The 56454-nt window shown below is 62.3% G+C and carries 59 protein-coding genes and 2 tRNA genes (2 of these 61 running past the window's edge); 31 read left to right on the forward strand and 30 right to left on the reverse strand.

Annotated features, from left to right (window positions below; translation table 11 throughout):
- Both ACQR3T_RS19610 and ACQR3T_RS19615 read right to left on the reverse strand, forming a co-directional pair.
- Positions 1 to 874 carry the 5' portion of a hypothetical protein gene (locus tag ACQR3T_RS19610; protein WP_428694560.1) on the reverse strand. It extends 266 nt beyond the left edge of the window, so the window shows 874 of its 1140 coding nt (coding positions 1-874); its start codon is at positions 872 to 874; its stop codon lies off the left edge, out of view.
- A gap of 334 nt (positions 875 to 1208) precedes the next feature.
- Positions 1209 to 1448, reverse strand: a complete 240-nt coding sequence (locus ACQR3T_RS19615; RefSeq protein WP_428694561.1) for a helix-turn-helix domain-containing protein — start codon at positions 1446 to 1448, stop codon at positions 1209 to 1211.
- Positions 1449 to 1632: 184 nt separating this feature from the next.
- On the opposite strand from ACQR3T_RS19615, the gene ACQR3T_RS19620 reads away from it, so the two are divergent.
- From ACQR3T_RS19620 to ACQR3T_RS19635, 4 genes are all read left to right on the forward strand, one after another.
- Positions 1633 to 2229, forward strand: coding sequence for a hypothetical protein (locus ACQR3T_RS19620; RefSeq protein WP_428694562.1), 597 nt, complete (start codon positions 1633 to 1635; stop codon positions 2227 to 2229).
- Positions 2230 to 2574: 345 nt separating this feature from the next.
- The gene (locus tag ACQR3T_RS19625; protein ID WP_428694563.1) at positions 2575 to 3282 is read left to right on the forward strand and encodes a hypothetical protein; all 708 of its coding nucleotides are present in this window, start codon (positions 2575 to 2577) and stop codon (positions 3280 to 3282) included.
- Between the two features lie 255 nt (positions 3283 to 3537).
- Positions 3538 to 4299, forward strand: a complete 762-nt coding sequence (locus ACQR3T_RS19630; RefSeq protein ID WP_428694564.1) for a hypothetical protein — start codon at positions 3538 to 3540, stop codon at positions 4297 to 4299.
- A 68-nt stretch (positions 4300 to 4367) separates the two neighbouring features.
- Positions 4368 to 5078: a hypothetical protein gene (locus tag ACQR3T_RS19635; RefSeq protein WP_428694565.1), complete on the forward strand. Its 711-nt coding sequence runs from the start codon at positions 4368 to 4370 to the stop codon at positions 5076 to 5078.
- Positions 5079 to 6381: 1303 nt separating this feature from the next.
- On the opposite strand, the gene ACQR3T_RS19640 is transcribed toward ACQR3T_RS19635, so the two are convergent.
- From ACQR3T_RS19640 to ACQR3T_RS19650, 3 genes are all read right to left on the reverse strand, one after another.
- On the reverse strand, positions 6382 to 6540 hold the full coding sequence (locus tag ACQR3T_RS19640) for a hypothetical protein (protein WP_428694566.1): 159 nt from the start codon (positions 6538 to 6540) through the stop codon (positions 6382 to 6384).
- Positions 6541 to 6664: 124 nt separating this feature from the next.
- Positions 6665 to 7654: a hypothetical protein gene (locus ACQR3T_RS19645; protein ID WP_428694567.1), complete on the reverse strand. Its 990-nt coding sequence runs from the start codon at positions 7652 to 7654 to the stop codon at positions 6665 to 6667.
- Positions 7638 to 8150, reverse strand: coding sequence for an ImmA/IrrE family metallo-endopeptidase (locus ACQR3T_RS19650; RefSeq protein ID WP_094682251.1), 513 nt, complete (start codon positions 8148 to 8150; stop codon positions 7638 to 7640). The genes ACQR3T_RS19645 and ACQR3T_RS19650 overlap by 17 nt, the downstream gene beginning before the upstream one ends.
- Before the next feature lie 1052 nt (positions 8151 to 9202).
- Between ACQR3T_RS19650 and ACQR3T_RS19655 the strand changes: the two genes are divergently transcribed.
- Positions 9203 to 10117 carry an AfsA-related hotdog domain-containing protein gene (locus ACQR3T_RS19655; protein WP_037177293.1) on the forward strand — a complete coding sequence of 305 codons (915 nt, stop codon included), beginning with the start codon at positions 9203 to 9205 and terminating at the stop codon, positions 10115 to 10117.
- Here ACQR3T_RS19655 and ACQR3T_RS19660 read toward each other — a convergent pair.
- A complete protein-coding gene (locus ACQR3T_RS19660) occupies positions 10095 to 10736 on the reverse strand; it encodes a ScbR family autoregulator-binding transcription factor (RefSeq protein ID WP_428694568.1) in 642 nt (213 codons plus the stop codon). The genes ACQR3T_RS19655 and ACQR3T_RS19660 overlap by 23 nt on opposite strands.
- A 57-nt stretch (positions 10737 to 10793) precedes the next feature.
- Entirely contained in the window at positions 10794 to 11627 is an 834-nt protein-coding gene (locus ACQR3T_RS19665) for an oxidoreductase (RefSeq protein WP_428694569.1), read from the reverse strand.
- A gap of 98 nt (positions 11628 to 11725) precedes the next feature.
- Here ACQR3T_RS19665 and ACQR3T_RS19670 point away from each other — a divergent pair, with 98 nt between their 5' ends.
- The 3 genes from ACQR3T_RS19670 to ACQR3T_RS19680 are packed head-to-tail and all read left to right on the forward strand — an operon-like array spanning position 11726 to position 13969.
- Complete coding sequence (locus tag ACQR3T_RS19670) at positions 11726 to 12193, forward strand: NUDIX domain-containing protein (protein ID WP_428694570.1); 468 nt, start codon at positions 11726 to 11728, stop codon at positions 12191 to 12193.
- Between the two features lie 53 nt (positions 12194 to 12246).
- The gene (locus ACQR3T_RS19675; RefSeq protein WP_428694571.1) at positions 12247 to 12447 is read left to right on the forward strand and encodes a hypothetical protein; all 201 of its coding nucleotides are present in this window, start codon (positions 12247 to 12249) and stop codon (positions 12445 to 12447) included.
- 55 nt (positions 12448 to 12502) lie between these two features.
- Positions 12503 to 13969, forward strand: coding sequence for an MFS transporter (locus tag ACQR3T_RS19680; RefSeq protein ID WP_032379147.1), 1467 nt, complete (start codon positions 12503 to 12505; stop codon positions 13967 to 13969).
- 10 nt (positions 13970 to 13979) lie between these two features.
- On the opposite strand, the gene ACQR3T_RS19685 is transcribed toward ACQR3T_RS19680, so the two are convergent.
- Positions 13980 to 14702 carry a GAF and ANTAR domain-containing protein gene (locus ACQR3T_RS19685; protein WP_037177873.1) on the reverse strand — a complete coding sequence of 241 codons (723 nt, stop codon included), beginning with the start codon at positions 14700 to 14702 and terminating at the stop codon, positions 13980 to 13982.
- Positions 14703 to 14815: 113 nt separating this feature from the next.
- Between ACQR3T_RS19685 and ACQR3T_RS19690 the strand changes: the two genes are divergently transcribed.
- From ACQR3T_RS19690 to ACQR3T_RS19710, 5 genes are all read left to right on the forward strand, one after another.
- On the forward strand, positions 14816 to 15283 hold the full coding sequence (locus ACQR3T_RS19690; RefSeq protein ID WP_032379146.1) for a universal stress protein: 468 nt from the start codon (positions 14816 to 14818) through the stop codon (positions 15281 to 15283).
- Positions 15284 to 15387: 104 nt separating this feature from the next.
- The gene (locus tag ACQR3T_RS19695; protein ID WP_428694572.1) at positions 15388 to 17043 is read left to right on the forward strand and encodes a TIGR03767 family metallophosphoesterase; all 1656 of its coding nucleotides are present in this window, start codon (positions 15388 to 15390) and stop codon (positions 17041 to 17043) included.
- Entirely contained in the window at positions 17043 to 17192 is a 150-nt protein-coding gene (locus tag ACQR3T_RS19700; protein WP_428694573.1) for a hypothetical protein, read from the forward strand. The genes ACQR3T_RS19695 and ACQR3T_RS19700 overlap by 1 nt, the downstream gene beginning before the upstream one ends.
- Positions 17189 to 17539, forward strand: coding sequence for a hypothetical protein (locus ACQR3T_RS19705; RefSeq protein WP_428694574.1), 351 nt, complete (start codon positions 17189 to 17191; stop codon positions 17537 to 17539). Before ACQR3T_RS19700 ends, ACQR3T_RS19705 begins: the two co-directional genes overlap by 4 nt.
- Positions 17536 to 18120 carry a hypothetical protein gene (locus tag ACQR3T_RS19710; RefSeq protein WP_428694575.1) on the forward strand — a complete coding sequence of 195 codons (585 nt, stop codon included), beginning with the start codon at positions 17536 to 17538 and terminating at the stop codon, positions 18118 to 18120. Before ACQR3T_RS19705 ends, ACQR3T_RS19710 begins: the two co-directional genes overlap by 4 nt.
- Before the next feature lie 36 nt (positions 18121 to 18156).
- Here the strand turns inward: ACQR3T_RS19710 and ACQR3T_RS19715 are convergent, their stop codons facing one another.
- From ACQR3T_RS19715 to ACQR3T_RS19735, 5 genes are all read right to left on the reverse strand, one after another.
- On the reverse strand, positions 18157 to 18777 hold the full coding sequence (locus tag ACQR3T_RS19715) for a YdeI/OmpD-associated family protein (protein WP_428694576.1): 621 nt from the start codon (positions 18775 to 18777) through the stop codon (positions 18157 to 18159).
- Between the two features lie 293 nt (positions 18778 to 19070).
- Positions 19071 to 19709, reverse strand: coding sequence for an Ltp family lipoprotein (locus ACQR3T_RS19720; RefSeq protein WP_428694577.1), 639 nt, complete (start codon positions 19707 to 19709; stop codon positions 19071 to 19073).
- Between the two features lie 196 nt (positions 19710 to 19905).
- Positions 19906 to 20343: a DUF2637 domain-containing protein gene (locus ACQR3T_RS19725; RefSeq protein ID WP_428694578.1), complete on the reverse strand. Its 438-nt coding sequence runs from the start codon at positions 20341 to 20343 to the stop codon at positions 19906 to 19908.
- A gap of 236 nt (positions 20344 to 20579) precedes the next feature.
- A tRNA-Ile gene (locus tag ACQR3T_RS19730) sits at positions 20580 to 20653 on the reverse strand.
- Positions 20654 to 20722: 69 nt separating this feature from the next.
- On the reverse strand, positions 20723 to 22858 hold the full coding sequence (locus ACQR3T_RS19735) for a molybdopterin-dependent oxidoreductase (protein WP_428694579.1): 2136 nt from the start codon (positions 22856 to 22858) through the stop codon (positions 20723 to 20725).
- Positions 22859 to 22941: 83 nt separating this feature from the next.
- Here ACQR3T_RS19735 and ACQR3T_RS19740 point away from each other — a divergent pair, with 83 nt between their 5' ends.
- The 3 genes from ACQR3T_RS19740 (at position 22942) to ACQR3T_RS19750 (ending at position 24939) form a co-directional block, all read left to right on the forward strand.
- On the forward strand, positions 22942 to 23745 hold the full coding sequence (locus ACQR3T_RS19740; RefSeq protein WP_428694580.1) for a serine hydrolase domain-containing protein: 804 nt from the start codon (positions 22942 to 22944) through the stop codon (positions 23743 to 23745).
- 144 nt (positions 23746 to 23889) lie between these two features.
- The gene (locus ACQR3T_RS19745; protein WP_032402504.1) at positions 23890 to 24402 is read left to right on the forward strand and encodes a DUF3145 domain-containing protein; all 513 of its coding nucleotides are present in this window, start codon (positions 23890 to 23892) and stop codon (positions 24400 to 24402) included.
- A gap of 90 nt (positions 24403 to 24492) precedes the next feature.
- Entirely contained in the window at positions 24493 to 24939 is a 447-nt protein-coding gene (locus tag ACQR3T_RS19750) for a cold-shock protein (protein WP_032379133.1), read from the forward strand.
- A gap of 195 nt (positions 24940 to 25134) precedes the next feature.
- On the opposite strand, the gene ACQR3T_RS19755 is transcribed toward ACQR3T_RS19750, so the two are convergent.
- The 6 genes from ACQR3T_RS19755 to aceE all read right to left on the reverse strand — a co-directional run bounded on the left by ACQR3T_RS19755 (position 25135) and on the right by aceE (position 33726).
- Positions 25135 to 26568, reverse strand: coding sequence for an acyl-CoA carboxylase subunit beta (locus ACQR3T_RS19755; RefSeq protein ID WP_428694581.1), 1434 nt, complete (start codon positions 26566 to 26568; stop codon positions 25135 to 25137).
- A 130-nt stretch (positions 26569 to 26698) separates the two neighbouring features.
- Positions 26699 to 27949, reverse strand: coding sequence for a KasA/KasB family beta-ketoacyl-ACP synthase (locus tag ACQR3T_RS19760; protein ID WP_032379131.1), 1251 nt, complete (start codon positions 27947 to 27949; stop codon positions 26699 to 26701).
- Between the two features lie 8 nt (positions 27950 to 27957).
- Complete coding sequence (acpM, locus tag ACQR3T_RS19765; protein ID WP_052058428.1) at positions 27958 to 28302, reverse strand: meromycolate extension acyl carrier protein AcpM; 345 nt, start codon at positions 28300 to 28302, stop codon at positions 27958 to 27960.
- Between the two features lie 85 nt (positions 28303 to 28387).
- Complete coding sequence (locus tag ACQR3T_RS19770; protein WP_428694582.1) at positions 28388 to 29296, reverse strand: ACP S-malonyltransferase; 909 nt, start codon at positions 29294 to 29296, stop codon at positions 28388 to 28390.
- A 128-nt stretch (positions 29297 to 29424) separates the two neighbouring features.
- Positions 29425 to 30819 carry a PucR family transcriptional regulator gene (locus ACQR3T_RS19775; protein ID WP_230592530.1) on the reverse strand — a complete coding sequence of 465 codons (1395 nt, stop codon included), beginning with the start codon at positions 30817 to 30819 and terminating at the stop codon, positions 29425 to 29427.
- Positions 30820 to 30906: 87 nt separating this feature from the next.
- Positions 30907 to 33726 (reverse strand): pyruvate dehydrogenase (acetyl-transferring), homodimeric type, encoded by a 2820-nt coding sequence (aceE, locus tag ACQR3T_RS19780; protein WP_428694583.1) that lies wholly within the window; start codon positions 33724 to 33726, stop codon positions 30907 to 30909.
- Positions 33727 to 33984: 258 nt separating this feature from the next.
- On the opposite strand from aceE, the gene ACQR3T_RS19785 reads away from it, so the two are divergent.
- The 3 genes from ACQR3T_RS19785 to ACQR3T_RS19795 all read left to right on the forward strand — a co-directional run bounded on the left by ACQR3T_RS19785 (position 33985) and on the right by ACQR3T_RS19795 (position 35059).
- Positions 33985 to 34407 carry a DUF3052 domain-containing protein gene (locus ACQR3T_RS19785; RefSeq protein ID WP_032379129.1) on the forward strand — a complete coding sequence of 141 codons (423 nt, stop codon included), beginning with the start codon at positions 33985 to 33987 and terminating at the stop codon, positions 34405 to 34407.
- 31 nt (positions 34408 to 34438) lie between these two features.
- Positions 34439 to 34900, forward strand: coding sequence for a peroxiredoxin (locus ACQR3T_RS19790; protein ID WP_032379128.1), 462 nt, complete (start codon positions 34439 to 34441; stop codon positions 34898 to 34900).
- An 87-nt stretch (positions 34901 to 34987) separates the two neighbouring features.
- A tRNA-Val gene (locus ACQR3T_RS19795) sits at positions 34988 to 35059 on the forward strand.
- Between the two features lie 363 nt (positions 35060 to 35422).
- Here the strand turns inward: ACQR3T_RS19795 and ACQR3T_RS19800 are convergent.
- Positions 35423 to 36109, reverse strand: a complete 687-nt coding sequence (locus ACQR3T_RS19800) for a hypothetical protein (protein ID WP_428694584.1) — start codon at positions 36107 to 36109, stop codon at positions 35423 to 35425.
- Between the two features lie 202 nt (positions 36110 to 36311).
- Between ACQR3T_RS19800 and ACQR3T_RS19805 the strand changes: the two genes are divergently transcribed.
- Both ACQR3T_RS19805 and ACQR3T_RS19810 read left to right on the forward strand, forming a co-directional pair.
- Complete coding sequence (locus ACQR3T_RS19805) at positions 36312 to 37505, forward strand: XRE family transcriptional regulator (RefSeq protein ID WP_428694585.1); 1194 nt, start codon at positions 36312 to 36314, stop codon at positions 37503 to 37505.
- The gene (locus ACQR3T_RS19810) at positions 37505 to 37969 is read left to right on the forward strand and encodes a DUF4411 family protein (protein WP_428694586.1); all 465 of its coding nucleotides are present in this window, start codon (positions 37505 to 37507) and stop codon (positions 37967 to 37969) included. Before ACQR3T_RS19805 ends, ACQR3T_RS19810 begins: the two co-directional genes overlap by 1 nt.
- Before the next feature lie 535 nt (positions 37970 to 38504).
- Here the strand turns inward: ACQR3T_RS19810 and ACQR3T_RS19815 are convergent.
- On the reverse strand, positions 38505 to 39386 hold the full coding sequence (locus tag ACQR3T_RS19815; RefSeq protein WP_428694587.1) for a hypothetical protein: 882 nt from the start codon (positions 39384 to 39386) through the stop codon (positions 38505 to 38507).
- A 43-nt stretch (positions 39387 to 39429) separates the two neighbouring features.
- On the opposite strand from ACQR3T_RS19815, the gene ACQR3T_RS19820 reads away from it, so the two are divergent.
- Positions 39430 to 40173: a hypothetical protein gene (locus ACQR3T_RS19820; RefSeq protein WP_428694588.1), complete on the forward strand. Its 744-nt coding sequence runs from the start codon at positions 39430 to 39432 to the stop codon at positions 40171 to 40173.
- Positions 40174 to 40294: 121 nt separating this feature from the next.
- On the opposite strand, the gene ACQR3T_RS19825 is transcribed toward ACQR3T_RS19820, so the two are convergent.
- Entirely contained in the window at positions 40295 to 41686 is a 1392-nt protein-coding gene (locus ACQR3T_RS19825) for an LLM class flavin-dependent oxidoreductase (protein ID WP_428694589.1), read from the reverse strand.
- Positions 41687 to 41856: 170 nt separating this feature from the next.
- On the opposite strand from ACQR3T_RS19825, the gene ACQR3T_RS19830 reads away from it, so the two are divergent.
- The 4 genes from ACQR3T_RS19830 (at position 41857) to ACQR3T_RS19845 (ending at position 45250) form a co-directional block, all read left to right on the forward strand.
- A complete protein-coding gene (locus ACQR3T_RS19830; protein WP_428694590.1) occupies positions 41857 to 42864 on the forward strand; it encodes a methionine ABC transporter ATP-binding protein in 1008 nt (335 codons plus the stop codon).
- Positions 42865 to 42947: 83 nt separating this feature from the next.
- On the forward strand, positions 42948 to 43565 hold the full coding sequence (locus tag ACQR3T_RS19835) for a methionine ABC transporter permease (RefSeq protein WP_428694719.1): 618 nt from the start codon (positions 42948 to 42950) through the stop codon (positions 43563 to 43565).
- Positions 43566 to 43591: 26 nt separating this feature from the next.
- Positions 43592 to 44479, forward strand: a complete 888-nt coding sequence (locus ACQR3T_RS19840) for a MetQ/NlpA family ABC transporter substrate-binding protein (protein WP_428694591.1) — start codon at positions 43592 to 43594, stop codon at positions 44477 to 44479.
- A gap of 96 nt (positions 44480 to 44575) precedes the next feature.
- Positions 44576 to 45250: a nitroreductase gene (locus ACQR3T_RS19845; protein ID WP_428694592.1), complete on the forward strand. Its 675-nt coding sequence runs from the start codon at positions 44576 to 44578 to the stop codon at positions 45248 to 45250.
- On the opposite strand, the gene ACQR3T_RS19850 is transcribed toward ACQR3T_RS19845, so the two are convergent.
- From ACQR3T_RS19850 to ACQR3T_RS19860, 3 genes are read right to left on the reverse strand one after another with little or no spacing between them, the layout of a single operon-like run.
- Positions 45247 to 45675 (reverse strand): hypothetical protein, encoded by a 429-nt coding sequence (locus ACQR3T_RS19850; protein WP_032379121.1) that lies wholly within the window; start codon positions 45673 to 45675, stop codon positions 45247 to 45249. The two genes, ACQR3T_RS19845 and ACQR3T_RS19850, sit on opposite strands and share 4 nt — an antisense overlap.
- 44 nt (positions 45676 to 45719) lie before the next feature.
- On the reverse strand, positions 45720 to 46661 hold the full coding sequence (locus ACQR3T_RS19855) for an NAD(P)/FAD-dependent oxidoreductase (protein WP_032379120.1): 942 nt from the start codon (positions 46659 to 46661) through the stop codon (positions 45720 to 45722).
- A gap of 18 nt (positions 46662 to 46679) precedes the next feature.
- Positions 46680 to 47267 (reverse strand): winged helix-turn-helix domain-containing protein, encoded by a 588-nt coding sequence (locus tag ACQR3T_RS19860; protein ID WP_032379119.1) that lies wholly within the window; start codon positions 47265 to 47267, stop codon positions 46680 to 46682.
- Positions 47268 to 47395: 128 nt separating this feature from the next.
- Between ACQR3T_RS19860 and ACQR3T_RS19865 the strand changes: the two genes are divergently transcribed.
- The gene (locus tag ACQR3T_RS19865) at positions 47396 to 48805 is read left to right on the forward strand and encodes an amino acid permease (RefSeq protein WP_032379118.1); all 1410 of its coding nucleotides are present in this window, start codon (positions 47396 to 47398) and stop codon (positions 48803 to 48805) included.
- On the opposite strand, the gene ACQR3T_RS19870 is transcribed toward ACQR3T_RS19865, so the two are convergent.
- The gene (locus tag ACQR3T_RS19870; RefSeq protein WP_428694593.1) at positions 48802 to 49968 is read right to left on the reverse strand and encodes an iron-containing alcohol dehydrogenase; all 1167 of its coding nucleotides are present in this window, start codon (positions 49966 to 49968) and stop codon (positions 48802 to 48804) included. The two genes, ACQR3T_RS19865 and ACQR3T_RS19870, sit on opposite strands and share 4 nt — an antisense overlap.
- Before the next feature lie 16 nt (positions 49969 to 49984).
- Complete coding sequence (locus ACQR3T_RS19875) at positions 49985 to 51478, reverse strand: CoA-acylating methylmalonate-semialdehyde dehydrogenase (RefSeq protein ID WP_032379117.1); 1494 nt, start codon at positions 51476 to 51478, stop codon at positions 49985 to 49987.
- Between the two features lie 112 nt (positions 51479 to 51590).
- Here ACQR3T_RS19875 and ACQR3T_RS19880 point away from each other — a divergent pair, with 112 nt between their 5' ends.
- The 3 genes from ACQR3T_RS19880 to ACQR3T_RS19890 all read left to right on the forward strand — a co-directional run bounded on the left by ACQR3T_RS19880 (position 51591) and on the right by ACQR3T_RS19890 (position 53819).
- On the forward strand, positions 51591 to 52487 hold the full coding sequence (locus ACQR3T_RS19880) for a LysR family transcriptional regulator (RefSeq protein WP_094619972.1): 897 nt from the start codon (positions 51591 to 51593) through the stop codon (positions 52485 to 52487).
- A 191-nt stretch (positions 52488 to 52678) separates the two neighbouring features.
- Positions 52679 to 52804, forward strand: a complete 126-nt coding sequence (locus ACQR3T_RS19885; protein WP_254925408.1) for a hypothetical protein — start codon at positions 52679 to 52681, stop codon at positions 52802 to 52804.
- Between the two features lie 46 nt (positions 52805 to 52850).
- A complete protein-coding gene (locus ACQR3T_RS19890; RefSeq protein WP_428694594.1) occupies positions 52851 to 53819 on the forward strand; it encodes a cobalamin biosynthesis protein in 969 nt (322 codons plus the stop codon).
- Here ACQR3T_RS19890 and ACQR3T_RS19895 read toward each other — a convergent pair.
- From ACQR3T_RS19895 to ACQR3T_RS19905, 3 genes are read right to left on the reverse strand one after another with little or no spacing between them, the layout of a single operon-like run.
- Entirely contained in the window at positions 53760 to 54680 is a 921-nt protein-coding gene (locus tag ACQR3T_RS19895) for an SURF1 family cytochrome oxidase biogenesis protein (RefSeq protein ID WP_428694595.1), read from the reverse strand. The two genes, ACQR3T_RS19890 and ACQR3T_RS19895, sit on opposite strands and share 60 nt — an antisense overlap.
- An 18-nt stretch (positions 54681 to 54698) precedes the next feature.
- Positions 54699 to 55172, reverse strand: coding sequence for a low molecular weight protein-tyrosine-phosphatase (locus tag ACQR3T_RS19900; protein WP_428694596.1), 474 nt, complete (start codon positions 55170 to 55172; stop codon positions 54699 to 54701).
- Positions 55169 to 55861, reverse strand: a complete 693-nt coding sequence (locus ACQR3T_RS19905; RefSeq protein WP_428694597.1) for an HAD-IA family hydrolase — start codon at positions 55859 to 55861, stop codon at positions 55169 to 55171. The genes ACQR3T_RS19900 and ACQR3T_RS19905 overlap by 4 nt, the downstream gene beginning before the upstream one ends.
- A gap of 56 nt (positions 55862 to 55917) precedes the next feature.
- Between ACQR3T_RS19905 and cobC the strand changes: the two genes are divergently transcribed.
- Positions 55918 to 56454, forward strand: the 5' portion of a protein-coding gene (gene cobC, locus ACQR3T_RS19910; RefSeq protein WP_428694598.1) for an Rv2231c family pyridoxal phosphate-dependent protein CobC. 525 nt of this gene lie beyond the right edge of the window; only the first 537 of its 1062 coding nucleotides appear in the window; it begins with the start codon at positions 55918 to 55920; its stop codon lies off the right edge, out of view.

Genomic DNA, 56454 nt, shown 5'->3' on the forward strand with positions numbered 1-56454 from the left:
GATCTGCTGTCACCCCCGCTCGTGCGTCGCGTTTGGCAGCCTTGGCTGCCTTACGTGCCTCCGCTCGGTCCTTGCCACTCATTTTGATCGTGCTGGAGGAGTCAGCGTTCGCGAACTCCGCTTCCTTGTCAGCAACCGTGGCACGGATTTTGACAAAAGCCTGGTTGATCCAATCCGCGGCCGCGGCCTTCACCGTTTCACCTTCGATGCCAGTGAAGACCGACATCGCAACCTCACGCCGTTCGCGGGCTCCGTCTGCCTCGAAATCGTGCTTGTCGAAGTCGACCCTTTTGACGGACGCCTCCTTGATGAACTGCAGCATTGCAGCTTCGCCGACCGCGTGTGCGACAACTCGCAGTCGCCAGTTGTCTTCGCTGCACTTATTGAGCCCCCTGATGACAGAGACTATCGGACAAGAGTTACCACGAGCCTCGACAGCAACCAGGGCGCGAGTCGAGTCTGGTTGGCATACCAAAATCGCACGATACGGATGCAACGTCGATTTGTTCTTCAGAGGTATGTCATCGGCAGCGTCGTCTTGCGGGTCGATAACCGTCCCGTCAGCGTTCACAAGTCCGTGCTCGAGCAACATCTCTAGGTTGTCACCTGAAACTACCGCGTGCTTGAACCTCATGGATACAGCGCGACCTTGAGTTGCTGTAGTGCCATCATCGGACTCGGTGGTCAGTCCAAATGTGTCGGTCTTGTTCAGCCGTCGATTGATGTCCTTCGCCGCTGCAGTGGGGTAATGAACCTGTCGCATCCCGGCAGACTTGTCGGCGATTGGGATCTCGGCTGACCCAAACTTTTGCGCCGAATGCTTCATGCCGAGATGTAGATCGACCGCGAATAGTCGAAAGCCGTACTGAGTCATCGAAGACCGTCAAGTGACTGGTGCGCAGTTATCTGGTCGCGGTGCCTTGCCATCGTTTATACATACCAGAGTGCCTGGTTCCACACGGTGCACAACTCGCAGTCTGATTGGGATGGCACCCACACGAGCCGCCCCAGGCTGACAAGCGTCAACCCTTCTGCTGAGATTCACGTTGCGTCTGTCCATTCACCCGTTGAACCGGGCCGCAGAGCAGGGCCAGCTACAACGGCTATGTGCCAGTCATTCGCACAGCGACTCTCGCACTGGTACCCAATGACCAGGACCTACCTTGCAGGCGGTAAGCCGGAGAGTTTGTAAGTGGTTTGGCCGACACTCACGGGTCATAAGTCAGAGCCTTCAACACCGCCGTCGCAGTCGTGCCGAGCGCACGCGCTACATGCTGGAGCTCGATTACATCAAGCCTGCGTTCGCCCGATTCGTACTTACTGACGAATGATTGGGGAACACCCAGGCGCGCTGCCACTTTTACCTGTGTCAGTCCGGCTTCGACCCTCAGCTTGCGGAGCGTCAGGCATAACTGCCTGTACTCGTCTGAGTAGATCGATTTTTCCACCCCGATAGGGCATCGTTGTAACGATTGATATCCCAAATTAGGATATTGGAGTGGCCTGTCACATAGCCGAGTCCGCCGGACTCAGGGCAGGACTGCTTCGGAGGGTCTTTTCATGGTGTTCGGATCGCGCACCCGTTGGTCGAGACGCGCCATTCTGTGCGTTGCGCTAGGCGTGGTTGGGGTCATGGCGATCCTGGTGGCGGTTGGCATGTACAAAACGACCTCGGGTGGGCCGTCGAAGGTCGAGCCAGATCTGTCGTCGTTCCCACTGGCACTTGGATGTGAGATCGAGCCCTACGCGGCACCAGACGTGGACTTTGGTGAGACCAACCTCCGCCCTCCATACCTAGCGCAGAGCGCTTCTGTGCAGGCCGTTGATAGCGCAACCATCAACATCTCTGTGACGTTCAGCGGTGTCCTCCCATCGGGCCCGCGGGAGACGACCTCGCCCCGTCTGGGAACCTTTCTGATGGGTAGTGACTTCGGGTTCACGGTGTTCCTCCAGGGCAACGACGGCCCCGCTATCTCTGTCGACCGCGAACCAGGTTCCTCGGCGGAGTGGTCCTTTACCGAAACCGCAGACACCGCCACCCTCACCGTCGACTCACCCCGTTCGTCCGTCACCGTCAGACCGAGCACGCTAGACGTGGCCATCGCCCTCGATGACTTCACCCTTGCCGGCCCTCAGATCGAGCCGTCGATCGAGGTCAGTGCTTTCGAGTTTCGTCCTCCCACCTCAGAGCCGAGTCAGACGATGTACCCATACCAGGTGTGCTCCTGACAGGTTTCGGAATAAATGCGTCACGGCAGTTGGCTCGGCGGCGTTCCATACTTCGCTTCCTCTTCTCTCGAAGTTCGCGCTCCTCGTGCGACTTCATTGGTGGTCCTTACTGACGAATCTGGTAATGCACCCGCTAGGTCCGGCTGCGCACGTTGCCTAGTCTGCGTGGAGATCGTGCTGCCAATGTGACTTCGCCATAACGCTTTTGGACACTTCGGGTACAGCGACCGGCAGTGGTGCGGTCGAGGCTGTCTGATGAGACGGGCGAGGCAATTTGCGCCAGAACGCGATGTTGCTGTGCGCCGAGCTTCGCGTCGATCTGATCTCGCTGACTAGTCTTCGTCAGTGACCAGTAGAGAGCGCCCTGAGCGCAAGAGCCAAGCACCGCAACTGTTCAGACGCTTCCCCGCCACCGACCAGCATGGACTCGTGGTTCAGCATCAGCCGCACGGCGATGAAGAGTTCGCGATGTACTTCCGTGAGGCCGGTGAACGGCTCGCCGACACATTCTCTGGTCGACCATCGGACGATCTACTGCTGGTTCCGTGGCTCTTCCTCATGCGACACGCCGTGGAACTCACCCTGAAGAACACAATCAGGTTCGCAGGGGCGTTGCGGAGAAGGTCCGACCATGGGGACGACCCGACCTACCCATTCGACCTGGCTGCTCTTGCCGCACGACTCGGCAAGAACCATCGAATTGCTCCGCTACTCACTGAAGTGGACCATCATCTGGAAGCTTTAGGAGTTGAGAAGACCCCGGGCGATGTCTTTCTTACGCTGACTCAACTATCCCAAGCAGACCCGACGGGCACTGCTTTCAGGTACTACGACCCCAAGCGATCACCCTCCTCTGTCGGCACCCACATCGATTTTCCTTCGCTCCGCGCCGAGATCGAGCGAGCACTTGGGATGAGTGCGAGCGCAATTGACGTTCTCGAGGACTACGCGTCGTCCCTTGCCGACAGCCAAGAGATGCGAGAGGAGTTCGAGGCCGAACTCGAGGCCGAGCTGGCTGCCGAATTTGGCCCATCGCAGGCTGATTACCTCTGACGCGTACCTGCGCGCCGAGAAACACGTCGTGCGGGTTGGTGTGGACTTCCGAGGCTGCTCGGGCCTGATGGAGGGTCACACCCGTCGAGAACGGACACCTGCCGAGTGGATCGAGCACCAGTCGGTCGCCAGCTGTACCCCACCGGAGGCTGGTGTGAGCATTCGTAGGTGTGTGGGCCTGGGAGCAGGTGTCCGGCAGACTATCGAGCGGAGCTACTCCGACGCCGACCCGATCAAACCGCCGAAGGACATTCGTTGACGAAGCATCGCCTGCCAGGTGTTCACGTGCTTGAGTATCAGAACATCGCGGAACCGCACGTCGAAGGCTCGAATGATGCTTGGTGGGGTGTAGCCAAGATGTACGTAAAGGCTCAGGACCACGATGCGAAGTACCTGCTCGCCAACGAGCTGATCTGCTGTCGACTTGCCGCGGCGCTCGGACTACCAGTGCTCCCTGGCGAAATTGCTCAGCACCCCGATGGGCGAAAGTGTTGGGTAACTCCGCAGATTTCATTGTCCGACGTCAGTCTGCCGCCCACCGATCTAGACCGAATGATGGCAGCCCAGCCTGGGGTGGTTGCGGGGACTGTGGTTTTCGACTGCTGGGTGCGTAACGATGACCGGACTGCAGACAATTTGCTCTTCGATCCCCGGCTTGGCATCTGGTTGATCGACCATGAGCACTGCCTTGCGGGCAGGACCGGGGAGAGCTTCGGCGAACTGCGTCGCGTGGTCGATGAACAGCCCGGTTGGAGCGACTTTCGGGACCGCACTATCGATACGAGTGCGATCGAGTACTGGACTATGCGTGTCCGGTCGCTTCCGATCACTCCTGTTGAGCAGGCGCTTGAGGAGGCGTTTCTGCGAGGTCTGATCAACCGTGCGCAACAAGCCGAACTAAAGACCTTCTTGCTGGCCAGGAAGGAGAAGATCGATACTCTAGTGAAGACGTTCGTGTCCGCGCCGCCGTCCATGGAACCCAGCGTCGGCGGCCTCTTCGACGAGGGTGGAGCCTGATGGACGCAGCATGGCACCTCATCCAGTACACAGCAGATATGCGTCGCCGTGAACCCCGGAACATCGGGGTGGCAGTGGAGATCGATGGCGTTTGGGCAATCCAGCTCGTAGGGACCGACGATGCGGGAGTCGTCGACGGTCGTTCCCTGAGGAGGTTCGGCCTCACAAAGGACGCATACGAAGGTTGGGCCGAGTACTACCGAAACATGATCCTGTCGGGCAACTACCCCCAGGTACTCCGATCACAGCTCAAGCGACCCACGGAGTTCCGCCTCTTGGTCGGCGGATACATGGAGACCACTCGCTCCGCCCAGGACACAGCGGCGAACCTGTTTGCCGATCTGGTACATCGAGATGAGGTTGCGTCCGAACCTCATGCCAAGGCGCTGCGACGCAAGGTCGAGCGAACCCTGGAGGTCGCGCAAATTCAAGCGCAGCCCGACGTCACGGTGGAGGCCAAATGGGGGCCCAGCGGAACCGATTCTGATGACGTCGAGTTCGACTACAGCTACGTGAATGGCCAGCGCCACCTGATGCACCGCCTGCAGCTCCACCACCCATCAGCTGATCAAGCCAAGATCGTATCTCGAGATTTCAACGCACGCGTAGAAGGTGCACGGAGCGCTGGTGCGGCGGTGAGCTTCGTGGCGTTCTACTCTGCTGAGGCCTTGGATGCGATGGGTGACGGCGTCCTGAAACCAGCGTGGCGCGTCGCGGAGACGATCGATGTGGATCACCCCGAGGAAGCCGCCGATCAATTACGTCAGATTGTGAGCTGAGCGCACCAGGCAGTGGTGGCGATCGTGACGGCAGCAATATCCGTATGTGCTTTGCCGATCGTCCCCACCTGGGTGGGCTCTGCATGCGGAACAGCATCGAGCGACCTTTGGTAATTGTGCTCTACGTATAAGCGGATTGTAATGATTTCGGACAGTTCTGGTACACAAAGAAGTCCAGTCGTGCACGTCGAAGGTCGCTGCGAAGTCCGCAGCGATTCGGCAAATATTAAGCAACGGATTGGTGGCCTAGGAACACCAGAAACCGCATCTTTAGACAACAACTGAGGAGATTGATCAATCCGTGTTTTCTTGCATCGACCATGTTGTACCCCGCTGTAATCGGCCACCGGATCGACAAACCTCTCGGTTGCAACGCACACCACCTGAGACGAACCAGCGTGGGGCATGAGCAGCGGAACACTCCTAGTGTTCCACACCGGAGCCTCTGGGGGTAGTGACTGTCGACGGTCACCCGAGCTTCCGTGAAGGCATGCAGAATCCGTTTAGCTGGCGAGGCTAGCTATTTAGGTCGCCTTGTAATAGAACTGTACAAGAGCTGTACCTAAGGTGTAACAATCGCCGTATAATCTCCGGTCTTTCTGGCTATTGATCGATGTTTGTTTTATATTGGTACAGCTCTCCAGCCGCCAAATTTCTTTCCCTTGGGCACTTCGGCTGGAGAGCACTCCATTGTCTTGCATGTACCGATTTTCAGGTGTAACTTCGTTCCCAAGTGCTTAAGGGATGCAGTTCCCTTCGTTAACGAAACCTAGCTCGTAGGACAACAGCAAGACGTCCTTGGGCCAGGTAGTGCTGCCATAAAATTCCACAGAGTACTCGTCGAGGTCGCGGCTCAATGCTTTTCATAGCTCCTACGGAGCTACCATAAAGCTCTACTCACTGCGTTCGTAAAGAGCTAATGACTGAGGGTCGTAAGAGCACTCCTTCGTCGCTCCGCTCCTCAGTCGGCTCTCACTCCCAAGACCTCGGACCTACGGTCCTCGGAAGAACAGTCCAGGCAAGAGCAAACGCTCCGCTCTGTACCAAGGGATAGCAAGAGAAAACAGTCAGTACTTCTAAGTGCTTCAACCTGTATGCGCGCCCGCGTATTACGCGTGAGAGGCGGCGCAGAAGTGCCACACTGTCTCTGGTGACAGCGGTTAGGTCTTGGTCATCAGCCGGAATGCTCAGACATCTGAACCCCAGGGCCCGAAATTCTCGATGCGCCCACAGAATTGACGTCATACGATCGGGGGATGGCCCGGCAGTGCCTTCCGCTCATAGGCTCTTGTGGTCCAAGTTGCTAGACCGCAACCATCGGAGACGGCATGTTCGCAATCCCGTGGTACGGGACAGCCTCGGATTTGTCCGATCGTACGACCACTTCGTACATGCCAGGCTCGCTGACGATGGGGGCCTGCTGGGTGCGATCGATGGTGTCTTGGATGGGTATGTCTGGCATACCCAATCATCCAGCCGTTCCTTGAGTTGGGTGACGTTTTGGATAACGAGCACCTGCAAAAGTCAGCAAGAACAAACCATGGCTCTCCGTCGATCAGTAGGTTCCGCACGGTGGCTCGCTGCAGTCAGCCCAGAGGGGCGTCCGACGGAAGCTCATCTTGTCCGTCTGGGTCGTCATCTGCCACGTCCTCGGCACCGACGGAACTTTGGGCCTTGTAGTCTGCCAGGGCATCAACGGGTGCTTGGTTGAAGTGGTTGTTACTGCACTCTGGCAAATAGAGCTGCGAAGGCCACCCCTCACTGGTGTAGCACGCCATACAGAGTGTGTACAGATGATTGGGCACTGGGCTTGGATTGATGGTTCGAAGAGCCGTGTGTACTGCATCGTCATGTTGGGTGTCGATGGCGAATATTGGATACTCCCGACCCCGCCACACCCCCTTGAGTTCGATGGTCCGATGCAACACCAGATCGTTTACCGTGAAGTCTTCTTGCCCGAGATCGGGGGTGAGTTGCCTACTCAACATCGCCAGCGCTACTTCCACGGACAAAGTGAAATAGCGTGAGTCGCACTGACTCGTCACTCGGAAGCCTGTGTCGATGCTCGGCCCAAAGTAGTCGTAGAGGTATTGGTCGTGGTCACGTTGTCCATCGAGAGCCTGACGATTGAGCATCACGACATCGGCATCGGAACTCTCGATCGTGGGATTACGGGGAACGGTCGATTCGCTGTCAGGGCCTGGAAACGTTGCGACAAACGCACCTCCTTTGGTCCCCATCGAGGTGTCGTCTTTGAGGGTGCCCTCGTAGTAGTCCTTCATCGCCCGCGTCCATATGCGCACGGCTTCGTAGATGTCTCGCTCGGACCGCACATCACACGTGTAGATCAGCTCGTCGCCAACCGGCTTCCAGAGATCGAACTGAGGTCTTGAGAAGCCAAGTTCATGCTGGGCAGTCGCCACTGCCTGGGGGAACTCTCGGTAGAAGCTGAGAAACACCTTCTGCCAGGGTGCCTTGGCGTTGGGCTTCAGATTCTGCTTGAAATTGGTGGACCCCGTCAGATCGCATGAGAGGAACAGCCTTGAGACCGGGTTGCCGCTACTGGAAGGCTGCACGCGTCCCCAGAACCTCAGCGCGCACATCGGCGGCCTTCGGAGAAACACCGAAAATCGATGCTAGAGACCACGTATCGCCGTTGCACAGGTGGAACTGCCGCTTGAAGTATTCTTCGGGCATAAGCAGCGCTGATGCGAATACGTTGGCTTCAGTCTCCGCACGGTCCCGGCCACCTCGCCCGAAGGCTTTCGCCGCAGTCTCTCGTTTGTACACATAGTGAAGGAAGTAGTGGCCGAGTTCGTGTGCCAGAGTGAAGCGATCTCGTCTTGACGAGGTGAACTGTGGAATGTAGACGGTGAAGTTACCCGGCTCGAACACATGGAGCGATTCGTCATCCATGGCGTACTCGATCCGGCCACCGAGCATCTTCAAAAGACCGTCGACGTCGGCGTGGCCATCGACCGAGTAGATCTGGTGATGTTCGCCAATGCGTTCGGCATACTTTTGTATGGCTGCGTTGGTGAGCCCAGCTGGCTCGGCGGTGAACCCGTTCACAGCACTTGACCTCTGATCTCCCTTACGGCGTGGGCTTGGACTACATCATCCATAGTAGGCGGCAGTACATCGGTCCTTGACAAGGCGTGCCGCAGCTGGATCGAAAGCAGTGCCATGGTTTCCCTCTCACGACGTCAGACGAACGTGCCTGCCCCACGCATGGACTGTAGCATTTATAGAACATTTGTTCGAACTAATTGAGGTAACTTCGTCGGCTTGTTGCAATCGTCAGTCATGCCGTGCCTCGGCGCATCACTTCTGAGGCGAGTGCGGCAGGTCGGTGTGATCGATCAAACCCGGAATGAGCGCGGAGATGGCAGAGTGAGGCACGTGGCAATTGGTGGAACCTATCTAAAGCAGTTCGTGGACAAAGCAAATGAGGTGTCTGAGCGAATCGAGGCGCATCTGAAGGGCGGCGGTCTCGACGGGACAGCGACGGGTGGTTCCGAGGGAATCGATAGCGCGCCTGTGGACGAATCGAAGCAACGGCTGCTGGTTGACGACTTGCATCAAGCTCATCGCTTGGCCCAGGCGCAACACTATCCACCGTTCCCTCAGTCGGAGCTGCATCGACTTCGTGACTTGTGTGCAAGGTATGGAATCCAGCAGTTGCGACCACCTGATGGTGCAAGCTAGCTCGACCCAACGCTTTCCCAACACTTTGCCCCCCGATCGGGCCCGAAAACAGGCGACTAGACGCGATCGTCTGCACCCACTCGAACCGCATTTAATTGCAGCTCAGAGTGGGTAAGGACGAACGTTTGCGATCAGCAGAAAATCGTGGAAGCAGCTACGAAGGGTTCCTGGTTCGAGTCCAGGTGGGGGAGCGCAATCCCCGTCCGGTTCTCCGGGCGGGGATTTTTGTCGTCCGGGTCGGTGGTACCACGGGTCTCGGTCGGTTATCAGATCGTGACTGTCCTGGCTGTATATCGATTGAATGAATCCATTCGACCGATGCCGGTTTTGTCGGTCGTTCGCGACATACTGAACGAGCGGTCCGGGAGGCTCAACAGTGCTATAAAAAACCGGATCGGTCGGTTTTAAGGGGCTTCATGAGTTTGAGTTACGCAGCAACCGTTCCACGTCACCTCGTGCATCGGCGTTCTCCGGCCGACGTGTTGTTGACCGATTACGAAACGGTGGACGGAACCCATAGGGCAGCTGTTCAGTTCCCGACTTCCCATCGGATGTTCGCTCCGGTTCGTCGAACCCACGACTCGTTGATGGTGGCCGAGGCTCTGCGCCAAGCGATCAGCCTCTTCTGCCACGTCAATCACGGAGTGCCACTCGACCACATCGTCTTCATCGAGCACTCTCGCTTCGAGATTCTCGATCCGCTGTCGGTCGACGAGATCGACGATTCGCTCGTTGCCGAGTCGATCACGACCGACGTGACGTTCGACGACACGTCGATGGACAACATGAAGTTGTCGGCCAGGTTGTTGAACGGCGACCGACTCGTTGCGTTCGGAACGGCGTCGGTACGGTCGCTCGGCCCCGAGGTGTACTCGCAGTTTCGCACCTCGTCGATGGCCGACCCCCACTTCCGGTATCTGCCGGCCGGGACCGAAGTGGTCGAGGCCCCTGCGGTCGGACGGCTCGATCCCTCCGATGTCGTGTTGGCACGGCACACCTCCGACGGCTCCATCGTCGTGGCACCGGATCCTCGTAATCTGGCGATGTTCGACCATTCCGTCGAATATCTTCCCGGCGTGACCATGCTCGAGGCCGCGCGTCAGGCCTTGCGTCTGGCAACCGGAACGCCGACGCTGGACTTCACGTCGTGCGAGGTGCGCTTCATGGGGTTCGCCGAGTGGGCGAATCCGTGCTCGGTCATCGTCGACACCGACTCCACGGATGGCGTGCACCGCATCCAGTTCGAGCACGATGGTGCTGTGCTGTCGGCGATGTCGGTCACGGCAACGTCCGAACCGTGGCTGGCTCCTACCGATCGCTCCAGTCGATAACGGGGTCCTCTGCGAGCGCGAGAAGTCGCGGCAGGCGTCGACGCGGGACGACGGCGGGGAGCAATATCTGCCACATCTCGGTCAGTCGCTGCTGGAGATCGGCGCGCCCGGTCACCATTTCCGAGACAGTGTGCATACCGGTGAACGACGACACGATGTACCGACCCACTGCGGTCGGGTCGACGCCGTCGACGATGTCCCCCTCGGCCTGGGCACGCTCGATCAGATCGCCGATCTTGACGATCCACTCCTCGAACGCCCCCGCATGTGGACCGTCGGCGATGGCCGATTCCAGTGTCAACCGCATGCCCCCACGCGAAATCGACTCGGTCTGCAGCTGACGACCCAGCTCCTTGGTGACGAGAATCAACGCATCGAGCGCCTTGGGGGTGCGGTCGACAATGACGGCAGTGGCAGTTGCCGCCATCGTCAGTTGCGCATCGATCACGGCCTGCGCCAACTCTTCCTTGGACGAGAAATGGAAGTACATCGCGCCTTTGCTCACCCCGGCGTGAGCGATGATGGTGCTCAAACTGGCTGTGCCGTAACCGAACTTCTCGAAGCTGGCGGCCGCTCCTTCGAGTACGGCCTGCCTGGTGGACGCTGCACGCTCTTGCATCGGTAGACAATAGCTGTTACGCCGGTTCACGGCACGGCGTGTGGAGTTACCGGCGATTCACCCGTAGTCGGTGTCGGAACCCATGGGGCGAACGGCGCGCGCCTGATCGAGTCGATCCTGAAGGTAGGTCTCTATCCACTCGAAGGACGTCGGGCCCAGCGGTAGGCGAAGAGGAGGAGCGTCGGAGGAAATCGCAGCCAGGACGGCATCGGCTCCGCGGCGCGGGTCTCCGGTCTGCGTGCCGTGGGTGGCCTCGAATGCGGATCGAGCGGGTCCGATCAACCCGGCGTAGTCGTCCATCGGCGTACCCCACTGCATCGATCGGCCGCTTGCGTCGGTCCGGAACGGGCCGGGTTCGACGATGGTGACACCGATGCCGAGATGACGCACCTCGCCGGCAAGCGCTTCAGAAAATCCTTCCAGCGCGAATTTGCTGCCGGCATAAGCGGTTCCACCGGGACCGGGTACCACCCCGATGACAGAGGACATCTGCACGATGTGGCCGCGTCGTCGCGCCCGCATCGAGGGCAGCACCGCGCGAGTGACGGCGAGCGGGCCGAAGAAATTGACGTCGACGTTGTCGCGGAACCGACGGTCGTCGACCTCCTCGAACGCGCCGAGTAGGCCGTAGCCCGCATTGTTGACCAGGACGTCGATACGTCCGAACCGTCCGAGAGCGTGGGCCACCGCAGAATCGATCGATTCCTGGTCGGTCACGTCGAGTCGAGCGTGGAGCAACCGCTGGCTCTCCGGCCCCTCGAGATCGGCAACGTCGCGGGCGGTAGCGACCACCCGATCGCCCGCGTCGAGTGCGGCACGAACGAATTCGCGGCCGAAACCCGAACTGGCCCCGGTGATCAACCAGACCCGGTTCGATCGCGTCGTGTCCATGTCGTCGGCACCTTTCGAGAGAGGTGTGGTCGTGAGCGGCGATAACGGTAGTGACGACAGATGACAGTCGGCAACCGAATTGATGGCACGCTGAGCCGATGGTCGATACGAGTGCAGGAATTCTGTTGTACCGCGTCGGTGCCGACGGACCGGATGTTCTGATCGCTCACCCCGGCGGACCGTTCTGGGCACGCAAGGACGAGGGAGCATGGTCGATCGTCAAAGGGCTGCTCACCGACGGAGAAGACCCGTGGACTGCGGCCCGGCGGGAGTTTCGAGAGGAAGTCGGTATCGACGTCCCGGCCGGAGAGCCCGTGGAGCTCGGCACCGTTACGCAGCGCAGCGGGAAGATCGTCATCGGATTTGGCATCGAAGCCGATCTCGATGTCTCGAATGCGGTGAGCAACACATTCGAGATCGAGTGGCCACCGAAGTCCGGTGTGATGGCCTCGTTTCCCGAGGTAGACCGCATCGAGTGGTTCGGGCTCGAGCAGGCGAGAGCCAAGCTGTTGGCGGCGCAGCACCCGTTTCTCGACGCTGTGGAGACGGTCGTCGCATCGCGATAGTTTCGGCACGCGGGCCCGGGGTATCCAGCGGCCGGAAGTGACGAGATTCGCAGATGCAGGGTGGGAAGTGGATCATGATGCCGACGGATTCGTCCAGCGCACAGACCATGGTGGCAACGTCTCCGGTCGAAACGTCCGTGGTGGATACCTCACTCTTGGAGACACGGTGGGGCGGACGCGTCGTCGCGTCGGCGTTCGTCGTGTTGGCCGCGGGACTGTCGTGGGTGTTCGCGGCAACTGCCATGATCGGCTAGCGACCATCGGTCGGTTGGCCGATACTGCTCAGCTACGACTACGAAGGGCAGCACAGTGACCGACCGCAGTGTCTCCGCAACCCCACCGGCAATCGAGGTACCCAAGCGCGCATGGCAGGCGCTGGTGGTTCTGTTGCTGGGTATGTTCATGGCACTGCTCGACACCACCATCGTGAACGTGGCTCTACCGACCATCAGCACCACGTTGGATGCGTCGGAATCGGTTCTGTCGTGGATCATCTCGGGGTACGCACTGGCATTCGGCCTGGCTCTGATTCCAGCGGGCAAGGTAGGCGACCGCGTCGGTCACAAATGGGTGTTCTTCACCGGCCTCGCGTTGTTCACCGTCGCGAGCTTCGCGTGTGGTCTCGCTCAGGACGACCTGCAGTTGGTCGTCGCCAGGGTCGTACAAGGCCTGGCGGGCGGCATGTTCGTACCCGCGGTCACCGCATTCATACAGTTGCTGTTTCCGGGGCCTGTGCGAGGCAAGGCCTTTGCCATCATGGGTGCCGTCATCGGAGTGTCGACTGCGCTGGGACCCATCGTCGGCGGCCTGATCATTCAGGCGTTCGGCGACGAGAACGGGTGGCGGTTGGTCTTCTGGGTCAATCTGCCCATCGGAATCGTCGGTCTGGTCGCTGCCGCTGTATTGCTACCGAACAAGGATGATTCCGCTCCCACGTCCCGCCCCGGAATCGATTGGCTCGGACTGGTTCTCATCTCCGCAGGACTGATAGCCCTGCTCGTTCCGTTGATCGAGGGCCAAGAACTGGGCTGGCCGCTGTGGACTTACGTGACGATCGCTGCTGGTCTGGGCCTGATCGCGGCGTTCGGGTGGTGGGAGGTGATCCACACCGGCCGTGGACACAGTCCGCTGGTGCCACCGCGGCTGTTCACCCGCCCGGCGTTCACCGGTGGAGTGATCCTCGCCCTCGTCTATTTCGCGGCCTTCACCAGCATCTTCTTCACCATCTCGTTGCTGTGGCAGACCGGCCTGGGTAACACTGCCCTGTCGTCGGGCCTGGTGTCGATACCGTTCGCCATCGGCAGCATCATCGCCTCGTCGCAGAGCAACAGGCTGACCATCCGTCTCGGTCGCACCGTTCTGGTGCTCGGAGCGTCACTGGTCTCGATCGGACTGATCTGGCTCTGGGTCATCCTGGCCACCAGCTCGGCCGACACCATCTCGCACTGGACGCTGATGGTTCCGCTGTTCGTCGCAGGCCTGGGCAACGGAGCCTTCATTGCACCCAACGCGCAGTTCATCGTCGCGACGGTGGATCGCGATGACGCGGGAGCGGCGAGCGGGGTGATCTCCACGATGCAGCGTGTCGGCTCCGCGATCGGGATCGCCGTGATCGGCAGCGTGCTGTTCGGGTCGTTGAACATCACCGGTCCCGATACTGTCGGATCGGGTTTTCTGCACGGGGCAGCCATGGCGATGGCAGTCAGTGCAGCATTCAGTGTGGTGGCGCTGGCGCTGGTCTTCGCGCTCCCCAAGAAGGTTCAGGGCGCGCGCTGAACCGACTTGCTCAGCTGGTCAAGCCCTTGCTGTGCCGATCGACGACAGACGCTGCAAGGTCGGCAATCTTGACGTTCAGGTCCTGGGAAGACTTGCGCAGCAAAGCGAAGGCCTCGTCACCGGACACGTCGTGCAGTGCCATGATCAAACCGATGGCCTTGCCGATCTCCCTGTTGCTTTCGAGCCCGTCACGAAGCGTCGACGCTTCCTGCCCGTTCATGACCGCGGCAACGGTGACCGCTGTGAACGCCGTCAGAATGATCGCCTTGCTCGCGCTGTCGGTGTCGAACACGCCTGGCTGGTCGGTGAACAGGTTGAGCGCGCCCACCTTCTGATCGTCCACTTTGAGCCGAAATCCCATGGCACCTCGCACCGGCGTGCGGTTCAACACGCCGCGGGCCATCGCAGGCCACTGCGTGGGAGTGCGGAAGTCGGCTTCGAGCTGGGCCGCCTCGCTGGTTATCGCGTCCAGGCACGGGCCCTCGCCGGTAGCGCGCTCGATATCGTCGACAACGCGAGCTATGTCGTCCGAGGCTGCGACAGTGACGGGCTTTCCGTGCCGCATCAGCATCAGGCTGGCGTGATCGCAATGCGGAACGATCAGTACGGCGGCGTTGCAGATCGCGGTGTAGATCGCCTCGGCGCTGCTGCCTCGGTACACGATGTCGGCCAGAGCGGCGAACACAGTTGCCGGGTCGGTCGACGGGCTGTCGTGCTGCGAGACGTCGTTCACTTGCAACTCCCGTCCTGTGTGATCGTTCGAGCAACCGGTACTCGATGTGAAGCAACCGTACCGCCACCGCATGGGGTGTTCGAACGGGTGGGTACCGGCAGTAGCCTCAGGTCGTGAGCGATGCGCAGGAGTCCACCGGGTTCGAGTACGGCCACGACGGACCGAAATCGATCGTGGTGGGCGTCGATGGGTCCGATTCGTCCTGGCGTGCCGCCGCCTACGCCGCGGGACTCGCCCGAAGACAACGATCGCTGCTGGTACTGGTGTACGTGCAACCCATCGCCACGGCGTCCTGGGGCCAGGCCGGCATCTCACTCGTCGAAACGGGTCAGCAGATCGCCGACGAGTTGCTCGACTACATCAGAACGTCGGCTGCCCGGTTCGGGGATCGGGAGCACGTGCGCTGGGAGTTTCGTACCGCGCAGGGAGATCCGTACAACGGGCTGATCGCCGTGGCAGAACAATTGCGCACCGACGCCGTCGTGGTGGGGGCGTCGGAGAACGCCGGACATCGAATAGCAGGCTCGGTGGCAGTGCGGTTGGTCAAAGCGGGACGGTGGCCGGTGACCGTGGTGCCCTGAACGGGGCGAAATCGAGCCGATCTGCGGCCTGCCCTGTAAAAATAGGCAGTCACCTCGTCGGATGCGAGGCGCACGTGGTGCCGTTTTCGGATCCGAGGAGTTCCATGACCGGGCTTTCGCGTAGACAATTCGTGGCGCGCGTGGGGACTCTCGCGGCGGTGTGGGGAATCGCACCCCACGTGTTGGGTCAGGCTCTGGTTGCCCGCGCTCAGCCTGCGGGTGCTGCCGCGACCGGAACGCTGGCGCAGACGATTCTTCGATCCTCGAGCGGGCCGGGGCAGTATCGCGTCCTGGGTGCCGGGCCCGGGGAGCCGTACGTGCCTCGGCTGGACATTCTGGGCCGAGCACCCCAGCCGTCACGGGTGCAGTCGCGGCGGTCGTTGCTCTACCTCGGGCACCTGTCGGACATGCATGTCATCGATGCCCAATCGCCCGGCCGGATCGAGCCCATGATCGTCTCCGATCACGCTGCGTGGGGGTCGGCGTTCCATCCGCAGGATCCGCTGACCGTGCACGTCACCGCAGCGATGGTGAAGGCTTTCGCCGATGCACGGATCAGTCCGGTCACCGGGGCACCGATGGGAGCCGCGGTGGTCACCGGAGACAGCGCCGACATGCATTCCCATCTCGAATTGCGCTGGTACATCGATGTTCTCGACGGAGTTCCGGTTCGGCCCACGAGCGGCGCTGCGGACGTCTTCGAGGGTGTTCAGGCGTGGCCGGAGGCGCAGTGGGCCTATCGCCCGGGCGATCCGTCGGGAGGGTCGTTCGGCAACTACGGATTTCCGACGCTTCCCGACCTTCTCACTCAGGCGATGTCGGGAACCGTCGAATCGGTGGGGCTACCAGTGCCGTGGTACTCGGTCTACGGAAATCACGACACCCTCTTGCTCGGCACGTTCGATCTGTCCTCGCAACTGCACGCCCTCGCCGTCGGTGGTCGCAAGGCGTACACCCTGGAGGCGACGGCCACCTCGGCACTCGCCGGCTATGCGTCGACCGCCAGTCCGTTGCAGCGGATGATCGATGCGCTCGGCGTCGGATCCGGTGCGCGACCCGGCTTTCGGGCGGTGTCGGCCGATCCGGCGCGATACCTGTTCGAGCAACGCGAGTTCATGGAGGAGCACTTCGAGACCACCCCGACGCCGGGTCCGATCGGCCACGGCTTCACCCAACACAACCTCGATTCCGGCGAGACCTGGTGGACGGCAGACCCCACCCCGAACATTCGCACGTTCGGACTCGACACCTGCAACGCCGTCGCCGGACCCGACGGTGCAGTACCCGAGAATCAATTCGACTGGCTCACCGGCCAGTTGGAGCAAGCACAGGCCGAGCACAAGTTGGTGTTGATCTACACCCACCACAACAGCCTGACATTGGAGAACCGAGCGCAGCGGCCAGGGCAGTCGGTAAAGCTTTATGGTGCAGACGAATTCATCGACCTTCTGTTGAAATACCCGGTGGTGATCGGCTGGCTCAACGGCCACACCCACCAGAATCAGATCCTGGCGCACTCGCGAGACGGACGCGGATTTTGGGAGATCACCACCGCGTCGTGCATCGATTTCCCGCAGCAACAGCAAGTGGTCGAGATCGTCGACAACCGGGACGGGACTCTGTCGCTGTTCACGACTGTGCTCGATCACGCATCTCCGGTCACGCATCTCCGGTCACGCCCGGAAACAGCGGCAGCTACCTGGATCTGGCGTCGCGCAGCCGTGAACTGGCGGCCAACGACTGGGCGGAGAATCCGCTGATGCGACGAGGATCGCGTCTGGATCGCAACACCGAACTGCTGCTTCCCGCGCCGTTCGACCTGAGCACCATCACCGACGCGGCGCTCGAGCAGCAACACCTCGACGAGCACGCGAGACTGATCGCCTACGAGACGAGGCAGGGCCGATGAACAGTGTTCGCAGGAAGATCCTTGCCCTGTCCGCGGTGGTGGTCTGCGCGGGGTGCTCACAGACGGCAGCACTTGCGCCGGTCGGCGGGGCCGAGCTCGGAAGCCTGCGTTACGCAGTCAACGACGTCCTGATCGAGCAGGGTATCGAGATACTGGTCGCGCCGGTGTGCTCGGGTACAGGTGCCGATATCGAATGTGCCGGAAAGACAACCGGTAACGAGGCGATTACCGGTTCGGCTACCTCGGACGACGCGAGCACCGTCGAGATCAAGGTCGGTACGAAGGTTCTCTACTCGGGCTCCGTGCAGGACGTGCTCGATCGCAACTCGACGGTCGGTGCGCCGTGAGGGGGAGTGTGGTTCTGGCTGCCGTGGTGGTCGTGTCGGCACTGATTCAGGCGCTGACTGTGCTGGGGGATCCGGTTCCGACGTCGTCTCTCGGTTTCGCGGGATTGGTGCTGGCTTCTGTTGCCGCGGTGGTACTTGCATTGTGGATCACCGCGTCGACGGCACTCGATGTGGTGGACGGCAACGCATCCGGTGCGCTGGGCCGGGCCTGGCGACGGCCGGTCGTGCTGGTGTGGTGCGTGGTGCTGACCGGGGTGGCCGTTGCGCTCGCAATCCTCTTCCCGCTGCTCCCGGCTATCGTGATTCTGGTTGCGTTGCTGGTACTTCCGGCGGCGGTCGACGGGCACCGAAATCCGTTCCACGCAGTCTTGGCTATTGTCCGGAGGTCTCCAGGGCGGTGCGCAGTCGCGGCTGTCGTCACGATTCTGGCCTTCGTCCTCGGCTGGGTGGTGGCACTGGTCCTGGGTTTCTTCGTCACCGGTGTGGTGGCGGCATTCGTGACGTGGTTGTGGTTCGGAGCCATTACCTCTGTGCTGCTGCTCTATTGGTCGCGGTTGTACCGAAGGGCAACACCGCTCTGACCGCGGTCGACGGCACTCGGCCGCTCGGACCGGGATTCAGCCGCGAGCTCGTCGACCGGCCGCGGCCTCGGCGACGACCTGAGTGATTCGACCTGCACGAGTGTCGTCTCGCACGGCGCTGACAATCCACCAGAGCATCTGCTTGCGAGCGCTTGGTGGAAAGCCGTCCCAGGTGCTCCGAGCGCTCGGGTTTCGGTCCAGCGCCGTGGTCAGTTCGAGAGGTTCCTGGAGGTCTTCGACCTGATCGGCAATCGTCCACCAGCCATTGGACTTCGCGGCAGCGATGGCACGGCGACCCGCTTCGGTCATGAGGCCGCTGTCTTCCATATCGGCTGCGCGTTGTCGGTTCAGGCGGGTCCACGGGCTCTTGGGCCTGCGCGGCGTGAACAGCTGCAGGCTGCGCTCGTCGTCGAGGTTGCTGCCGGTGGAATCGATCCAACCGAAGCAGATTGCTTCCTCGACGGCATCGGGGTACGGGCAGCGCGGTCGGTCGGTGGTGTTGCGCCACGAACACAGCCACACACCGCGGATCGAAGCGTGATTGCGATCCAGCCAGGTACGCCACTGCGCGCGAGTCTCGACGTGAACGATCGGGTAGTCGAATTTCCACGTCGGTGGGTGGTCGGATGCAGACGATGGAAATTTTCTAGAACTCACTGCGCGCTCCATCTACTCGTCGTGGTGTTGCACACTGCGATTTCGCATGCGTTCAGTGTGCCCACAATCGAGGACGTTGGATGCCCGCAATGGCGCCAAGATATCGATGGTTCGGCACGAACATCAGGGTTCGGCTGTCGACACCGTGGTGGGGCGGGCGTGGCTCGAACCCCGCGTTGGACCGCTCACCCGCATGGGTGGGTAGCTCAGCCGTCAAGGCGTAAGCCTCTCCACGCACGATCGAAGCCCCCACCAATGCGAGGTGGGGGCTTCTTTGCGTTGGGGCGACGCATTTACAGACCAGCGCTGTCAGCTCCGTATGCAGCCTGCTCGTCCGTGTAGCCCTCGAACACCAGCTGATCGATCAGCGACTGACGGGAGAACCCACTGATGTCCAAGTACGCCTCAGCCGACTTGGCTGCCTGCTCGTTGAAGTCCGGCGCGATCTTGTCGACGGCGTAAGTCGCGTCCTCGGTGGAGTAGTTCTCGAACTCGAGCTGGCCGATGAGTCCCTGGCGTGAGAATGCGCCGACGTCGAGGTACTGCTCAGCAGACCGGACCGCATTGCGCTGACCGGCGGTCTCGGCGGGTGCCGCAGGGGCAGGGGCTACCGTCTCGACTTCTTCGACCGATTCGGCCGTGGCCTGCGGTGCTGCGGGGGCCGGCTGGGGTGCGACCGTGGTCTGGGCGGGTGCGACTGCGGCCGGAGCGGCCGACGTGGTTGCAGGCGCAGCCGTCGTCTCACTGTCGGAATCGCCTCCGCCGCCCGCGATTCCGATGATCACGAACAGTACGACCACGGCACCTACGATCCACGGCCACTTGCGCTTCTTCTTCACAGGCTCAGCGGGAGGTTGGCCATAGGGCTGACCCTGAGGTGCGCCGTACGGCTGCTGCCCGTAGGGCTGGTTCGGGTCACTGGGGTTGGTCACTGAGGCTCCATGTGGTCGTTTTGGCTGGTTCGGATGTCTTATCAGACTTTTGGGTACGAATGTTTCATTCGGCACAATTGCCGCAATCAGGCGACCGGCCTCGACTCTCGCGCTTCCCTCCATCGCCGCACGGTTCGGTCGTTCGTACCGAGTTGCCTGCGATCTCACGGAACGACAATCCACCCTCGTCGATGAGCTAGAGCGCGCGCGTACGGGTGTCGGCGACCTCGGGTAACTCACTGAGATTTCCGAATGGTTCGTCGTCTTCCTGCGTGCGACCCAGCCGCACGGTCAGATGCGTGACCCATAACAGGAACACCGGGGGAGTGAGCGCGACCTCGACAGCGATCCATGAGCCCTGCGTCAGCAATGCGTGGATCCCGTTGCTGGCGATCGACACGAGCGCCGACGCGGCGAGCAGTGACCACGCGATGCGGTGGCCGCCGAGGCCGACTACTGCCACGGTGCCAACAACGATGGTGCCGTCGATCTTGACCGGCCACAGGTACGCCTCGGAGCCGAGACCGGCAATGCGTGCGAGATCTGCAAGAGCGATGTACGAGATCGCGAAGCAGACGAGGGACAGGAAGATGGTGCCACGGCGAGCCGTCGTCAGAGCTGTGGATATGGACATGGGTACTCCCGGAACCGGACGTCGGCCGGCGACGTCGAAGTGGGTACGGATGCAGAAGAGCGAGCCGCGATCATCGACGAGGGATTTGACCCGGACGATCCGGCGGTGATGGGGGGCAATGCTGCGAGTGCGTGCACTGCTTGCCTACATCGGATGTATCTGTGACCGTGGGCAGGACCAGCAATCGAACTGTTGCAGGTTCTGAAATAGTTGGCCCTGAGCTGGGCAAATGTGAGTGGGGCGGGCGGGGCTCGAACCCGCGACCAATGGATTATGAGTCCACGGCTCTAACCGACTGAGCTACCGCCCCATGCGCGTACTAGGTACGAGCCTGCAGAATCGTACAGAATCACACCGCCTCGACGGTGCATCGGGGGAGCTATTTCGCCCGGACCTGCACCGGGACGCCGTTGAGGATCGCATTGGCCGAGACCGCGTCGACGCGGCCCGGGTCGGTGATGTCGTTGACACTCGGTCCTTGCACCGTCGTCGCGACGGACAACTGGACGCCGGGGCGCTGATGACCGAAGCCGTGCGGCATGCTCACCACGCCCGGCATCATCTTCTCCGATGCCGCCACCTCGATATCGACGGTTCCGGCAGCGGAGGTGACCGACACCATCGACCCGTCCTCGATACCGCGGTGCGCAAGATCGTCCGGATGTGCCAGAAGTTGATGTCGCGCTTTGCCTTTGGTGAGCCGGGCGGTGTTGTGCATCCACGAGTTGTTGCTACGTAGGTGGCGCCGTCCGATCATCAACAATTCGTCACCACTCGGAACAGCGCTGGAATGCATCAGGTCCACCAATGCGGGGAGTTCGGTGACCACCACGTCCTGAATCAACTGGACACGCTTGTCCCGCGTTTTCAACTTCTGCGGAAAGCCGGGACGCAGTGGACCGAGATCGATGCCGTGCGGATTTGCCCGAAGCTTGCGCAGCGACAAGCCTTTTCGTCGGCTACGGAGCAAGATGTCCAGAGTACGAGCGGGGGACAGGCGCAGGCGTGCCTCTCCGATGATGCTCTTCGGGCTCACTCGTGCTTTCAGTCGATCGACGGTCGAACCCGCCATCCGGTTCTTGTAGCGGAGCGAGAGATCCCGGAAGATCTCCCAATCATGCTTGGCGTCAGCCTGCTTGGGCAGAACCGCGGGCATGTATTTCGCGGTGTTGTGTACCGCGAAAGAATTAAAGATCAGGTCGTAGTGGTCGCGTTCCAGCGACATCGTCGGCGGCAGAATCACGTGTGCGTGACGCGAGGTCTCGTTGATGTAGAAGTCGAACGACACCATGAAATCCAGGGCCGCGAACGCGTCGTTCAGGGTGGTGCCGCCGGGCATCGACAACACCGGATTTCCGGACAGCACCGCCATCGCGCGGATCTGGTCCTTGCCCTCGGTGGTGATCTCGTCGACAAGCGTCGAACAGGGGTATTCGCCTGCGAACTCGGGCAGATTCCGAACGCGACTGCGCCACTTGTCGAAGTGACCGCGGCCGACGATGCCCTGCTTGATCAGATCGATCGCGGGATCGGTCACCATGGCACCGCCAGGGCGGTCGAGATTGCCGGTCACGATGTTGAGCACCTGAATGGCCCACTGACACACGGTGCCGAACTGTTGGGTCGACACTCCCATTCGGCCGTAGGCCACAGCAGATTTCGCTGCGGCGAAATCACGAGCGAGAGTCGAGATCTCGTCCGCCGAGATTCCGACCACGGGGGCGACGGCCTCCGGGGTGAACTCCGCGACGAGATCTGTGAGTCGATCGGCCCCGTCGATGTAGTCGGCCACCTTCATCGCTTCGTCGACAACGATGGTGTGAATCATCGCGAGCAGCAGCAGTGCGTCGCTGCCGGGGCGAACGAAGAAGTGTGTGTCGGCGATGTCGGCGGTCTCGGTCTTGCGTGGATCGACCACGACCAGGCGGCCACCGCGTTTGCGCAGTGCCCGCGCTCTCTTGGCGAAATCGGGCACCGTCATCATGCTGCCGTTGGACGCCATTGGATTACCGCCGAGGACGAGAAAGAAATCGGTTCGATCGAGGTCCGGAATCGGTAGCAGCAGCTGATGGCCGTACAGCAGATGGTCGACGAGCTGATGCGGCAGCTGATCCAGCGAGGTGGCGGAGTAGCGATTACGCGTCCGCAGCAGCGAGGTGAACGGAATTCCGTGCGTCATCGCGCCCATCGAATGCACGTTGGGGTTTCCCTGATAGACGCCGACCGCGTTGCGCCCGTACTTCTTGCGCGTCGACACGAGACCCTCGACGACGAGGTCGTATGCCTCGCTCCACCCGATCTTCTCCCACTTGTCGCCCACCCGCTTGACCGGTGTGGTGAGTCGATCGGTATCGGCATGAAGATCGATCAACGACAGTGCCTTGGGGCAGATGTGGCCGCGTGAGAGTGGATCCTTCTCGTCACCCCGGATCGACACCACTGCGTCGTTCTCCACGGTGAACTCGAGCCCGCAGATCGCCTCGCACAAATTGCACGATCCATACACAACCGACATCGCATCTCCCATTCCTGTGGACCGAGAGTAGCCCGGCGGGGGACCGGGGCACCGTCATCGGCCGACAATTAGGCTCTGGAGTTGTGCCTACCCTCGATCTCACAGCCTCGTGGCCCGTCGATCATGTCAGTGCCGCAGTCGTCACCGACTCCGGTGTTCGGGAGGAAGTAGGCGACACCGATCGCGTCTACGAACTCGCCTCGGTGACCAAGCTGCTGAGCGCGTACGCGGTCCTCGTTGCCGTCGAAGAAGGTGCGGTGGAACTCGATCAGCCCGCAGGGCCCGAGGGTTCGACGGTGTGTCATCTGCTGGCGCACGCATCGGGATTGGCGTTCGGCGACCGCACAGTCCAGGCACCGGCCGGCACCAAACGGATCTACTCGAGTGCTGGGTTCGAGGTGCTGGCCGAACTGATCGAAGCCGAATCAGGCATTGCCTTCCCCGACTACTTGGACGAGGCCGTGTGCAAGCCCCTTCAGATGACGAACACGTCGCTGCCGGGATCGGCCGGTCACGGCAGCCGCTCCACACTCGCCGATCTGACGAGGTTCGCGACCGAGTTGCTCGCGCCGACGCTCCTGGCGTCGCAGACACTGGCGTCGGCGACGGAGGTGCAGTTTCCCGGTCTCAACGGAATCGTGCCCGGCTACGGATCACACAAGCCCTGCGACTGGGGGCTCGGCTTCGAGCTGCGCAGCGACAAGACTCCGCACTGGACCGGGAGCAACAACTCGCCGTCCACGTTCGGTCACTTCGGGCAGGCCGGAACGTTCCTGTGGGTGGATCCGCCAGTACGCACTGCATGCGTGGTGTTGACCGACAGGGCGTTCGGAGACTGGGCCAAACCGCTGTGGCCGGAGCTGTCCGACGCAGTGCTGACAGGGTGAAACTCGTCTGTTCCCAGATTGCACTGGCGCAACAGGGGCAACTCGGGGCACACTAGTACACACACGCGTTGAATCGCTGCAGCCAGCCGAAGCATGTCGAGGTCGTTGGGGAAGACGTCCCTCGTCGAAGCTGGAGGTAGTGCAATGCGTGGATCGAATCAGTTCGCAGAAGCGACGTCGGGTGTCGTGTACATCCACTCGTCGCCCGCTGCTCTGTGCCCGCACGTCGAATGGGCGTTGACCGACGCCCTCGATTGCCGTGCGAATTTGAAGTGGTCTGCGCAGCCTGCCTCCGACGGTCAGCTCCGCGCCACCACCGACTGGGTGGGCCCGGTCGGTACCGGAGCCAAGCTCGCCGGCATCCTGCGCTCGTGGCAGATGCTGCGGTTCGAGGTGACCGAGGATGCCAGTGAAGGCGTCGACGGCGAACGGTTCTCGCACGTACCCGGATTGGGCCTGTGGCGCGGAACGACGAGCGCGAACGGTGACGTGGTACTCGGCGAGATGCGACTGCGCGCCTTGATGGAAAACAACCAGGGGAATTTCACTGCAGCCGTGGAGCATGCTCTCGGCTCGGACTGGGATGCTGCCCTCGAGCCGTTCCGCACCGGTGGTGCCGGAGCAGAAGTGACGTGGTTGAGCCGCGACGTCGGTTAGCCGACCGGGTTGCTGGGGCCTGGGTGTCGCGGTAGTTTCGCGGGCGTGCCTGGGTAGGCATGTGGGAACGACCGTGGAGTGGTGAGTTCGATGCTGTCGACTGGAAAAGTGATTCGATTCGACGAGTTCAAGGGGTACGGATTCGTAGCGCCGGACGAGGGCGGCGAGGACGTGTTCATTCACGTCAACGATCTGGACTTCGACAAGAGACTGTTGGCGCCGGGGGTTCGAGTCGAATACGTCGCCGTCGAAGGCGACCGGGGCCTCAAGGCCACCCAGGTACAGATCATCGACGGTCCTGCATCGACCGCGCTGGTCACCCGACGCAAGCCCGACGTGCCGTTCCACGACATTCCGGTCAGCGAACACCAGCAACTCGAAGACGTCATCTGCGACGTGCTGTCCGAGGGGGACTTCACCGCGGAACTGACCGAGGCTCTCCTGACCGCCAACGGCACCTTGTCGGCCACGCAGATTCTCGACATTCGATCAGCGATTCTGCGACTGGCTCACGATCACAAGTGGATCGAGAGCTGACCGACGTGTAGCCCGCTCGGTTCCGGACGCCCGCTTGGTTCCGCCCGGTTCCGGACGCCCGCTCGGTTCAGGATGAATGTGGCTTTGTTGCACTCAGAGCGCCTCGAAGTCGCATTGATCCCAACCGGGGCGGGGCATTCCGGTGGGGGCGGGGCGGGGTGGCGCTACACGAGGCGGCGGGGCACCCCGAGACGATCAGAGCGGAATGTTCTTGTGGTTGCCCCGTGCCGCGGGGGCAGCCGCGAGTGCTTTGGTGACCGTGCTGCGAGTCTTGCTCGGCTCGATGACCTCGTCGACGACACCGATGGCTACGGCGCGCTCGACGCCACCGGCGATGCTCTCGTGTTCGACGGTGAGGCGATCGTGCAGTGCCTCGCGCTCTTCGTCGGGCGCGGCGGCGAGGGCCTTCTTGTGCAGGATGCCGACGGCTGCCTTGGCACCCATGACGGCGACCTCGGAGCCGGGCCAGGCGTACACGGCGGTGGCGCCGAGTGCGCGGGCGTTCATGGCGATGTACGCACCGCCGTAGATCTTGCGGGTGACCAGGGTGACGCGAGGAACGGTCGCTTCGGCGAAGGCGTGCAACAGTTTTGCGCCGCGACGTACGACGCCTTCCCATTCCATGCTGACACCGGGCAGGTATCCGGGAACGTCGACGACCACGATGAGCGGAATGCCGAATGCATCGCACAACCGTACGAAACGTGCTGCCTTCTCGGCGCTTTCGGAGTTGAGGCAGCCGCCGAGGCGAATGGGATTGTTGGCGATGACGCCCACGGTGCGGCCGCTGATGCGTCCGAGACCGATGACGATGCTGCGGGCCCAGCCGCCCTGGAACTCCTCGAACGTCGATTCGCCTTCGACGTTGTCGAGCAGTTCGTGGACGATCGGGTGCACATCGTATGCGCGACGGTTGGATTCAGGCATCAACGCCCGGAGATCGGTGTCGCCGTGCTCGGCGGCGGCGATGTCGAATTCGCCCTGCTCGCAGAACATCGACACCAGACGGCGGGCGCGGGTGAACGCGTCCATCTCGCTGTCGGCGACGATGTGGCAGACACCGGACTTCTTGTGGTGAGTGTCGGGGCCACCGAGCGAGGCCATGTCGACCTGCTCGCCGGTGACACTTCGGACGACGTCGGGACCGGTGACGAACACGCGTCCCTCGGGAGCCATGATGACGACGTCGGTCAACGCAGGACCGTAGGCGGCGCCGCCGGCCGCGAAGCCGAGGACGACGGAAATCTGGGGGACGAGGCCGGACGCTCGAACCATGGCCTCGAAGACGAGTCCTACGGCATGGAGAGCTTCGACGCCCTCGGCCAGGCGAGCGCCACCGGAGTGCCATACGCCGACGAGCGGAGCGCGCTGTTCGATGGCGGCATCGATGGCGGCGACGATGTGCTTGCAGCCGTCGACGCCCATGGCACCGCCCATGACGGTGGCGTCGGAGCAATACGCGATGGTGTGGACTCCGTCGATCTCACCGGAGGCCGCGAGAATGCCGGACTTGTCCCGATCGTGCAGGGGCACAGTGGTTCCGGTGTCGAACAGGTTCTCGAGGCGGGCGAGTGGATCGCGGGGATCGGTAGAAGTACCGGATCGAGTGACGGGAGCCAGAATTGTCATCGCTTGTCCTTCTTCAGGGCCCCCGTGGGGGCGAGGCCCGAACCGGGGCCGTTCACGAGGAACGGTCCCCGGTTCGGATCATGCACTGCGAGAGCGGGATTCGCTGAGTCGAAACGATCGACTCAGTGCATCACGCCTTTCCGAAGGCGAGCGCTACGTTGTGCCCACCGAATCCGAACGAGTTGTTGATCGCGTAATCGATCTGTCCGACGCGGGGCTCGCCCTTGACGACGTCGAGATCGATCTCGGGATCCTGATTCTCCAAATTCAGTGTGGGAGGGATGATTCCCTCACGCACTGCCAGCACCGTCAGAACCGACTCGAGGGCACCGACGGCGCCGATCGAGTGGCCGAGAGCGGATTTCGGTGCGTACACCGCTGCGTGATTTCCGACGGCCTTGTTGATCGCCAGCGCTTCGGCAGTGTCTCCGATGGGAGTTGCCGTTGCGTGGGCGTTCACGTGGGTGATGTCGGACTTCTGCAGGCCTGCGGTCTCGATGGCGCGCTGCATCGCACGCGCGGCACCCTTGCCCTCCGGGTCGGGAGCCACGAGGTGGAACCCGTCGGAGGTGATTCCGGCACCGAGCAGGCGGGCGTGGATCGTTGCGCCGCGAGCCTTGGCATGCTCCTCGGTCTCGATGACCATGAGCGCACCCGCTTCACCGAAGACGAAGCCGTCACGATCCTTGTCGAACGGACGTGAGGCACCCTTCGGATTGTCGTTGTTGGTGCTCATCGCCCGCATCATGGAGAAGCTGGCGATCGGAACCGCGTCGATGTATCCCTCGACGCCGCCGGTGACGACCATGTCCGCGTCGCCCATCACGATCATTCGCCATGCGTGAGCGATGGCTTCCGATCCCGAGGAACAGGCCGAGACAGGAGTGATGACACCGGCCTGCGCTTTGAGTTCGAGTCCGACCACCGCTGCGGGGCCGTTCGGCATGACCATCTGAACGGCGAGCGGAGACACCTTGCGGTAGCCGCCGGCCTTCATCTTGTCGTTGGCGTCGATCAGAGAATCGCCGCCACCGAGGCCGGTACCGATCGACACGCCGAGGCGGAGGGGATCGACGTCGGGGGTACCGGCGTTCTTCCACACCTCGCGACCGAGCACGGTGGCCAGCTGCTCCACGTAGCTCAGGCGACGAATCTCGACCCGTGAGAGCAGGCTCTGCGGGTTCACCGCGAGGTGTCCGCCGATCCGCACGGGCAGGTCGTACTCGGCGACGAAATCGTCTTCCAGAGTTGCAATCCCGCTGTCGCCGTTCAGCAGACCCTTCCACGTGGCATCGACGTCACCCGCAAGTGACGTGGTCGCAGCGAGGCTGGTGACGACGACACTGGGGAAGCGTCCGCTGGCGGTGGATGGGTTGGTCATGGGCCCTGTCACTCGCTCGCGGAGTCGTCGAGCTTGGCCTTGATAGCTTCTGCGGCTTCGGGGTTCTCCGCTTCGAGCTTCTGGATGTAGTTGACGGCGTCACCGACGGTGCGCAGACCTGCGAGGTCCTCGTCGGGGATCTTCACGCCGTACTTGTCCTCGGTCTGCACTGCGATCTCGACCATGGAGAGCGAGTCGATGTCGAGGTCGTCCACGAAGGACTTCTCGATGGTCACCTCGGACGGTTCGATGCCCGTGACCTCTTCGATGATCTCTGCAAGTCCGGCGATGAGGTCTTCCTGGCTGGCCACTGTTGTGGGTCCCTTCTCTTCTGTGTCGAACGCCGAAGTCATGTGCTTCGAGACGCGGTTGTGCATTTCTGCCACTCGGGGAGTGGAAGTAGATCCGCAGTGCTGAGACTGCGGTGTGGTTGCCGAGCTATCCGAGCTCGGCCAGTGCGGAAATGTCCGCCGGTGTCTTCAGGCCGAGGTTGGCGACGCCGCGCAGTTCACGCTTGGCGATGCCGACCAGTGCGCCTGACGGGGGCAGTTCCACAAGTCCGGTGACCTGCGCGGTGCGCAGGTAGGCGTTGCACAGATCCCATCGCACGGGGCGAGTGACCTGAGCGGCAAGTTTGTTCAGTGCGTCGGCACCCGAGGTGACCGGCTGACCGTCCGAGTTGGACAACAGCGTCCGCGACGGCTCCGATGGCGTGATGGCAGCAGCGGCCGCGGCAACGGTGTCGCCCGCCGACGCCATGTATTTGGTGTGGAACGCGCCTGCGACCGGCAGTGCGCGAACCCGGGCCTTCTCGGGCGCGCTCTCGGCCAGCTCGGCGAGCTTGGTCAGCAGTCCGGCTGCGACGATCTGTCCGGCGGCGTTGACGTTGGCCGGGGCGAGGTCGAGTTCTTCGAGTCGGGCGAGCACGGCGGCCTCGTCGCCGCCCAGGACGGCAGACATGCCGGTCGGTTCGAGCGCGCAGGCCTTGGCCATAGCAGCGCCACGGACCGCGGCGAGGGAGACTGCGTCGTCGGAGGAGATGACGCCGGCGATGGCCGCGGCAGCAAGCTCGCCCACGGAGTGTCCGGCGATGACGGCATCCTCGGGGAACAGGCCGCGGGCTGCGATCTCCTCGAAAGCGAGCAAAGCGGACGCCACGACCAGCGGCTGTGTCACCGCGGTATCGGTGATCTCGTCGGCTGTGGCCGTGGTGCCGAGGCGAACGAGGTCCAGGCCGGAAGCCTTCGACCACAGTGCGAGGCGGTCTGCCGCACCCGGCAATTCGAGCCAAGGCAGCAGCATGCCGGGAGTCTGGGAGCCCTGACCGGGCGCAAGCAACGCAATCACAGGGTTAAGAGAACACTGTCGGGGCCCGTCCGAGTGATGTCGCGCTCGATGAACTCTCGACAAGCAATTTGTGGGAACCCTACAAATTGCCTCGTGGGGATCCGCTATCGCCGGAGGGTGGTTGCTCGTTACGTGACTACTTCTCCGAATGTGACCTGTGTGACAAATGGGGCAGGATGGGGCGGTTCGTGATGGGTTCGAGCCAACCTTCCTACTGTTGCTGCAACTCGGAGCACGTACGCATCGCGCGGGTTGGTGGGATCGCGCCCGGTTACCTCGGCAATGCGCTTGAGGCGATAACGGACGGTATTTGGATGAACAAACAGCTGCCGTGCGCAGGTTTCGACCGCGCCGCCGCAGTCCAGATAGGCGTCGAGCGTGTCGGCCAATCCGGAACCCGCCGCAGCCAACGGAACGACCACATGATCGTTCAGCGCCGATATCGCCGCACCGTCGTTCAGCAGCGCACGCTCGGGTAGCAGCTCGCCCGCATGCACCGGACGCGGTGCGCCTCGCCAACCAGCCACGGCCTGCATCCCGGCGAACGCCTCGAGGGCGCTCGAGTGCGCCGCTCCCAGAGTGCGGGTGGTGGGACCGATGACGACGGGCCCGTCGGAGAAGTTCTGCAGCATGTCGTCGATGAATGCGTGGTGGGCAGACGAATCGGTGATCTGGCCGCTGACCACCATGACCAACCGCGTCCCCTGAACAACGGCCAGTGCTGCGCGCCCGTGCTTCTGCGCCACCGCGTGCACGGTTCCGACGACGGACACACCCCGATCGTCCGGGGGAGTGCCGACCAGCACAGTGGCGGGCGCGGTGGCGTCCCAGTTCAACGTGGCGGCGCGGGACAGCATGTCCGAGCCGGTGTCTCCGCGCACGACGGCGTCGACCACGAGGGCTTCGAGGCGGGTGTCCCAGGCTCCACGGGACTCGGCGGCGCTGGCGTAGACCGATGCGGCCGCGAAGCCGAGCTCGCGTCCGTACCGCAACACGGCCTCGGTCAAAGCCACCAACTGCTGATCGTTGCGTGCCAGAGCCGGAAGCCACTGCTCGAAGAACTCCATCGCCACGCGGACCATGTCGACTGTTTGGCGCAGAGTGAGGCGTCGGGCGAGGTCTTGGGGGATGACCTGAAAGGCATCGAGAGAGAAGCGAATGTCGCTGTGGGGATTCTTCAGCCACTCGAGAAAGTTGTCGACGGCTGTCTGAATCAACAACTGCACGCTCGCACGTTGGGCCGCATCCAGATCGCCGAAGAACGGCAGCTGGCCCTGCATCGTCGTCACGGCCTCGGTCGAGAGTCGGCCGGAGAACTGTTTGACCCGTCGCAGAAGGGCGTCGGGCAGAGGATCGCGCTTCTGGCGGGAGGGTGCCAGTGAGGCGACCGGAAGGTGCACCTCGTTGTCCGACGTCAGGGAATCGCGAGTCAACGAATCGCGCAACGCTTCGCGATAGGCGTCGCGTCGGGACACATCGCGTGCGGACGCGCTGCCCGGTGGGTCGGGTTTCGCATCGGACATAAGGAGAACCTACGCCCGACCCCCGCCCCTATCGCGACGGACATGCATCGCGACGTGGGACGGGGGTCGGCCGAACAGCCTTGGAACCTACGCCGAACCGGTGTCGGCGAACGACGTCGGAGCTGCAGTGACGTCGTCGATCTTGTACTTCTCCGCGGCCTCGACGGCCTTGGACTTGTCGATCTCACCGGATGCGGCAAGGGCGGACAGCGTGGCGACGACGATCGACTCGGCGTCGACGTTGAACACCCGACGCGCGGCCGGACGGGTATCGGAGAACCCGAAGCCGTCGGTGCCGAGGGTGACGTAATCGCCCGGAACCCACTGGCGAATCTGGTCCGGCACTGCACGCATCCAATCCGAGGACGCGACGACCGGGCCGTTGGCGTCGGCGAGCGCGGAGGTGACGAACGGAACGCGCTTGTCTGCACCGGGATTGCGCAGCGACTCCCGCTCGGCGTCGACGCCGTCGCGGCGCAGTTCGCCCCAGGACGTCACCGACCAGACGGCCGAGCGCACGCCCCACTCCTCGAACAGCAACTCTCGGGCCTTCCGGGCCGAGACCATGCCGACGCCCGACGCCAGCAACTGCGCCTCGGGTCCGTCGCCTTCCTGCGGAGCAGCGAACCGGTAGATGCCCTTGAGCAAGCCCTCGACGTCGAGGTTCTCCGGCTCGGCCGGCTGCACGTACGGCTCGTTGTACAGGGTGATGTAGTAGAAGATGTTCTCGCCGCCGAAGCCCTCGACACCTTCGGTGCCGCCGTACATCCGTCGCAGACCGTCCTTGACGATGTGCGCGATCTCGTACGAGAACGCCGGGTCGTAGGCCACGGCCGCCGGGTTGGTCGACGCCAGTAGCAGCGAATGACCGTCGGCGTGCTGGAGACCCTCACCGGTGAGGGTGGTGCGGCCGGCGGTGGCACCGAGGACGAATCCACGAGCCATCTGGTCCGCGGCAGCCCACAGGCCGTCGCCGGTGCGCTGGAAACCGAACATCGAGTAGAAGATGTACAGCGGGATCATGACCTCGCCGTGCGTGGCGTACGAGGTACCGACCGCGGTGAACGACGATGTCGAGCCGGCCTCGTTGATGCCCTCGTGCAGGATCTGACCGACCGAGCTCTCCTTGTAGGCGAGCATCAGCTCCGAGTCCACCGAGGTGTACAGCTGGCCGTTGCGGTTGTAGATCTTCAGCGACGGGAACCACGAGTCCATGCCGAACGTGCGGGCCTCGTCGGGGATGATCGGCACGATTCGGTGGCCGATCTCCTTGTCTCGCAACAGCTCTTTCATGACGCGCACGAGCGCCATGGTGGTGGCGACTTCCTGCTTGCCCGAGCCCTTGCGGAGCGTCTTGTACGTGTCGTCGCTCGGCTGCGGGAGCGGCTTGACGTCGACGCGCCGCTCAGGGACAAATCCGCCGAGCTTGGCACGCCGATCGAGCATGTACTGGATCTCGGGAGCGTCCGCACCGGGGTGGTAGTACGGCGGCATGTAGGGATCCTTCTCGAGCTCCTCGTCGGAGATCGGGATGTGCTGAATGTCGCGGAACGTCTTCAGATCGTCGAGCGTCAGCTTCTTCATCTGGTGCGTGGCATTGCGACCCTCGAAGTGCTTGCCGAGGGTGTAGCCCTTGATGGTGTGCGCCAGGATGACCGTCGGCTGGCCCTTGTGTGCCATCGCTGCCGCGTAGGCAGCGTGCACCTTGCGGTAGTCGTGGCCGCCGCGCTTGAGATTCCAGATCTCGGCGTCGGACAGATCCGCTACGAGCTCTTTGGTGCGGGGATCGCGGCCGAAGAAGTTGTCGCGGACGTAGCTGCCGTCGTTGGCCTTGTACGTCTGGAAGTCACCGTCGGGGGTGGTGTTCATGAGGTTGACGAGCGCGCCGTCGCGGTCCTTGTGCAGCAGCGAGTCCCACTCGCGGCCCCAGACGACCTTGATGACGTTCCAGCCGGCTCCGCGGAAGAACGACTCCAGTTCCTGGATGATCTTGCCGTTGCCGCGGACCGGGCCGTCGAGGCGCTGCAGGTTGCAGTTGACGACGAACGTCAGATTGTCGAGGCCTTCGGTAGCGGCCACGTGCGCGAGTCCGCGCGACTCCGGCTCGTCCATCTCGCCGTCGCCGAGGTACGCCCACACGTGCTGATCGGAGGTGTCCTTGATCCCGCGGTCGTTGAGGTAGTGATTGAAGCGCGCCTGGTAGATGGCGTTCATCGGGCCGAGGCCCATCGACACCGTCGGGAACTCCCAGAAATCCTGCATCAGACGCGGGTGCGGGTACGACGGCAGTCCGCCGCCCTCGGTCTCGTGGCTGGCCTCCTGACGGAAGCCGTCCATGCGCTCGGCCGGGATGCGGCCCTCGAGGAAGGCGCGGGCATAGATGCCGGGGGAGGCGTGACCCTGAATGAAGATGTGGTCGCCGCCGCCCGGGTGATCCTTGCCGCGGAAGAAGTGGTTGAAGCCGACCTCGTAGAGCGCTGCGGAGGACGCGTACGTGGAGATATGTCCGCCGACGCCGACGCCGGGACGCTGCGCGCGGTGCACCATGATGGCCGCGTTCCAGCGGATCCAGGCACGGTAGCGGCGTTCCATCGACTCGTCGCCGGGAAACCACGGCTCGTTCTCGGTGGGGATCGTGTTGACGTAATCCGTAGACGTCAAGGACGGCAGCGCAACCCGGCGCTCACCGGCGCGCTCGAGCAACCTGAGCATCAGGTAGCGAGCGCGGTTGGGGCCGGACCTCTCCAACAAGCCGTCGAACGATTCGATCCACTCGTTGGTCTCGTCGTTGTCGATATCGGGCAGGTACGACGCGACACCCTCACGGATGACGCGGACCCGGCCGTCCGAGCCCTTCTTGCCTGCAGACGATGTGTTCTGCCGTTCGCCGCTGTTCACTTCGGACAACGTGTGCACTCCTCAATGTGGCGGACGCTCGGTGTGGCGCCCGGTCCCGGTAGACCCGCCCCTGTGACGGCGGTCTACTTTCCTCGTTCTCGTGATTCCTCCCCAATCCTGCTACATCTTGTTGGTTCTGGTAGTACAGAGGTCCAATACCCACCAGTAGAAATTTATGTACTCAATTTCGGCGCGGTCAGCTTGCGCGAACGGCTTCAACACTGTTCGCTTTGTCTACTGCACCCACAATTCAAGGAGGTCACCACCGTGGTCGCCGCGGCGGACGCTCAGAACTACGCTCAGAAACTTGGCATAACTCGCGACATGGTCGTACAGGAGCTGGGCTGGGACGAGGACACCGACGATGATCTGCGCGCCGACGTAGAAGATGCGATCGGTGGGGAGACCCTCGACGAGGATTCCGACGAGGTGATCGATGTTGTGCTGCTGTGGTGGCGCGACGGAGACGGTGACCTGGTCGATGCACTCATGGATGCGATCGGTCCGCTCTCGGACGATGGCATCGTGTGGGTCCTCAGCCCCAAGACCGGCATGTCCGGTCATGTCGAACCCAGCGAGATTGCCGAATCCGCCCCGACCGCAGGATTGACGCAGACCTCTGCGGCAAATCTCGGCGATTGGATCGGAAGTCGATTGGTTCAGCCCAAGACTCCTGCCACCAAGCGGTAGGCCGATGCTCGACACAGGAAGACGGTTCTAGATGCCGATCGAGGTTGGCGCGGTTGCGCCCGACTTCACCCTCAAGGACCAGAACAACCAACTGGTCACGTTGTCGTCGTACAGGAACGTGAAAAACGTTCTGCTCGTGTTCTATCCACTGGCTTTCACCGGTACGTGCCAGGGCGAGCTGTGCAAAGTGCGCGACGAGCTACCGACGTTCGAGAACGACGACACCGCGATCCTGGCGATCTCGGTGGGTCCGCCTCCGACCCACAAGATCTGGGCTGCAGAACAGGGTTACACCTTTCCGCTGCTGTCCGACTTCTGGCCACACGGTGAAGTGGCTCAGGCGTACGGCGTGTTCAACGACAGCGCAGGATTCGCCAATCGCGGAACGTTCGTCGTCGACAAGTCCGGAATCATCAGATTCGCCGAAATGAACGGACCTGGGGAAGCCCGAGACAGTTCATCGTGGTCCGAGGCGCTCGCACAGGTGAGCTGACCTGCGGAATTGTAGTTAGAGATCAGACACGATAAATTTCTCCAAGCGTTCCGGTGGCCCGGGGTTGTCCCCAGGCCACCGGTACTCGGGCGTATAGCTCAGCGGTAGAGCTCTGGTTTTACACACCAGCGGTCGGGGGTTCGAACCCCTCTGCGCCCACAACGATTTCCGTGGCTCAGCAGTCTGGAGACCTACTCACTCTGTCTGAACAACCCCGCATTGTGCCGGTAGCGTGCCGAACAACCACTTCGGGGCGCAACGATGCTCACTTCGTTCATTCATTGAAGAGTGTCGGCTCAGGAATCTGAGGTTGTGCGGGCGTGGGATAGGCGGCCGCCGGACTACGACACAGCAATCAAGCTCAACGATGACGGCCTCGAAACACCAAGCCATTGCCCGAACGCCGATGTGCACGACGCTCGACTCCGTGAGGTGAGCTACACCGGTCCATGGTCCGAGTCGCGATTCGATGCGGTGATGCACCGGGATCGTTCGCCGTGCATCTGCCTTACGAATGAGTCCCTAAGGGCTGCCCCAATTTTGCAAATCTGCTCGGCAGTCGAATGACAGACCCAATTGGTTCCACCAATCGTCTGCGAGAGCGACGGCAGTGTCGCACGCCCACGACGCGCAACCAGCGCCAAGACACTTGTTGGGGAACCACGGGTCACCCGGTAGCTGGCAGTCCACAAACCTGCCCTTCAGTTGCTTCTCAAACTTGTGCTCGTTCGCGTGGTCGTGCCACTCAGGTTTGAAATGCACCAGTGTGTTGCGCAGCTTGATCAGCAGATCACCGCTCTGAAATGGGTCCCGACCCGACGCGAATCTCGGCTTTCCGATGCACGTGAGAGCAAGCTGGTACTTGTCGAGGACGGATAGCTTCCCATCTAGCTTCGCCTCTGTCCACAAAACTCGCATGGTGTCTTGCGCGGCCTCGGAAATGCCGTCGATACGGGAGTTCGCGGTGTCTGGGGCAGTGTCTGCCACGTCCTGGAAAACCTGATTCACGAGGCATTCAAGGAACGCCACCGACGACAACACGGCTGTCAGCGCATGTGCTCGGTGCTCTGCTGGATAGCCACTGTCCGAGTCCAGCAATGACAACTCGACCTCACCGCACAATCGTGCGGCATGCTGCGCGGTCCACAGATGCTGAGTCGCGAGATAGTGGCGCGATGCCACGCCTCCGGTAAAGCTGATCTGCGGCATACCGACTCCCCAATTCGAGGGCTAATGTTGCATGTCAACTGGACGGTACGCCTGGCACGATCAGCGACGTGTGATCATCGATCCGAGTTGTGACTGTCCCATGGGCAGGAGGCTTGAGGGATACTCGGGCGAACGGGGCCGGATCATCCCGTGCCCGATGCCTCCCTATCATCGGCGGGAAACTTCGTGCATTATCTCGGGTATGCCCTCGATCGCCGCTCCCGTCGAAGTCTCCGTGCTTCGGTGGGCTCGGGAATCTTGCGGTCTGTCGCAGCTGGCAGCGTCCAGAAAACTAGGTCTTTCGGACGACCGTGTATCGGCGTGGGAGGACGGCACGGCCACACCTTCGATTGCACAGCTTCGCAAGGCATCGGAGGTCTACCGCCGTTCGCTCGCAGTGTTTTTCCTGTCGGAACCCCCTGCGGAGTTCGACACACTGCGTGACTTCCGAAGGATCGCTGGTTCAGTTGAGGGCGAGTGGTCACCGGCGTTGCACGACGAGTACCGCCGCGGGCACACGCAGCGGGACTTTGCTGTCGAACTGGCGGAAACCGAAGACAGGGAACTCCCACTCACCTGGCGGATACCTATCGCGGGGTCCGACAGCGATGTCGATGTTGCCGCTCGTAGTCGTCTAGCGCTTCTCGACATCGGTCCTCTACCGCTTCCCGGAGCCTCCGGCACGCCGTACGAGTTCCTCAACGCGTGGGTCGCAGCTGTCGAGGCGGCGGGGGTTCTCGTCCTGAACACCAAAGGCGGAAGAGTCTCACGCGAGGAGATGCGAGCCTTTTCGTTGTACTTCGACGTGCTTCCGGTGATCGTTCTTAATGGAGCCGACGCCCCACGGGGTCGGTTGTTCTCTCTGCTGCACGAGTTCGCGCACCTGGCGCTGCACACTGAAGGCTTGTGCGATACGACGTCCGATGCGAAGGCGATGACGCCGAACCGGAGTCTGGAGGCGCGGTGTAACGCCATCGCCGCCATGATCCTCATGCCGGAGGATCAGGTGCGCCGTAGGCCCGAAGTGATCGCACGGGACTCGACGCCCGAGGCGTGGGATTACGTGGCGCTCAGGCAGGCGGCTGCACCGTTCGGTGTGAGCGCCGAAGCGTTCTTGCGACGGCTCAGTACGTTGGGGATCGTTCCTGTGTCGTACTACGAACGTCGGCGCGACGAGTTCGAGGCCGCATACGAGAAGGACGATTCGGGGCGTCCGCAAGGCGGAAACTGGTACCGCAACACAGTTCGTGACTTGGGTAAGGGTTACGTCCGCGCGGTGACGGATGCGCACAGGCGACGTGTGATCGACAGCAACACTGCTGCGATCTACTTGAACGCGAAGGTCGGCCAGATCGCGAAGCTGGCTGAGAATGCCGCGTTACGTGAGGTGGGCTGATGACGCCCTATTCGTTCGATACCAGCTCGATTTTGAACGGCCGTCGCGATCTATTTCGTCCGACGGTGTTCATTCGGCCGTGGGAGCAGATCGAGGAGAGCATTGCCAACGGCGAAATCCGTGCAATAGACGAAGTGAAGAACGAGCTGTCCAAGCGAGACGATGACGCCAAGAAATGGGCGGACCAGCAGAGCGGCCTGTTCGTGCCGATAGAGGACGACGTCCAGATTGCCGCCACGGCAATTCTGAGGGCGCACCCTGACCTTGTCAGGGCCGGGGGTAAGCGCAGCGGCGGTGACCCGTTCGTAATCGCGCTCGCAATGGCTCGGAATGGGGTCGTCGTCTCGGAGGAAACGCGATCTGGCAACCTCTCGAAGCCGCGGATCCCCGACGTGTGTGACTCGCTAGGCATTCCGGTTCTTAATCTGATGGGCTTTATCGAATCGCAGCGCTGGACGTTCTGACAGAACCCCCGCTGGTGTGCCGCCAGTGTGTCAAGACGCAATGATTCGGCACGGCACACACTGGAAACTGTAAACACCTAACCGGTCTTGAACTGGAGCTATCAGACAGCTCGGAACGCTCTTGACGGTTGAGATGCCATTTATACACTAGCGGTCGGGGGTTCGAACCCCTCTGCGCCCATACTGTTCAAAGGGGTCATAGGCCCTGGTTCGACCCACCCGACAGTGAGTTGTTGTCCCGTTTTGGCACAAGTGTTCTGTAACTCGTTGCAGCAGCGATCAGCGCATAGGGCTGGTTGGTGCGGGGATTGCATAGACAGGCTAGTAAAGAGGGGTGGCATTTGTTCACGCAGTTACAAAAAGCGGCCATGGTTGTCTATCGCTACCTTTCTCGCATCCTATTCTGAATTAATAAGATCAGTAAGGTAGGTAAAAACAGGAGAATGTCGAGATCAATCAGCAGGTTTATCCTGACATGTGAACACCTCGCATGTGTTTAACATTCTTTACGGTGAGTAGCTAATTTTCTGGCTGATTACGCCATGCCGGGAGGGTCTGTTTGGTTTGGTGAGCTTTCAGACTCGGCAATGGCTCGCAGCGCTTGTAAAAAGGAAGGCTGCATGGTCGCAATAGTCCAGCTCGTAATTACCCTGGTCGTACCAATTAGGTCTTTAATAAGTGTGTCTGAAGCGTTCCAGTCGATTTCCTCAGGCACTGAAACGCTAAGACCATCGGTTATGGCCTTTGCCTCCCGTAGGGCTCGCTCGATATTTTTTTGCAACTCAAGATCCGTAACACCTATTCGTGCCATTTGGATCGCTATCGACTGGGTTGTCATCTCACTTGACCAAGCCCAGCGATCTGTGTGCATTCTGTCGAAGGCTATATTTTGTTCGGTCTCGAATCTGAACCTATTCGTGAACTGCAAAGTCCTGGTGTGTATACGGTTTAATGCTACGGAGATCTCACGTACTGCGAGCAGTTGTTCAGCACGAGCGTTGGCGTCATTTTGTGCTTGCAGTTGTTCTCGATGTAGCCGTTCGTTCTCGACGAACTGCCGCTTGGAATTCTCTATCTCGACAGCATGGCGTTCTCGTTCTTCTTGAAGGCGGGCATCTGCTGCAGCTAGGTCTTGTTCGCGGCGTTGATCGTCCCGTCGCGTAGCCTCGAAGGCACCGGCTTTTGCTTGTTCGGCGTCATCTCGCGCCAACTTGGTTTGATACAGCGCCACGCCCACTGCAAAGGATGTCGCAAGGCCTGACACCCACGAAGCCACCGGTCCCCACTGATCTGGCCCCCAGCCATCATTGTAGTAGTGCCCAATAGTCAGAAGTACGTAGAACGCAACTAGTCCGACACCACATCCAATGCAGAACCCGAGGCTGTCACGCCAGGTTCGCTTCTTCTTGTCACCCATCACAGCATTGAACCAGCCGTGGCCGACGCTGCAGCATCGGTAGGTGGAACAGCCATTCAATCGGCTGAACGCTGTCCACGGTGAGTGTGCTGGTGCTGAACATCCTCAGGTTGGCACTATCGTCTTCCCGGTGGAAGACAGGACGTGGATCGAACAGTGGTGGCCAGTAGTTGCTACAGGCGTCGCAGTGGCTGGCATCGTCATCGCTGCAACTATCGCCATCACTATCTACCGGAAGAATAGACCTCGCCACACGTTGGACTACGACGTTATTGCCGACATTGCTCTGCTGTCGCATAACGCGCCCGGTGTAGAAGGCCTTGAGATCATGTTCAGGTCGCGCACCCTTGAGGCACCCCGAGTGGTCACCATCGGGTTCATGAATACTGGGAACAAGTCGATTGAAGCTAAAGACTTCCGCAAGAACATCGTGGTCAAGCGCGGTGACTCTGCGAAGGCTCTGAATTTATTCGTCGTCGAAGAGTCTGTGCCCGACATGATCGAACGTCTTTCGGATGGAGCGGCGGGTTCGCTCTACGTTGACATTCTCCCGGTGATGATGAACCCCAACGACTACTTTGTAGTGCAGTTCCTGTACGACGGTGACGGAGAGATCACGGTCTCGAGTTGGTTCAAAGACCAGTCGCGTCCGATGAAGTTGATCACGGCATCGCTGGACAGGGCAGCAATTGCTCGCGCCGTGGTGGAAGCTTCGACCGAATCGGTATACAGATTCGTGCCCTTCGGCGACGTCTTGCGAGATCTGCGGAGGTCTTTCACACGCTAGATCCTCCCGTAGTTCGCCTCCACCCCTCGTTCCTCGGTCTGAGTCTCTGCCCGCAGCCCCCGATGTGCACATCCCGACGCGTTCGAGTCCGGAGGCAATTGAGGACCGCGTTCGGCCAGGGTCAGGCGTCCGCGCGGCCCGCCCGAACCTCTCGCACGATCTGCTGCGCCCGGTGTTCCTCGGGCAGTCGATCACCCTTGCCGAAGAGCTTGTGACGCAATGTGCCCGGTGTGTACTCGGTGCGATAGACACCCCGCCGCTGCAATTCTGGAACGACGAACCGAACTACATCCTCGAATGTCCCCGGGGTGATGGCGTAGGCAAGATTGAATCCGTCGACGTCGGTCTCGTCCACCCACTCCTGCAATTGGTCTGCGACTTCGCCGGGGGAGCCGATGATGCGCGGACCGGCACCACCGATGCCGCCCCACTCGGCGATATCGCGCACCGTCCATTCCTTGCCGTCGGCCCCGATCGACTGGAACGACGCGACGAACGACTGAATCGCGTTGCTCTCGACATTGCCGAGTGGCTCGTCGAGCGCATACCGCGACAGGTCGACGCCCATCCAGCCCGACATGAACACCAACGCACCCTCGGCACTGGCATACGACCGATACTCGTCGTGCTTGGCATGGGCGAGTTCGGATGTCTCATCGGTGACGATGGTGAGTAGCTGATAGATCCGGGCCGAGTACGGATCGCGGCCGGCATCTCGCAGGGCTCGACGGATATTCGAAACCGTCTGCGCCAGAATCTCCTTGGTGGGTGCGCCGACGAAGATCGCTTCGGCATTCTGCGCCGCGAACCGAACGCCACGCGGCGACGCGCCGGCCTGGAAGATCACCGGCGTCCGCTGCGGTGACGGCTCGGCCAGATGGATGCCCGGGACCGTGAAGTGCTTGCCGCGATGGTTGATTCGATGCACCTTGGTTGGGTCGGTGAACACACCGGTCTCGCGATCGCGGACCACCGCGTCCTCGTCCCACGACGCCTCCCACAACTTGTAGAGCACCTCGAGGTACTCGTCGGCGTGGTCGTAGCGATCGTCGTGTTTCAGCTGATCGTCGTGTCCCATGTTCTGGGCCGCTGACGGCAGGTAACCGGTGACGACGTTCCACCCGATGCGGCCGTTGGTCAGATGGTCGAGCGTGGAGAGCCGACGTGCGAACGGATACGGATGCTCGAAACCGGTACCTGCAGTGATGCCGAAGCCCAGATGCTCGGTGACGGCGGCCTGCGCGCTGACGAGCAGGAGTGGGTCCGACACCGGAATCTGCGCACCGTGCCGGATGGCGGCGTCGTGGTTCCCGCCGTACACGTCGTACGTGCCGAGGACGTCGGCGATGAACAAACCGTCGAACAGGCCTCGTTCCAACAGCTTCGCCAGATCGGTCCAGTAGCCGAGTTCCTTGTAGCGCCACGACTGATCCAATGGATGACGCCACAGACCTGGGGACTGATGCGCGACGCAATTCATGTCGAAGGCATTGAAGCGAATCTCGCGTGACACGGGGGAACTCCTTCGGCGGAACGACCTGTCTTCGATATCGACAGCGGTGCGACGCTACCGACGACCCAGGTCGGTGGGAACAGTTCGGATCGTGATGAGTCGATAGCTGGTCAGCAGCGCTCCGATACCTCAGTGTTGCGCAGTCACATCAGCGAAAGAAGCGTCGGAGCATGATCGAAATAGCACAATTGACCAAGACGTACGGGACAGGGGACGGTAGAACCGTCGTCCTCGACCGCTTGGATTTCACGGTGCAGTCCGGCGAGATCCTGGCCGTCGTCGGCCCCAGTGGTGCCGGTAAAAGCACACTGGCTCAATGCATCAACCTGCTGACACGTCCTACCTCGGGCTCGGTGATCGTCAACGGGGACGACCTGGCGCAGTTGAATGCCAAGCAACTTCGAGTCGCGCGGCGCCGCATCGGCACGGTGTTTCAGTCGTCGAGCCTGCTCTCGCGTCGAACGGTGGCGGAGAACGTCGCCTTGCCCCTGGAGTTCCTCGGAGTTACGAAGGCCGAGACGGCCAGGCGTGTGGGAGAGCTTCTCGACCGAGTAGGGCTGTCCGACAAAGCCACTCGCTATCCGTTTCAGCTCTCGGGCGGACAGCGTCAACGAGTGGGAATTGCGCGAGCATTGGCGCTTCGGCCGTCGGTGCTGCTGTCGGACGAAGCCACCTCCGGCTTGGATCCGCAGACCACCGAATCGGTGGTCGAATTGCTGCGCGAACTTCGTCGCGACCTCGACCTCGCCATCGTGTTCATCACCCACGAAATGGATACCGTTCTGCGAGCTGCTGACTCGGTGGCCAGGCTCGACCACGGCCGCATCGTCGAATCCGGGAAGCTCATCGATCTGCTGACCGACCACACGTCGGCGCTCGGCAACGAGCTGCGCCCCAGGCGTGACGACGCCCAGGCAGCGGCCGGCGACGTGCAATGGAACGTGACCTACGATTCGCCCGACGTTCCGCAGGACTGGATCGGTCGGCTGGGCCAGGATCTCGGTGCGCCCGTCGCGCTGTTGGGAGCCTCCGTGCAGGTAGTGGCCGGAGTGGCTGTCGGCAGCGCGTCGATCGGCATAGGTGGCCACTTGAGTCCACGCGTCCCCGGTGCGCTCACGGCTCTCGGATTGTCCGGATCTACGAATACCGAGCAGCCGATCCTGGAGGTCGCGTCGTGATCGCAGTACTCGCGGCAGGTAACAAGGTTCCGGTAGACGAGCTGCCGGCTCTGCTGTTGCCAGCGTTGGGCGACACGCTCACGATGGTCGGGATCGTGATGTTCATCGTGGTTCTCATCGGTGTGCCCCTCGGTGCGGTGTTGTTCAACCTCGGCCATGGCGGGTTGTTCGAGAACCCGGTGCTCCATGCTCCGATCAGCTGGATCGTCAGTATCGGTCGGTCGTTGCCGTTTCTGATCTTGATGGCTGCACTGGTTCCGGTCACGCGATGGATCACCGGAACCAACATCGGTATCGCAGCCGCTGTGGTGCCGATGTCGTTGGCGGGCATTGCATTCTTCACCCGCATCGTCGAGAACTCACTGCGCTCGGTTCCGACGTCGGTGGTCGACGTCGCGCGGGCGTCGGGTGGCTCCACACTGCAGGTCACCACCACTCAGTTGTCCGAGGCGGTGCCGTCGATCATCGGCGGACTGACGATCAACGTCATTGCCATGATCGAGTACTCGGCTATTGCCGGAACCATCGGTGCAGGCGGAATCGGTTATGTTGCAGTCACATACGGCTATCAGCGATTCGATCACACCGTCATGATCGCGACGATCGTCATTCTGATTCTCACCGTCGCCGCCGTCCAGCTCGTCGGCGATGCACTTGTTCGCTACACCGCACCTCACCAGCGCGCCTTGCGCACTGCCTGAACCGCATTCGAAAGGTCCAATCCATCATGACAACGTCCACCGAAGCACACGGCTTCGAGCTGAAGAACCGTCGAAAAGCGCCCTGGATCATCGGTGCCGTCGTGCTGCTGATCGCACTCGCCGTGATCGTCCGCATCGCGTTCTTCGGCGACACGGCATCGGCCAACGACACCGAGGGCGCAACGCTCGTCGTTGCCACGGCCGAGGGGAACGCGTCCGAGCAGGCCCTCGTGAATTTCGTTGCAGAGCAGGTCGCTCCCAAGTACGGCATCTCGGTCGAGTTCCGGGGACTCGCAGACAGCAACACCATCAACCGCGCCGTCAGCGAGGGGGAAGTAGCGGCAACGGTCTACCAGCACAAGCTGTGGCTCGGCCAGGTACTCGAATCCAACCCCGACTTCCAGGAAGAAGCCGCAACCCCGGTGTTCCGGTGGGGCTTCGGATTGTGGTCCGACAAGTACTCCGACCCAGCTCAACTGCCGGACGGCGCAACGGTCTCGCTCTACTCCGATCCGGCCAACGAAGCGCAGGGTCTGTGGGTGCTCGAACGGGCCGGTCTGATCACCCTCGACCCCGCCGTCGACAAGTCGACGGCCACGCAGAAGGACATCGTAGGAAACCCGAAGAACCTGAAGTTCACGCTGCTGGACTTCGCTGCGCAGTCACGGGCATTGCCGGATCTCGATGCAGCAGTGGGCTATACCGAGTACTACCTGGCGGCCGGCATCCCCGTCGAGGAGCAGATCTTTGCACCGCCGGCACCGGACGAGTTTGCCGGACAGCTCACGATCGGTAGCCGGTGGGCAGATACCGACAACATCAAGAACCTCGTCGCTGCGTTCAAGGACCCTGCGGTGCAGGAATTTCTGGCGACCGACCCGCGGGTGAAGGACATCCTGCTTCCTCTGCAGTGAGCAGTGCCCGCCCGACGGTCCAGCGCATGACCGTCGGGCGTGGCCGTGGTGTTACCTTCGATCCGCACCCGACAGCACTGACACGAGGCGGACGACGTGACCCGGTACGAAGCGCTGACAGAACTACTCGACGAGAGATATTCGTGCCGGCAGTTCCTGCCGAAGCAGGTATCTCGGGAAGTGCTCGAGCAGTTGTTGGCGGCCGCTCAGCGCACTCCATCGTGGTCGAACACTCAGTCGTGGCAGGTCATCGTCACCGAGGGCGATGCCACCCGGAAGTTTTCCGAGGCACTGGTCGAGCACGTCGCATCCGGCGTCCCGCAACCGGACTTTCCGTTCCCGGCCAGCTACAACGCGCTGCACCGCGCGCGGCGACGCGAATGCGGCGGAGCACTGTACGAGAGCATCGGTGTGGTCAAGTCCGACACCGAGGCGACGACGCGTCAGTTCATTCGCAACTACGAGCTGTTCGACGCCCCGCACGCGGCCATCATCACCACCGATGCCGATCTGGGTGTGTACGGGGCGGTCGATTGCGGGTTGTATCTGCAGACGTTCCTGCTTGCCGCCCAGAGTCTCGGTCTCGGAGCCATCGCGCAGGCAGCATTGGCCGCCTACTCACCGTTTTTGCACGAGTGGTTCGACATCCCGGACACCAGGCGAGTGGTGGCCGGCATTTCCTTCGGCTACCCGGACGAGACCCACTCGATAAACGGATTTCGCACCAGCCGAGCGCCTTTGGACGAGACGGTGAGCTTCGTCAGCAGCTAGGGCGCAAGGTGTGGCCCGAACTTGACTTCGATCTCGGCGAAGTAGGCGTCGGCCAACGCAACGAACCGCTCCTCGTCGAGCGCGATTCGATCGCCGACGGCGTATCCCAGAATGCTCTTGGCAGGATCCAAGTTTATGGTCGGATCGCTGGTCATGATGTCCTCGGCCGCTGTCATCGACGCGGCGAGCACGCGGACCTCGTTGAGCGGGTTGCCGTTCTTCTTCTCCTGCCCACGCATCCGGTGCAGGAAATACACCTCGAGCGTCAGCACGAGATTGTTGAAGAATGCGACGTCGAACGCCTTGTCCACGTCGGTGGTCGTCGTTCGATTCGATGCGACCCCACGATAGGCGGCCAGCTGAGAATCCAACCGAGCGCGGCAGGCATCGATGTATTCGCGTGGGTACGACTTCACGGACAGCACGGGGGAGATGTTAATCGGCGTCCTAGGCGAACGCAGGGCAAACGTCAGCCCCGAAGACGACGAACCAGCTCGGTACCGACATCTGTGCCCGAGCGCCACGCGCTTTCCACCCGGGGCGCTCCGGACGCACACCATTGATCGCCGGCGAACCCGACGAGTCGTCCGTCGCGCTGCTCGAGCGCAAAAGTGGAATCGTGCTGCGACGCAGGCTTTGCGAACGTCCATCGATGAGCATGCGTCCAGCTGGGTGCCGTGGAGACGACCGACAGTTCGCGCAGCGCGTCGAGAACCGGTGCGATCACCGCGTCGGGATCGGCGAGATGCTGCTGTGCACGCTCCGAGGTCGTGTGCACCACCAGCACGGGTGCAGCGTCACCCCGCCGGGCACCGTCGTCGACGACGAACGCGATATCGGGATGATCGTTGACGAAGGCCGCGTCGCGGAACGGCGCATTCAACCCCTCGAATCCGCACGCGACCGCGATGACCGGTTCGTACTCGACGGCGTCGGGGACTGCGGTGAGTCGCGTCGCTTGAGGATCGGGCATCGCCACCACGACGTGGCCGTCGGGTAGATCGGTCAACTCGGAGGATCCCTCGATGTCGAAGCTGCCCAGCAAGTCTCGTACCAGAGAACGAAGCCCGTTCGGGGTCGCCCAACGAACCGGGCCGGTGGTGGTGCACGGCGCCGTCTCGGGCTTGAGAATGCCGAACGTGTTGGCCCACTGGCGCGCCAGGCCCCTCGACTCCCAGTCGGCTACCACCGTCGAGAATTCCTGATCGCGAACGGTGAAGTAGCCGGCACCCAGATCGACACGTCGTCCGTGCAACTCGGGGGAGGACATCCGTCCGCCGGGAGCGCGTCCTCTGTCGACGATGCGAAACGGCACGGCTGCGTCGTGGAGAACCCGGGCACATGCCGCGCCTGCAATACCCGCACCGACAATGGTGACTGGACCGGTGGAGGAGCCCGCTTCGGAGTTCATCGGTCCAGTATGCCGGGGTCAGTTCGTCGTGTTGTCGGTGAGGCGAAGGTACGCGGCACCGCGTGGAGAAATTCGATATCCGGTCTCGAGGCTGAGCGTCAAACCCAAGTTCTTCAGTCGACGCACTCGGGCCTTGAACGTTTTCGTGTCCAGGCCGGCCTGTTCGGCAAGATCCGCTGCGCGACGTCCAGGATCGGCGACTATTGCCATCAATGTAGCTCTGGTCCAGGCGCTTTCGGATCGCGAATCCATACCCGCGAGGGTGGTGGTAAGGGTGTTCGCTGCCTCGTCGTCGACGGCATCGTCGTCAGCGAGAGCATCGCGCGGATCCGGGCCGACGTAGGACACTTCGATGACAAAGGTGGGATTGGCGGCGGGACCGAAGAAGGACTTCTCGAGGCGCGCACGATTGCCTTCGCCTGCCGCACGTGCTTCCGCGTCGGTCAAACCAGCGGGATCCACCTCGCGGACGGAGTCGATGCGAATCATCCCCGACGGCGAGCGCAGCACGGATCCGACCGTCACGTTCGGGCTCGCCCATCGTCGGTACACGCGCCGAACGGAACCGTCGGCGATGGCGTGCGCAACAGCGACCGAGAAAATCATGAGCCTGCTTTCACGGACCAGACGATGTCAATTCTGCCGAGTGATCCGCGGAAACTTCTGTACCATCGGTTGTATGGACAATTCGGTCACCCGCTGCGGTATGCCGGACCTTGTATTGGACTATCTGGATGGCAATTACCGATAAGCCAGATACCGGAGAGCACGGACTCGGCACCAGTCTCAAACCGCGGCACGTAACGATGATCTCGATAGCCGGAGTGATCGGCGCCGGATTGTTCGTCGGCTCCGCCAACGCCATCGCAACCGCAGGACCTGCGGTGCTGTTGGCCTACTTCTTCGCCGGACTCCTGGTGATCCTGGTGATGCGCATGCTCGGGGAAATGGCCACCGCCAACCCCGACACAGGATCGTTCTCCACGTATGCCACACGCGCACTGGGACATTGGGCCGGCTTCTCCGTCGGCTGGCTGTATTGGTGGTTCTGGGTACTGGTGATCCCCGTCGAGGCGACCGCCGCAGCCGCCATCCTGACCAACTGGTTGGGCGGCGCGCAATGGATGTGGGCCCTGATCATCGTCGTTGCCCTCACCGCGACCAATCTGATCAGCGTCGGCAACTACGGTGAATTCGAGTTCTGGTTCGCGCTGGTGAAGGTGGTGGCCATCATCGCCTTCATCGGCCTCGGCATCGCAGCCATCCTGGGATGGCTGCCGAACTCCGAAGTCAGTGGCGTGGACCAACTCTGGGCTTCGGGTGGCTTCATGCCGCTCGGCTTCGGCGCGGTGATAGCCGCCATGCTCACCACGATGTTCTCGTTCATGGGATCGGAGATCGTCACCATTGCCGCCGCCGAATCCAAGGACCCGGCGAAGGGAATCACCCGCGCGACGAACTCGGTGATCTGGCGTATCTCGATCTTCTACTTCGGGTCGATCTTCATCATCGTCGCGTTGGTGCCGTGGAACGAACTGGATCCAGCAACGGGCTCGTACCAGTACGTGCTGTCCAAGATGGGAATTCCCCATGCAGAGACCATCATGGACATCGTCATCCTGACCGCTGTCGCGTCCTGCCTGAATTCGGCGCTCTACACCGCGTCGCGCATGTTGTATTCGCTCGGTGATCGAGGGGATGCACCTCGGGCGGTCAAGAAGATCACGTCCAACGGAGTGCCGTGGATCGCAGTGATTGCGTCGATGGTGCTCGGGTTCCTCGCCGTTGTCGGTAACTACATCCTGCCCGAGAAGCTCTTCACCTATCTGCTGGCAACCACCGGTGCCGTCGCACTGTTCGTCTACCTCGCCATCGCCAGCAGTCAATTGGTGCTGCGACGTCAACTCGACCGCGACGGAGAACGCCCTGCCGTTCGAATGTGGCTGTACCCGTGGCTCACCTACTTGGCCATCGGGTTCATCGTCTTCGTCCTGGTGATGATGGTGGTGCGGCCGGAGCAGCGTTCTTCGATTCTGCTGTCGGCCGTGCTTGCAGCAGTGACGGTGATCGGTGGCGTCCTCGTTCAACGCCGAAACACGCGGCGCGACACTGTGGCCGCCCGCGTGCCCGGTGACTCGGCCTAGATCCCGGCGTACACCTGGCGGTACAGATCGACGATCTGCTCCGCCGTCGGGACGACCGGATTGTTACCCGGGCTGCCGGAGGCGAGAGCCTGCTCGGCCATCAGTGGCAACAGGTCGTCCCACTTCGACTTGTCGATCCCGAACGTTTCCGGTGTCGGAACCTCGACCTCACGGCAGAGGGTGACGATCGCGTCCTGCAACTTGCCCCCGGCGACCTGATCCGAATCGCTTTCCGATGCCGCACCGAGCGCGCGAGCACAGTCGGCGTAGCGAGCTGGAGCCCCCGTGATCGAGAACGCCGTGACGGCGGGCAACAGCATTGCGTTCGACAGCCCGTGTGCCACATGAAAATGGGCACCGATCGGCCGGCTCATACCGTGCACCAGACAGACGCTTGCGTTGGAGAACGCCATGCCCGCTTGGGTCGAGGCGTGCATCATCGCTTCCCGCGCTTGTCTGTCGTCACCGTCTCGATACGCCCGCAGCAACGACGCGCCGATCGTGCGAATCGCGCTGAGCGCCAAACCGTCGGAGATGGGGTTGGCCTTCTTGCTGACGTATGCCTCGATGGCATGCGTCAGAGCGTCGACGCCGGTATCGGCGGTCAGGCGTGCCGGCATCGACATCGTCAGCTCGAAGTCGATGATCGATGCGATCGGCAGAAAGGACAGGCCGGGGCACAACATCTTCTCGTCCGAGGCAACATCGGTGATGATGGTGAACTGGGTTGCCTCCGAACCACTTCCGGCCGTGGTGGGAATGGCGATGATCGGCAGGGCCGGGCCGGTCGAGAGTACGGGTGCTTTGAAGTCCCGCATCGTCCCGCCCTGCACCGCAAGAATGGCAAGCGCCTTGGCCGTGTCCATGGGACTGCCACCACCGAACCCGATGATCGAGTCGGCCGAATGCTGCTGCACCGCGTCGAGGCCGGCGACCAACGAGTCGGTGGTCGGATCCGGGACGGTGCCCGAGAACAGTGCGGGCGTCTTTCCGGCCTCGGTCATGATCTGCATCAAGCGATCGGCAGAACCGTTGCCCGCCATGAACGCATCGGTGACGAGCAACGGACGCGAGACATTCAGGTCGGTCAGGACCGTGCCCAGCTCTTCGACTGCACCGCCGCCCAGCTTGAGAAACCGAGGAAACGAAATATTGGCAACCATGGTGTGCTCCATCCGCTCAGCTGTTTTCAGGGAAACCGAGGTTGATGCCGCCGTGGCTGGGGTCGAGCCAGCGGCTGGTGACGGCCTTTCCTCGGGTGAAGAAGTGCACTCCTTCGGTGCCGTGTGCGTGGCTGTCGCCGAAGAGGGAGTTCTTCCAACCACCGAAGCTGTAGTACGCCATGGGAACCGGGATCGGCACGTTGATGCCGACCATGCCGACCTCCACCTCGTTCTGGAAGCGTCGTGCTGCGCCGCCGTCGTTGGTGAAGATGGCGGTGCCGTTGCCGTAGGGATTGTCGTTGATCAGCTCGAGCGCGTCGTCGTAGGTGTCGACGCGGACGACCGAGAGAACCGGTCCGAAGATCTCGTCGGTGTAGACGCTCATCTCGGGGGTGACGTGGTCGATGAGCGTGGGGCCGAGCCAGAATCCGTTCTCCCCGCCATCGGCCTTCACGCCGCGGCCGTCGACGACGAGAGTGGCTCCGGCCGCTTCGCCTGCATCGACGTAGGAGGCAACCTTGTCTCGGTGGGCTTTGGTGACGAGCGGTCCCATGTCTGCTCCGCGGGTGCCGTCGCCGGTGACCAGCGGCGTGGTGCGTTCGGCGATCTTGGCCACGAGTTCGTCGGCGATATTGCCGACGGCGACGAGTGCGGAGATGGCCATGCATCGTTCGCCTGCAGAGCCGAAGCCGGCGTTGACCATGGCGTCGGCGGCGAGGTCGAGATCTGCATCGGGGAGGACGACGGCGTGGTTCTTGGCACCGCCGAGGGCCTGGACGCGCTTTCCGTTGGCGGTGCCGGTGGAGTACACGTATTGGGCGATGGGGGTCGAACCGACGAAGGAGATCGACTTGATCTTCTTGTTCTCGAGCAGCTCGTCGACGGCCACCTTGTCGCCCTGCAGCACGTTGAACACGCCGTCTGGCAGGCCCGCCTCGGCCCACAGCTTCGCCAACCAGATGCTGGCACTGGGATCCTTCTCGGAGGGCTTGAGGACCACGGTGTTACCGGCCGCGATGGCGATGGGGAAGAACCACATGGGGACCATGGCGGGGAAGTTGAAGGGCGAGATGATGCCGACGGGTCCGAGCGGTTGACGGATCGAGTAGACGTCGACCCCGGTCGACGCGTTCTCGGTGTACCCGCCCTTGAGTAGATGCGCGATGCCGCAGGCGAATTCGACGACTTCCTGGCCACGCGAGATCTCACCGAGGGCATCGGAGAGAACCTTTCCGTGCTCGGCGGTGATGATCTCGGCGAGCTCGTTCTTCTTGGCGTTCAGCAGCTCTCGAAACGAGAACAGGATGGAGGTTCGCTTGGCCAGAGAGGTGTCGCGCCACGCCGGGAATGCGGCGGCGGCAGCGTCGATGACCGCCCGAGCGTCGCCCGTGTCGGCGAGGGCAAGTGTGCCGGTGACCTCGCCGGTCGCGGGGTTGGTGACGGGGGAAGTCCGGTCGGACTTGCCGGAGTAGGTCTTGCCATCGATCCAGTGCGCAATGACGTCGGTCAACGTTCGATCCTTTCCATCGGTGTGTCTCGAGTCTCACTGGTATCGATGCACATGTCAAAGGCCAAAGTCGCAGATTGCCGTGCATAAATGCACGGAGGGATAAGCTGGACGAGTGTTCAACCCAGACCACCTCCGCTACTTTCTCGAAGTGTCGAGGACGGGACGCCTGACCGACGCGTCTCGCACTCTCGGCGTGGACCACACCACCGTCGGTCGACGTATCACGGCCCTCGAAAAGTCGGCCGGACAGCGGCTTTTCGACCGAACCCCGTCGGGTTGGCGATTGACCGAGGCGGGGCGGCGGCTCGTCGGATACGCCGAAACCGTGGAGTCGACGCTCATCGCGGCGTTCGAGGATCAGACGTCCGACACCGGATCGCTGCGTGGCACCGTCCGTATCGCGGCTCCGGACGGCTTCGGAGCCTTCGTCCTGACACCGAAACTCGGCGTACTGCGGGACAAGCACCCTGATCTCGATATCGAGTTGGTCACCGCCACTGAGCACAACTCCTTGGCGACAAGAGAATTCGACATCGCCATCACGCTGGAGCGGCCGTCGCCGAGATTTGTCGTCACGCGCAGGTTGGCGACGTACTCGCTCGAGCTCTATGCCGCCGAGGAGTATCTCGCCGCGATGTCGCCGATCCACACCGTCGACGACCTCCGAGGCCACACGCTGATTTCGTACGTCGATGCGCTGCTCGATGTTGCGCCCCTGCGAATCCTGGACTCGATCCTGCCCGAGGGGCGCGCGCAGATTCAGACCAACAACATCACCGGGCAGTGGATCGCGGCGAGATCCGGTGTGGGAATTGCGCCGTTGCCCAGCTACATCGGCGAGCCGGACGTGGCGCTCACGTCGGTGCTGCCCGGCGTCGTCTCGGTCGAGCGGACGTATTGGACCGTGGTGCCGCGAGAGCTGACCGGTTTGGCGCGGGTGAAGGCCGTCGACGAATTTCTGCGCTCGGTCGTGACCGACGAGCAGCATCTCTTTCCTGTGCCGCAGTAACTACGGGAGAACTGCACAGCGCGAGATAGCCGGTGGCCGTTCGATTTTGGACGTTCCGATGAGACGGGCGTCTCGTGACGACCGACACACGTGACGGCCACCTCAATCGAGTAGGAATTGGCCTACTGGCGGGTAACAATCGGGTACAGCCAAGTCCGCACTGCGGATCCACTCGAGATTCTGGGGGAATCATGACAATGTTCGTAATGGCAGCCGTCGGCTTCGTAGGAATGGCAATCGCCCTGCTCAACGACGGAAGCGACATCGACTTCCGCAACCGTCAACTCGCGAGCGCATACCGCCAGCGCTGGGCCTGACACACCGGTTCTCTGCACCGGATGCGCAGTTGGCAAGATTCGTGGGATGTGGACACACCCCCGAGCGATCGGCTTACTGATCGGCTACGGCCTCGATCGCGTGTTCGCAGACCCGAAGCGCTGGCATCCGGTCGCGGGGTTCGGCACGACGGCACTGCACGTGGAACGAGTTCTCTACCGTGACAGCAGATCCGTCGGAGTCATACACGCGTCGACGCTGATCGGTTCGGCGGCCGCTATCGGTATCGCCTCGAGCCGCGCCGCCGCCCGCGTGGGTGCACCTGTCGAGACGGTTCTGGTCGCGGCTGCCACCTGGGCAGCGCTGGGTGGAACGTCGCTGTCCAGGGTGGGTGGGCGGATGGCCGATTGCCTCGACAGCGGTGAACTGGAGGGTGCGCGCGCGCTGTTGCCGTCGCTGTGCGGACGCGATCCGGAATCACTCGACTCCGACGGACTGGCGCGCGCCGCTCTCGAATCCATCGCAGAGAACACATCCGATGCCGCCGTGGGTGTCCTGGTGTGGGGCGCGTGTGCCGGAGTGCCCGGCATTCTGGCCTACCGCGCGAGCAACACGCTCGACGCCATGGTCGGCTATCGGTCCGAGAAGTATCTGCGCTTCGGTTGGGCCGCAGCGAGAATCGACGACGTCCTGAATCTGGTGCCCGCCCGGGCCACCGGACTGGCGACGGTACTGGTAGCGCCCCTGGTACACGGCTCACCCGTCGAGGCAGCAAAGATGTGGCGTCGCGACGCGTCGAAGCACCCCAGCCCCAATGCCGGTGTTGCCGAGGCCTCGGCTGCAGGCGCGCTGGGACTGCAACTCGGAGGCAGAACTCAGTATCGACACGGCGTCGAGAACCGCCCGACCCTGGGGGACGGGGTCTCTCCCACGGCGCGCGACCTTCGCCGTTCGGTCACGCTGTCGACCCGGGTGCAAGAACTGTCGGTGATCGCGTCAGCGATTCTTGCCGTAGCGATCGGCCAGGCGAGGATCCGACGGCACCGTCGGACGTGACGCAGCGCGCGCTCTGGCGCGCTTCTCGCGTCGGGTGGGAAGACTGAATTCTTCTTCTTCTTCGTCGGGTACGGGCTCGTTGTCGGGAGCGGGGTCCGGTTCGCCGGACATCGCGTCGGCCATCTCGGCACGAGACATGCGACGCTCCCTGATTTCGGCGCGAACGAAGTACGCCAGACCCAGCGGTGCCATGATGCCGAACGCCAGCCACTGCAGACCGTAGGAGAGGTAGGGCCCTGCATCGGTCTGAGGCAATTCGATCAGGCCCAGCCCGCCCGGTTGATCGTCGTCGAGCTGGAGGTACCCGTCGATCGCATCGACGCCGACCGCCGTGCCGATCTGCTCCGGATTGATGTTGTAGACCTGCAGGTGACCGTCTTCCTCGATCGGTTCCCGCGATGTGCCCTCGGCCTGACGCACTCGGGCGTTCAGCGTCACCTGTCCCGTAGGTGCGGGCGCGAAGTCGGGTGGTCTTGTGCCCTCCACCGGCAGCACGTACCCGCGGTTGACCAGTACGGTGGGCCCACCGTCGATCTCGAACGGGGTGATGACCTCGTACGCGGGCTGTTCACGAATGCTGCGCAGCCGCACCAGTGCCTCGGAATCGACATCGTAGGAACCCGTCGCGATGACGCGGCGCCATTCGTCGTCGGCCGGGAAGCCGTTGGCGGTGAGGATGTCCGAGATGGGTACCGGATCTGCGTCGACCGACCGGGTGATCAGGTCGTTGCGCGCAGAGGTCGAGGTGTTCTTGCCGAGCTGCCACGGAGCGAGCACGCTGAAGCACAGAAATGCGAACGCCAGCGCGACGGCGGCCAGCACCAACCACTTCGGACGCAGCAAGAACCCTAACTTCTCCACCCCACCACGGTAGCGGGGTCAGCCGGAGAGCTGAGACCGTGCCCAGTTCAACAGTCCGGGAACCGCACTTTCGATCTGCTCGCGCACCTCGGTGAACGCGCAGTCGGACGAGTAGTACGGGTCGGCGACCGACGAGTCGTCGGCGTCGGGATCGAACGATCGCAGCAGGGCCACTCGATCGGCCGGCGCGCCGAGCTGCAGCAGCGCCTTCGCATGGCCGGTGTCGAGCGCGACGATCAGGTCTGCCTCCAGATGGTCCGGTCCGACCTGCGCGGCCTCGTGCTCACCGTCGTAGCCGTGGGCGACGAGCTCGGCGACGGTGCGGGGATCGGCACCGTCGCCCACATGCCAGCCGCCGGTGCCCGCACTCGACACCCGCACTTCATCGGCGAGACCGGCATCGCGCAGATGCGCGGCGAAGACCTTCTCGGCCATCGGCGATCGGCAGATGTTGCCGGTGCACACGAACGTCACATGCAGTGGCTCGTTCACTGCCCTGCCACCGTGTTCTGCTCGAGCACCGCAGCCAACTCGTCCATGTTCGATGCGGTGAACGCGGCGTCGTCGCTCTCGCCGTCGACGCCGTAGCCCCACTCCACGTACACCGTGGGAATGCCGAATCGTGCTGCACCGTGCACGTCGTGGTCACGGTCACCGATCATGATCACCCCGTCGGTGCCACCGTCCGTGTGTTCCACCGGGTCGATTCCGAGATTGGACAACGAGTGCGCGATGACATCGGACTTCGCTCGTCGGGTGCCGTCGTTGCTGGCACCTCCGATGAACTCGAAGTATCGCGACAAACCGAAATGGTCGAGAATGCGAACGGCGAAGCGCTCCGACTTCGACGTCGCCACCCCGAGGCGCACTCCTCGGTCCTGCAATCGAGTCAGCACCGTCTCGATGCCGTCGAACGCGGTGTTCTCGGCCCAGCCCCGCTCGTCGTACCGCTCGAAGTACGCCGCCAACGCGCGCTGTGCGGCGTCCTCGTCCAGACCCAGCCCGCGCAAGGTGTCGATCAACGGCGGCCCGACAACCAGCGACAGCTGCTCTTCGGTCGGCTCGGGGGCGTCCACCGAGGCCAACGCATGGCGAAAACCGGCATGAATTCCCGGTGCGGAATCGGTCAACGTCCCATCGAGATCGAACAGGACAACGGACGCGGGGGTAACGGCAGACATGTTCGAAGCCTATCGGTGCGGCCTGCTCGGGAAAGCCTGCGGCTACGCTCGTCGCGATGTCCGATACAACTGCCGAACCCGACGCGCTCCTTCGTCACAGGCCGGATGAGCTCCTTCGTCACCATGGAGACGTGGAGGTCGAGTCCGGATTCGTCGACTTCGCCGTCAACGTGCGCGGCGACGGCCCGCCCGCATGGCTTCGGGACCGGCTGGCCACGGCGCTGAGTTCGCTGGGTTCGTACCCGAGCGCTGCGGCCGAGTACGCCGCACGAGAGCAGGTGGCCGCACACCACGGTCGCTCCCCGGACGAGGTGCTGCTGCTCAGCGGCGGTGCCGAGGGCTTCTCGATGCTGCAGCGTTTGGGGCCACAACTCGCGGCAACGATCCATCCGTCCTTCACCGAGCCCGATTGGGTGCTGGAACAGGCGGGTGTACCGGTGCATCGGGTTATTTTGCCGCCGCCTTTCGAGCTCGATCCGATGCTCGTGCCCGATGCCGCCGACATGGTGATCATCGGCAACCCCACCAATCCGACGTCGGTTCTGCACCCATGCGAAGCGGTTCTGAGCCTGCGTCGGCCCGGCCGAACGGTG

The organism is Rhodococcus sp. IEGM1428 (assembly GCF_050321865.1).
Classification (GTDB): domain Bacteria; phylum Actinomycetota; class Actinomycetes; order Mycobacteriales; family Mycobacteriaceae; genus Rhodococcoides.

Bases quoted from the DNA above. Each gene is read 5' to 3' on its own strand.
- ACQR3T_RS19705 (WP_428694574.1), top strand. From the start codon at position 17,189: ATGAACAGTGTTCGCAGGAAGATCCTTGCCCTGTCCGCGGTGGTGGTC.
- ACQR3T_RS19865 (WP_032379118.1), top strand. From the start codon at position 47,396: ATGGCAATTACCGATAAGCCAGATACCGGAGAGCACGGACTCGGCACC.
- ACQR3T_RS19890 (WP_428694594.1), top strand. From the start codon at position 52,851: ATGTGGACACACCCCCGAGCGATCGGCTTACTGATCGGCTACGGCCTC.
- ACQR3T_RS19660 (WP_428694568.1), bottom strand. From the start codon at position 10,736: ATGCAAGAGCGTGCAGCGTCCACCAGGCAGGCCGTACTCGAAGGAGCG.
- ACQR3T_RS19745 (WP_032402504.1), top strand. From the start codon at position 23,890: ATGCGTGGATCGAATCAGTTCGCAGAAGCGACGTCGGGTGTCGTGTAC.
- ACQR3T_RS19885 (WP_254925408.1), top strand. From the start codon at position 52,679: ATGACAATGTTCGTAATGGCAGCCGTCGGCTTCGTAGGAATGGCAATC.
- ACQR3T_RS19700 (WP_428694573.1), top strand. From the start codon at position 17,043: ATGCGACGAGGATCGCGTCTGGATCGCAACACCGAACTGCTGCTTCCC.
- ACQR3T_RS19860 (WP_032379119.1), bottom strand. From the start codon at position 47,267: ATGATTTTCTCGGTCGCTGTTGCGCACGCCATCGCCGACGGTTCCGTT.
- ACQR3T_RS19670 (WP_428694570.1), top strand. From the start codon at position 11,726: ATGGTCGATACGAGTGCAGGAATTCTGTTGTACCGCGTCGGTGCCGAC.
- ACQR3T_RS19775 (WP_230592530.1), bottom strand. From the start codon at position 30,819: ATGTCCGATGCGAAACCCGACCCACCGGGCAGCGCGTCCGCACGCGAT.
- ACQR3T_RS19840 (WP_428694591.1), top strand. From the start codon at position 43,592: ATGACAACGTCCACCGAAGCACACGGCTTCGAGCTGAAGAACCGTCGA.
- ACQR3T_RS19905 (WP_428694597.1), bottom strand. From the start codon at position 55,861: ATGTCTGCCGTTACCCCCGCGTCCGTTGTCCTGTTCGATCTCGATGGG.
- ACQR3T_RS19755 (WP_428694581.1), bottom strand. From the start codon at position 26,568: ATGACAATTCTGGCTCCCGTCACTCGATCCGGTACTTCTACCGATCCC.
- ACQR3T_RS19855 (WP_032379120.1), bottom strand. From the start codon at position 46,661: ATGAACTCCGAAGCGGGCTCCTCCACCGGTCCAGTCACCATTGTCGGT.
- ACQR3T_RS19830 (WP_428694590.1), top strand. From the start codon at position 41,857: ATGATCGAAATAGCACAATTGACCAAGACGTACGGGACAGGGGACGGT.
- ACQR3T_RS19790 (WP_032379128.1), top strand. From the start codon at position 34,439: ATGCCGATCGAGGTTGGCGCGGTTGCGCCCGACTTCACCCTCAAGGAC.
- ACQR3T_RS19655 (WP_037177293.1), top strand. From the start codon at position 9,203: ATGAGTTTGAGTTACGCAGCAACCGTTCCACGTCACCTCGTGCATCGG.
- ACQR3T_RS19870 (WP_428694593.1), bottom strand. From the start codon at position 49,968: ATGGTTGCCAATATTTCGTTTCCTCGGTTTCTCAAGCTGGGCGGCGGT.
- ACQR3T_RS19810 (WP_428694586.1), top strand. From the start codon at position 37,505: ATGACGCCCTATTCGTTCGATACCAGCTCGATTTTGAACGGCCGTCGC.
- ACQR3T_RS19800 (WP_428694584.1), bottom strand. From the start codon at position 36,109: ATGCCGCAGATCAGCTTTACCGGAGGCGTGGCATCGCGCCACTATCTC.
- ACQR3T_RS19640 (WP_428694566.1), bottom strand. From the start codon at position 6,540: ATGCCAGACATACCCATCCAAGACACCATCGATCGCACCCAGCAGGCC.
- ACQR3T_RS19760 (WP_032379131.1), bottom strand. From the start codon at position 27,949: ATGACCAACCCATCCACCGCCAGCGGACGCTTCCCCAGTGTCGTCGTC.
- ACQR3T_RS19805 (WP_428694585.1), top strand. From the start codon at position 36,312: ATGCCCTCGATCGCCGCTCCCGTCGAAGTCTCCGTGCTTCGGTGGGCT.
- ACQR3T_RS19835 (WP_428694719.1), top strand. From the start codon at position 42,948: ATGGTCGGGATCGTGATGTTCATCGTGGTTCTCATCGGTGTGCCCCTC.
- ACQR3T_RS19735 (WP_428694579.1), bottom strand. From the start codon at position 22,858: ATGTCGGTTGTGTATGGATCGTGCAATTTGTGCGAGGCGATCTGCGGG.
- ACQR3T_RS19675 (WP_428694571.1), top strand. From the start codon at position 12,247: ATGCAGGGTGGGAAGTGGATCATGATGCCGACGGATTCGTCCAGCGCA.
- ACQR3T_RS19665 (WP_428694569.1), bottom strand. From the start codon at position 11,627: ATGGACACGACGCGATCGAACCGGGTCTGGTTGATCACCGGGGCCAGT.
- acpM (WP_052058428.1), bottom strand. From the start codon at position 28,302: ATGACTTCGGCGTTCGACACAGAAGAGAAGGGACCCACAACAGTGGCC.
- ACQR3T_RS19750 (WP_032379133.1), top strand. From the start codon at position 24,493: ATGCTGTCGACTGGAAAAGTGATTCGATTCGACGAGTTCAAGGGGTAC.
- ACQR3T_RS19620 (WP_428694562.1), top strand. From the start codon at position 1,633: ATGGCGATCCTGGTGGCGGTTGGCATGTACAAAACGACCTCGGGTGGG.
- ACQR3T_RS19815 (WP_428694587.1), bottom strand. From the start codon at position 39,386: ATGGGTGACAAGAAGAAGCGAACCTGGCGTGACAGCCTCGGGTTCTGC.
- ACQR3T_RS19725 (WP_428694578.1), bottom strand. From the start codon at position 20,343: ATGTCCATATCCACAGCTCTGACGACGGCTCGCCGTGGCACCATCTTC.
- ACQR3T_RS19695 (WP_428694572.1), top strand. From the start codon at position 15,388: ATGACCGGGCTTTCGCGTAGACAATTCGTGGCGCGCGTGGGGACTCTC.